General features: G+C 61.6%; 40 protein-coding genes and 2 pseudogenes (1 of these 42 cut by a window edge). 17 read left to right on the top strand and 25 right to left on the bottom strand.

Annotated features, from left to right (window positions below; genetic code table 11):
* Positions 1 to 511 carry the 3' portion of an HNH endonuclease gene (locus AC1D1A_RS16890; protein ID WP_476948263.1) on the top strand. It extends 68 nt beyond the left edge of the window, so the window shows 511 of its 579 coding nt (coding positions 69-579); its start codon lies beyond the left edge, outside the window; the stop codon is at positions 509 to 511.
* Positions 512 to 671: 160 nt separating this feature from the next.
* Here the strand turns inward: AC1D1A_RS16890 and AC1D1A_RS16885 are convergent, their stop codons facing one another.
* The gene (locus AC1D1A_RS16885) at positions 672 to 1,424 is read right to left on the bottom strand and encodes a trypsin-like peptidase domain-containing protein (RefSeq protein WP_476948262.1); all 753 of its coding nucleotides are present in this window, start codon (positions 1,422 to 1,424) and stop codon (positions 672 to 674) included.
* 313 nt (positions 1,425 to 1,737) lie between these two features.
* Here AC1D1A_RS16885 and AC1D1A_RS16880 point away from each other — a divergent pair, with 313 nt between their 5' ends.
* Positions 1,738 to 2,994 carry a flavin-containing monooxygenase gene (locus AC1D1A_RS16880; protein ID WP_476948261.1) on the top strand — a complete coding sequence of 419 codons (1,257 nt, stop codon included), beginning with the start codon at positions 1,738 to 1,740 and terminating at the stop codon, positions 2,992 to 2,994.
* A 20-nt stretch (positions 2,995 to 3,014) separates the two neighbouring features.
* On the opposite strand, the gene AC1D1A_RS16875 is transcribed toward AC1D1A_RS16880, so the two are convergent.
* On the bottom strand, positions 3,015 to 3,782 hold the full coding sequence (locus AC1D1A_RS16875; protein WP_476948260.1) for a hypothetical protein: 768 nt from the start codon (positions 3,780 to 3,782) through the stop codon (positions 3,015 to 3,017).
* A 125-nt stretch (positions 3,783 to 3,907) separates the two neighbouring features.
* On the opposite strand from AC1D1A_RS16875, the pseudogene AC1D1A_RS16870 reads away from it, so the two are divergent.
* Positions 3,908 to 4,343 (top strand): annotated as a pseudogene (locus tag AC1D1A_RS16870) (alkaline phosphatase D family protein); the annotation flags it as partial.
* A 118-nt stretch (positions 4,344 to 4,461) separates the two neighbouring features.
* On the opposite strand, the gene AC1D1A_RS16865 reads toward AC1D1A_RS16870, so the two are convergent.
* Positions 4,462 to 6,735, bottom strand: a complete 2,274-nt coding sequence (locus AC1D1A_RS16865; protein WP_476948259.1) for a DUF262 domain-containing protein — start codon at positions 6,733 to 6,735, stop codon at positions 4,462 to 4,464.
* The gene (locus tag AC1D1A_RS16860; protein WP_476948258.1) at positions 6,732 to 8,471 is read right to left on the bottom strand and encodes a DUF262 domain-containing protein; all 1,740 of its coding nucleotides are present in this window, start codon (positions 8,469 to 8,471) and stop codon (positions 6,732 to 6,734) included. The genes AC1D1A_RS16865 and AC1D1A_RS16860 overlap by 4 nt, the downstream gene beginning before the upstream one ends.
* Before the next feature lie 60 nt (positions 8,472 to 8,531).
* On the opposite strand from AC1D1A_RS16860, the pseudogene AC1D1A_RS16855 reads away from it, so the two are divergent.
* Both AC1D1A_RS16855 and AC1D1A_RS16850 read left to right on the top strand, forming a co-directional pair.
* Positions 8,532 to 8,738 (top strand): annotated as a pseudogene (locus AC1D1A_RS16855) (alkaline phosphatase D family protein); the annotation flags it as partial.
* Positions 8,739 to 8,770: 32 nt separating this feature from the next.
* Complete coding sequence (locus AC1D1A_RS16850; RefSeq protein WP_476948257.1) at positions 8,771 to 9,325, top strand: HNH endonuclease; 555 nt, start codon at positions 8,771 to 8,773, stop codon at positions 9,323 to 9,325.
* A gap of 343 nt (positions 9,326 to 9,668) precedes the next feature.
* Here the strand turns inward: AC1D1A_RS16850 and AC1D1A_RS16845 are convergent, their stop codons facing one another.
* From AC1D1A_RS16845 to AC1D1A_RS16805, 9 genes are all read right to left on the bottom strand, one after another.
* Positions 9,669 to 10,658, bottom strand: coding sequence for an NgoMIV family type II restriction endonuclease (locus AC1D1A_RS16845; RefSeq protein WP_476948256.1), 990 nt, complete (start codon positions 10,656 to 10,658; stop codon positions 9,669 to 9,671).
* A 1,404-nt stretch (positions 10,659 to 12,062) separates the two neighbouring features.
* Positions 12,063 to 12,797: a protein NO VEIN domain-containing protein gene (locus AC1D1A_RS16840; RefSeq protein ID WP_476948255.1), complete on the bottom strand. Its 735-nt coding sequence runs from the start codon at positions 12,795 to 12,797 to the stop codon at positions 12,063 to 12,065.
* Positions 12,798 to 12,900: 103 nt separating this feature from the next.
* Positions 12,901 to 14,730, bottom strand: a complete 1,830-nt coding sequence (locus AC1D1A_RS16835) for a DEAD/DEAH box helicase (protein ID WP_476948254.1) — start codon at positions 14,728 to 14,730, stop codon at positions 12,901 to 12,903.
* On the bottom strand, positions 14,730 to 16,136 hold the full coding sequence (locus tag AC1D1A_RS16830; protein ID WP_476948253.1) for a hypothetical protein: 1,407 nt from the start codon (positions 16,134 to 16,136) through the stop codon (positions 14,730 to 14,732). Before AC1D1A_RS16830 ends, AC1D1A_RS16835 begins: the two co-directional genes overlap by 1 nt.
* Positions 16,137 to 16,282: 146 nt before the next feature.
* Complete coding sequence (locus tag AC1D1A_RS16825) at positions 16,283 to 17,590, bottom strand: DNA cytosine methyltransferase (RefSeq protein ID WP_476948252.1); 1,308 nt, start codon at positions 17,588 to 17,590, stop codon at positions 16,283 to 16,285.
* 180 nt (positions 17,591 to 17,770) lie between these two features.
* Entirely contained in the window at positions 17,771 to 18,469 is a 699-nt protein-coding gene (locus AC1D1A_RS16820; protein WP_476948251.1) for an ISL3 family transposase, read from the bottom strand.
* Positions 18,466 to 18,636 (bottom strand): hypothetical protein, encoded by a 171-nt coding sequence (locus AC1D1A_RS16815; RefSeq protein ID WP_476948250.1) that lies wholly within the window; start codon positions 18,634 to 18,636, stop codon positions 18,466 to 18,468. The genes AC1D1A_RS16820 and AC1D1A_RS16815 overlap by 4 nt, the downstream gene beginning before the upstream one ends.
* 536 nt (positions 18,637 to 19,172) lie before the next feature.
* Positions 19,173 to 20,318: a response regulator gene (locus AC1D1A_RS16810; RefSeq protein ID WP_476948249.1), complete on the bottom strand. Its 1,146-nt coding sequence runs from the start codon at positions 20,316 to 20,318 to the stop codon at positions 19,173 to 19,175.
* Entirely contained in the window at positions 20,318 to 22,447 is a 2,130-nt protein-coding gene (locus AC1D1A_RS16805) for a sensor histidine kinase (RefSeq protein ID WP_476948248.1), read from the bottom strand. Before AC1D1A_RS16805 ends, AC1D1A_RS16810 begins: the two co-directional genes overlap by 1 nt.
* A gap of 464 nt (positions 22,448 to 22,911) precedes the next feature.
* On the opposite strand from AC1D1A_RS16805, the gene AC1D1A_RS16800 reads away from it, so the two are divergent.
* Positions 22,912 to 24,366: a DNA cytosine methyltransferase gene (locus tag AC1D1A_RS16800; protein WP_476948247.1), complete on the top strand. Its 1,455-nt coding sequence runs from the start codon at positions 22,912 to 22,914 to the stop codon at positions 24,364 to 24,366.
* On the opposite strand, the gene AC1D1A_RS16795 is transcribed toward AC1D1A_RS16800, so the two are convergent.
* From AC1D1A_RS16795 to AC1D1A_RS16780, 4 genes are read right to left on the bottom strand one after another with little or no spacing between them, the layout of a single operon-like run.
* The gene (locus tag AC1D1A_RS16795; protein ID WP_476948246.1) at positions 24,356 to 26,428 is read right to left on the bottom strand and encodes an AIPR family protein; all 2,073 of its coding nucleotides are present in this window, start codon (positions 26,426 to 26,428) and stop codon (positions 24,356 to 24,358) included. The genes AC1D1A_RS16800 and AC1D1A_RS16795 overlap by 11 nt on opposite strands.
* 1 nt (position 26,429) lies before the next feature.
* Positions 26,430 to 27,413: a PD-(D/E)XK motif protein gene (locus tag AC1D1A_RS16790; protein WP_476948245.1), complete on the bottom strand. Its 984-nt coding sequence runs from the start codon at positions 27,411 to 27,413 to the stop codon at positions 26,430 to 26,432.
* Entirely contained in the window at positions 27,410 to 30,268 is a 2,859-nt protein-coding gene (locus tag AC1D1A_RS16785; RefSeq protein ID WP_476948244.1) for a Z1 domain-containing protein, read from the bottom strand. The genes AC1D1A_RS16790 and AC1D1A_RS16785 overlap by 4 nt, the downstream gene beginning before the upstream one ends.
* Before the next feature lie 26 nt (positions 30,269 to 30,294).
* Positions 30,295 to 31,752 (bottom strand): ATP-binding protein, encoded by a 1,458-nt coding sequence (locus tag AC1D1A_RS16780; RefSeq protein ID WP_476948243.1) that lies wholly within the window; start codon positions 31,750 to 31,752, stop codon positions 30,295 to 30,297.
* 508 nt (positions 31,753 to 32,260) lie between these two features.
* Here AC1D1A_RS16780 and AC1D1A_RS16775 point away from each other — a divergent pair.
* Both AC1D1A_RS16775 and AC1D1A_RS16770 read left to right on the top strand, forming a co-directional pair.
* The gene (locus AC1D1A_RS16775; protein ID WP_476948242.1) at positions 32,261 to 32,758 is read left to right on the top strand and encodes a hypothetical protein; all 498 of its coding nucleotides are present in this window, start codon (positions 32,261 to 32,263) and stop codon (positions 32,756 to 32,758) included.
* A 26-nt stretch (positions 32,759 to 32,784) separates the two neighbouring features.
* A complete protein-coding gene (locus AC1D1A_RS16770; protein ID WP_476948241.1) occupies positions 32,785 to 34,464 on the top strand; it encodes a nuclease-related domain-containing DEAD/DEAH box helicase in 1,680 nt (559 codons plus the stop codon).
* A gap of 177 nt (positions 34,465 to 34,641) precedes the next feature.
* Here the strand turns inward: AC1D1A_RS16770 and AC1D1A_RS16765 are convergent, their stop codons facing one another.
* The 3 genes from AC1D1A_RS16765 to AC1D1A_RS16755 form a co-directional block, all read right to left on the bottom strand.
* Positions 34,642 to 34,899 carry a hypothetical protein gene (locus AC1D1A_RS16765; RefSeq protein WP_476948240.1) on the bottom strand — a complete coding sequence of 86 codons (258 nt, stop codon included), beginning with the start codon at positions 34,897 to 34,899 and terminating at the stop codon, positions 34,642 to 34,644.
* A gap of 173 nt (positions 34,900 to 35,072) precedes the next feature.
* A complete protein-coding gene (locus AC1D1A_RS16760) occupies positions 35,073 to 35,720 on the bottom strand; it encodes a hypothetical protein (RefSeq protein ID WP_476948239.1) in 648 nt (215 codons plus the stop codon).
* Positions 35,721 to 36,083: 363 nt separating this feature from the next.
* Complete coding sequence (locus tag AC1D1A_RS16755; protein WP_476948238.1) at positions 36,084 to 37,379, bottom strand: hypothetical protein; 1,296 nt, start codon at positions 37,377 to 37,379, stop codon at positions 36,084 to 36,086.
* Between the two features lie 423 nt (positions 37,380 to 37,802).
* Here AC1D1A_RS16755 and AC1D1A_RS16750 point away from each other — a divergent pair, with 423 nt between their 5' ends.
* The 5 genes from AC1D1A_RS16750 to AC1D1A_RS16730 all read left to right on the top strand — a co-directional run bounded on the left by AC1D1A_RS16750 (position 37,803) and on the right by AC1D1A_RS16730 (position 43,968).
* The gene (locus tag AC1D1A_RS16750; RefSeq protein WP_476948237.1) at positions 37,803 to 38,819 is read left to right on the top strand and encodes a LacI family DNA-binding transcriptional regulator; all 1,017 of its coding nucleotides are present in this window, start codon (positions 37,803 to 37,805) and stop codon (positions 38,817 to 38,819) included.
* A 122-nt stretch (positions 38,820 to 38,941) separates the two neighbouring features.
* Positions 38,942 to 40,261, top strand: a complete 1,320-nt coding sequence (locus AC1D1A_RS16745; RefSeq protein ID WP_476948236.1) for an ABC transporter substrate-binding protein — start codon at positions 38,942 to 38,944, stop codon at positions 40,259 to 40,261.
* A 79-nt stretch (positions 40,262 to 40,340) separates the two neighbouring features.
* Positions 40,341 to 41,414, top strand: a complete 1,074-nt coding sequence (locus AC1D1A_RS16740) for a carbohydrate ABC transporter permease (RefSeq protein WP_476948235.1) — start codon at positions 40,341 to 40,343, stop codon at positions 41,412 to 41,414.
* Positions 41,411 to 42,349: a carbohydrate ABC transporter permease gene (locus AC1D1A_RS16735; RefSeq protein WP_476948234.1), complete on the top strand. Its 939-nt coding sequence runs from the start codon at positions 41,411 to 41,413 to the stop codon at positions 42,347 to 42,349. Before AC1D1A_RS16740 ends, AC1D1A_RS16735 begins: the two co-directional genes overlap by 4 nt.
* A complete protein-coding gene (locus AC1D1A_RS16730) occupies positions 42,346 to 43,968 on the top strand; it encodes an alpha-amylase family glycosyl hydrolase (protein ID WP_476948233.1) in 1,623 nt (540 codons plus the stop codon). The genes AC1D1A_RS16735 and AC1D1A_RS16730 overlap by 4 nt, the downstream gene beginning before the upstream one ends.
* Positions 43,969 to 44,159: 191 nt before the next feature.
* On the opposite strand, the gene AC1D1A_RS16725 is transcribed toward AC1D1A_RS16730, so the two are convergent.
* The 3 genes from AC1D1A_RS16725 to AC1D1A_RS16715 all read right to left on the bottom strand — a co-directional run bounded on the left by AC1D1A_RS16725 (position 44,160) and on the right by AC1D1A_RS16715 (position 48,508).
* A complete protein-coding gene (locus AC1D1A_RS16725) occupies positions 44,160 to 45,440 on the bottom strand; it encodes a PD-(D/E)XK nuclease family protein (RefSeq protein WP_476948232.1) in 1,281 nt (426 codons plus the stop codon).
* Positions 45,441 to 45,913: 473 nt separating this feature from the next.
* Positions 45,914 to 46,906, bottom strand: a complete 993-nt coding sequence (locus AC1D1A_RS16720) for an IS481 family transposase (RefSeq protein WP_476948231.1) — start codon at positions 46,904 to 46,906, stop codon at positions 45,914 to 45,916.
* Between the two features lie 303 nt (positions 46,907 to 47,209).
* Entirely contained in the window at positions 47,210 to 48,508 is a 1,299-nt protein-coding gene (locus AC1D1A_RS16715; protein WP_476948230.1) for a hypothetical protein, read from the bottom strand.
* A 427-nt stretch (positions 48,509 to 48,935) separates the two neighbouring features.
* On the opposite strand from AC1D1A_RS16715, the gene AC1D1A_RS16710 reads away from it, so the two are divergent.
* Together AC1D1A_RS16710 and AC1D1A_RS16705 are read left to right on the top strand one after the other, a co-directional pair.
* On the top strand, positions 48,936 to 50,606 hold the full coding sequence (locus tag AC1D1A_RS16710; protein WP_476948229.1) for a helix-turn-helix transcriptional regulator: 1,671 nt from the start codon (positions 48,936 to 48,938) through the stop codon (positions 50,604 to 50,606).
* A 255-nt stretch (positions 50,607 to 50,861) separates the two neighbouring features.
* On the top strand, positions 50,862 to 52,022 hold the full coding sequence (locus tag AC1D1A_RS16705) for a flavin-containing monooxygenase (RefSeq protein ID WP_476948228.1): 1,161 nt from the start codon (positions 50,862 to 50,864) through the stop codon (positions 52,020 to 52,022).
* 55 nt (positions 52,023 to 52,077) lie between these two features.
* Here AC1D1A_RS16705 and AC1D1A_RS16700 read toward each other — a convergent pair whose 3' ends face one another.
* The gene (locus AC1D1A_RS16700; protein WP_476948227.1) at positions 52,078 to 52,677 is read right to left on the bottom strand and encodes a cupin domain-containing protein; all 600 of its coding nucleotides are present in this window, start codon (positions 52,675 to 52,677) and stop codon (positions 52,078 to 52,080) included.
* Positions 52,678 to 53,372: 695 nt separating this feature from the next.
* Between AC1D1A_RS16700 and AC1D1A_RS16695 the strand changes: the two genes are divergently transcribed.
* Complete coding sequence (locus AC1D1A_RS16695) at positions 53,373 to 55,694, top strand: hypothetical protein (RefSeq protein ID WP_476948226.1); 2,322 nt, start codon at positions 53,373 to 53,375, stop codon at positions 55,692 to 55,694.
* A gap of 65 nt (positions 55,695 to 55,759) precedes the next feature.
* Here the strand turns inward: AC1D1A_RS16695 and AC1D1A_RS16690 are convergent, their stop codons facing one another.
* On the bottom strand, positions 55,760 to 56,458 hold the full coding sequence (locus tag AC1D1A_RS16690) for a hypothetical protein (protein ID WP_476948225.1): 699 nt from the start codon (positions 56,456 to 56,458) through the stop codon (positions 55,760 to 55,762).
* Positions 56,459 to 56,691: 233 nt separating this feature from the next.
* On the opposite strand from AC1D1A_RS16690, the gene AC1D1A_RS16685 reads away from it, so the two are divergent.
* On the top strand, positions 56,692 to 57,585 hold the full coding sequence (locus tag AC1D1A_RS16685; RefSeq protein ID WP_476948224.1) for a potassium channel family protein: 894 nt from the start codon (positions 56,692 to 56,694) through the stop codon (positions 57,583 to 57,585).
* Positions 57,586 to 57,671 lie beyond the last annotated feature (86 nt).

Here is a 57,671-nt window from a genome sequence, read left to right as displayed (position 1 = left end):
GTGGATCTTCGCCGGAGCCATCCTGTCGCTCGTGACGCGTTCCGGGAACGCAACTGCGGTACGACCAACCACGACCGTCACAGCCATCTTTACAGGGATGTTCGACGGCGTGCTGGCGGCCGTCGCGCTTCCAGGCGTACTCGCCGTCGTCCTGACCATTAGCGCGTCGGTAATCCGGGCGAGGGACGTGAAGCGCCGCGATCCGGTCCGGAGCTTCAGCCGCCAGCAGCGCCGCGAAGGCATGTCGCGGGCAGAGGGCCAGTGCGAGATGGAGGCCGGTTTCCGCCGCCGGTGTTCCCGTCCTGCGGAACACGGTGACCATTTCTACCCGTGGTCCAAGGGCGGATCCACCAGCCTGCGGAACTTCGTCGCCGCGTGCAGCAGATGCAACCGGGCGAAAAGGGCCCGAATCCCCTCGCCTCCGCAGCAGGAAAGACTGGAACGACGGCGGATGGCCTACGTGGAGTCCGGGGAAGCAGTCCCAGTTGGCGAGCGCCGGGAGCTGCCCTGAAGCTCGCAGCATAGGCCGTTAGGGACACCGAATCGGTCAGAAGATACGCAAAAACGGGTGTCCTACTACCGTTTCTGCGTCACGGAGGGACGAAAAACGTTCAACGGGGCTCCAGCGACGCGTGACATGACGGAACGCGACTCATACGTAGCTGGCACGGCTAGACGAATAGCACGCCGGACCGCTTATGCACGACAGTGCGCGCTACTTCGGTCGCATCAATGACGTAGCCAAGGTCAGACTTGTCATTGATGCGGCCACAATAGAGCCCGAGGAATACCGGCGAGGGGAAACTCTCATCGCTCCCTCCTCTTCGCACCGCGGCAGCGTTCGGATAGTAGTAAACAGGCGCTCCCGACAGACCAGGTCTCGTCCTGCTATCGATCAAAAACCGAGGCTGCCCGTCGATGAGTATCCCCGGTGGGGAAGCAACAATGCCCGAAAACATGATGGGGAGCCCATTTATTCCTGCGCTTAACCCGAATGGGAAACCTATCACTACGATCGGGTCACCTGAAGTGACTGTGTACTCTGGATTTTCCTCGAGACTAGCAGCGAGATCCACGTCTACAAATGCTCCGTTGGGAACCATAATCGCAACCAGATCTAACCTGTGCGCGAGCGGAGGATGTTCAATCCAGAGTTCTGAGTGGTCCGCGCCGAAGAGCTCAATGACCATACTTTTAGAACTAAGGTCTTCTTCAACCCAAGTGATCGCCGCCTGGGTTGGCTGCCGCATTTTGGAGTCTGCATACTCATTAGTTCCAGGCTTTCGCCCAAGAAGAACGTGCCGATTGGTTATCAGCCACGTCTCATCGAGATTGGAGCATGTGAAACCGGTTCCTGTTGCGATTTCATGACCGTCGACTAAAGCACTGATCTTGACCGATTGAGTCAAGATGTGCGGGAGCACAATTCTTTGGGGCATAGCTTAGTATGGCACCCTCGCTCTTGAGGACGAGTACCTCGAGCAGCAACCAATCTCAACGTCGGCAACCTAGCTGTGCCGTCTGCTAGTGATAACTGCAAGCAGCGGAAAAGCGCTTGGTGTCTCATAACCCAAATGTCTCGAAAGCCATGCGTTGCAAGACAACTCAAAGCCGCTTGAGCGACACCACGCGATCACAGAACGCCGCCACGAAGCGCTGAACTCTACCGCGCCAACGGTAGCGAAGTCCGCCGGCTCCACTCCTTTAATGCTGCCGGCCGGGCGTATGGTTCTTTGTATGGGACCGATTCTGGACACCCTCATCATCGGGGCCGGGCAGGCTGGCCTGGCCACCAGCTACTGGCTTACGCAACAAGGCGTCGAACATCAGTTGCTGGAACGGCGCGAAACGCTTGGCGGGGCGTGGCAGGACCGGTGGGACGCGTTTTGCCTGAACACTCCGAACTTCTCGCTCGCGCTGCCCGGCATGCCGTATGAAGGCCCCGCCCCGGAAGCATTCATGCTGCGGGATGACCTCATCGGCTATTTCCGGCACTATGCGGAGAGCATCGGCGCGCCTGTCCGAACGGGCGCGGATGTCACCCGCGTCGCGCCCGCGGAGGGCGGCGGCTTCAACGTGGCCACAAGCCAGGGCAGTTGGCGGGTCCGGAACGTGGTGCTCGCTACCGGCGGCTACCAGACGCCGAAAATCCCCGCGCTGTCGGCGCAACTGCCTAGCCACATCCTGCAACTTCACACCGACAGCTACCGCAACCCGGGCCAACTGCCCGACGGAGCCATGCTCATCGTTGGCACCGGCCAGTCCGGCGGCCAGATCGCCGAGGAGCTGCTCGCCGTCGGCCGCGAAATCCACCTGGCGGTGTCCACGTGCCCGGAAGCACCGCGCCGGTACCGCGGCCAGGACCTCCTCTATTGGATGATGCAGCTTGCACAATTCGGCCCCGACTACGGACTGAACGGCCTCACCGTGGGGCAGCTGCCCTCCCCCGCGGCGAGGTTCGCCTGCAACCCGCTGGTCTCCGGCGCCGACGGCGGCCACGACATCCACCTGCGGGGCCTCGGCCGGCGCGGCGTCCGGCTGCGCGGCCATTTGGAAGCAGCCGACGACGGCGACCTCGTCTTCAGTGATGACCTTCCGGAACGCCTGGGCCTGGTGGAGGCGGCCTTCTACCAGCGGATGAAGCCGATGTTCGACAGCTATATTGCCGCCACCGGCATGGCGGCACCGGAGCCGGAGCCGGAGCGCAAGGACGCCTGGCTTCCCTCGGGGCCGGCGCGGCTGAACCTCGAAGCTGCCAACGTCACCTCGGTCCTCTGGGCCACGGGCTACCGGCTGGACTTCAGCATCCTGGACATCCCGGTGCTGGACGAATGGAACTACCCCCGGCACCACCGCGGCGTCACCGAACACCCGGGCTTGTACGCCGTCGGGTTGCCGTGGCTGACCGGGCACGGCTCGTCCATCGTGGCGGGCGTGGGCCGCGATGCCGAGTACATTGCGCAGCACATCGCCGGGAACCTCGCCGCCCGGTGAAGGCGACGTTCAAGGGGTGGCTACGCCGCGCCGGGCCCGTCGAAGTCCACGGGTGCGGCGAGGCCGGCCGAGCTGAACCAGTCCCTGGCCCAAGCCTGGACCGAGGGCGTCGCGAGTTGCTCGGCAACAAGCTCCGGCGGCCCGCCGAACACGGACTTCCCCTCCTCCAGGAGGTCCCCGGTGCCGCTGCCGGCGAGGAGCCCGAAGAGCGCAGGCTGGTCGAGGAAGGGAAGCTTCCCGCCGTCGCCGTCGGTCAGCACGCCCCAGAGCGAGGTGAACAGCGAAAACTCCTCCGGACGTTCCCCGTGGTCCGCCACGAGCGGGCAGGCGTCGCCGTCGAGCTGGATCCGCCAGTAGTTTGGCTCCGACTCGTCGAGGGCCATCAGTTGGACATCGTCCAGCCACGACAGCCAGACCGCTGTGCACTCTCCCATCAGCGGATACGGGGCGGCGGCGATGTAGCCGCCCTTGCTCACGTGGGCGGAGTGGCCAACGGCGACGTTGTGGAGCTGCCCCCGGACCAGCGGCAGGACCGCGCTGACAGGCTGGTGGTAGTTGGCGAATTTCCGCCGCATCACGTGGGCGCTTGAATTCGAGCCGATGGAGACCACCAGGGAACGAGCTTCCAGCGGTGCCGCACTGGCCTGCGCGAGGGCTTCATCCAGTCCGGCTGAAAGCTCAAGGGGCCGGAATTCATTGCCGTCCATGACACCCGAGGCCACGGGCGGGTCCCACGGATACAGCAGCGGATCGAGATGGCCGGCGCCGCCGACCCCGCTCAGTCCCATGGCGTCAGCCGGGTGAAGCCGTCGGCACCGTGCTGGAGACTAATCAAAGTGGCCCGCTTTCGTGGTTCGGGACTTCCATTGTCCCGCGCTTTTGGGGAACCGGGCCTGCGGCGATTAAGGAGACTCGGAACCCGGCCCCGGAGATCGACGACGTCTCCATGGACGGGTGGGACGGCTACGCCGCGTCGCGCAGCCGGATCACGAAGGGGCTGGGTGGACGCGAACATCCGCAGCGCCGTGGGGCTCACGGGAGACGTGCACCGCAACCGGGCCAACGACGTCAAGGACCCGGGCTCCCCTGTGGTCGGCTCGGAAGTGGTCTGCACCTCCATCACCGCCACCGGGAATGGCTCAGACTCAACTGTGGACCCGGTCATGCCCTGAACCGCATCTGAAGTTCTACAACGACAACCGCGGCTACGTGAGCACCACCATCACCAAGGACGCGCTCACCGCGGACTTCCGCATCCTGGACTACGTCACGATGCCGCGATCCCCGTCAGCACAAAGGCCGCCTTCGCAATCCACAACGGCGTGCCGAGGCTGCAGGCCCGGGGATAGTAACTCGCCAGGGACACACACGCACGACGGCGGGGCGGCCAGCAATTCTGCCGAACGCCCCGCCGCTGTTATTTGCTCGCAACGAGTCGCGACACAAGGTTCGGGGAGGATCTGTTAATCACAGTCCCGCGTCGAGAAACTGCCGCATAATTCCTGTTCCGATCGCGATGCGGTCAACCGTGTCGATTCCGTCCATCTGTTTGATCTCGATGATGCCGTCCTGCGACGCACCGAGCTGGCGCCGGACCGAATCGTACAGCTCCGCGAAATCGTCCCGTGCAGGTCCTGACAGTTCAAACCCTGTGGGGACTGAACGAATCCCGATACCGCTGCGGGTGAGCCGCAGCCACCGCGGAACGGTCTCATGTCCGGTGAACCAAGGGTCTTCGACGTCGTTTGGGTTGCCGAGATTACGCCAAATTGCGAGGAGGTAGGGATCCCGGTACCTGCTATTGAGCGTGCTCGTACCACCGCGGAGCATGCACAGCGAGTAGCCCAGCGCTCCGCCTTCTGAGTAGTAGATTCCCGAGCCGCCTTCACGCATGGCCGAGTATTTCACCAGGTAGTAACGCCAGTTGAAGTCGAGCTCCGATTCACGCTGGGCGAGCCATTCGGATTGCACTGCCACAAGCGTTGGCGTCAGGTCGTCGCCATCATCGATGGCGTCGAGGAGCTTGGCAAGAGCGGAGCGCGTTGCGGAAAGTGCCTCACGGTCTGCGCCGGTAAGCAGTTCTCGCCATGCATTTTCGAAACGCTTGGACCCTGTTCCGAATTGAAACTTTCTATTGTTTGTCGTCCGTTGATACTCGCCGGCCGCTAGAAGCGCACCAGTGGCCTCGAGCCAGGACTCGGGCTCTGACGCCAGGCGAAGGAACGCGTCGGACCGAGCAGCGAACTTCGCCGGATCTAGCCAGAAGGCGCCGATCGACCCACGCAGAAGGTGATGGTCTTCCAAGCGATGAAGCGTCTCATTGAGCTCTGGGTTTGCGGCCAGGAACTCGCTTTTCAGCAGTTCGTCCTCAACCTGCTGCTTGTTGAAGCTGTCAATTTCGCTGAGAGCGCCGTTGCGCAAAAGTCGTTCGACGTCCCGGAGCAACCTAGGCATCCGGTCAACGCGTAGCTCATTCGTGGAGGCTTCTATGAGATTACGCAGGGAGCGGATCCGGATCTGAAGTGCCTCTGTCTCGTACATGAGATGGAGGAGTACCGCGTAAAGCAGGAGGCTCTGCCCGAACGTGAAGATCCTTGTTCTGCCGCTTGTGTCCCCGAAGGTGCGGCAGCACGCGTCGAACAGGTTGATCCGCTGGTCTCGGAAGAACAGCGCAACGCGGTCGGCTTCAACTTCGTCCGGCCGCTCGGTGGTACTCCTGAAGAGCCCGCTAAATACGCCGGCAACGTCGCGGCCGACCCATACGTCGAACGCCTTAAACAGGAAGTCCAATGACTCGGCCCGTTTGGGATTGGCCCCACCAAATACCCGCTCAGTGCGACGGCTGAGACGTTCGCGGCGCTCAGGAACGTCGCCATCAGGATCGCGCCACTCGCACAACTCGGTGATAAAACCGATGTAGCGCATGAATTCGTCGTCGACCAGGTCGTCGTCGCCGCGGAATCCCCAGAGTAAGTCTGACCACGCGCCGTCAACATTTAGCGCAAACTTCTCGGCGCGGTCGGTGGACTCGATAGATTTCTCAAAATGCGCTTTGAAGTTTTCGAACTCAGTCAGAGGCTTCCCGCGTGAGTTCATCTTGATGTAGAGGTCCGCGGCCGAGCCCATGTCAGGCGGTGCGAGCAAGAGGAAGGTCACCGCCGGCTCGATCGGGTCTACGAGCCGCGCCCAGGCCATCTTGGCGTCCGCTGTCCGGAATTGCATGTGAATTGCGTCGAGCATGACAAGCATGGACTGGATTGTTGGATCGTGGCGCCAGACGAAGAGGTACCACGGCTGATCAGTGACCCAGGCTGACGGCTGCTCAACAGTGTCTGGCAGCGGGGCCATCACAAGCCGTTCGCAGAATAGCCGTGCACTCGGCCGAGTGGCGTAGGAGAACTTCATCCATGCCTGAGAAGAACGAAGTTCTCCCGCTCGCGATGCGAGATACCAGTGCAGCAGAAACAACGTGGTGAGCCGCTGCTGACCGTCGAGAGGCTCCAGCACACCGGACTTCACTTCGCCGTAGACGAAGTCAAGGTCGACCGGAGCAGGTTTCTCCCCGGCGACGGCCACGTGCAGAACGTCGATGAAGTTCCGGCGGATCTCGTCGACAGCGACACTTTCGCGGCCCTGCGCGTAGTCCCGCTGAATCAGCGGGATTTCGATCGCATGAATCTCATCCGTGTCGTTGGGCAAGAAGAGGCCGGTGAACGTCGTGGATCGGCTTTGGATACTCATGCTTCGCTCACTTCTTCCGTCAGATACGCGCCGATTTCATCGCGGAATGCGTCGAGATAGGCGCGACGATCCGATGCGCCCCAAAAGTGGACCTGCTGGGCACTCTCGTCCGTGTAGTACTTCAGGAACACATTTCGTGTACACACAGGGATATACGAACCCAAGCGGTCCCTTCGGAGTATTTCCAGCCGCTTTACTTCGAAGACCGCGTTACTCAGCGCGCTATTGTCTCTGCTGCCGAGAAGAGCAAGGTTGTCAATGACGTGCACGTCACCCTCCGCGCCCTCATCACCGGAAGAAAAGATCGTGTTCACCTCGCGCTCCAGCTCCCGGAACGTTTCACGGCTGATCGTCGGGATCGCGTCGTCAATCCGACGGATAATGTCGCGACGACGGCTCTCGTCGAGCGGCAAGCCGACCAGCGCGTCACGATGCAATCGGAGCCAGCTCGACCATTGCTCGCCCGTATTAAGTGCTTCGGCATTCTGTGCGTGGATGTGCTCCAGCGACCACGTGCCTGCCGCGTGAGCACGGAATGAATAGCGCTCCGAAGAATGCTGCATTTTGCGAATTGTTTCGACGTTCATCAAGAGCAGTGCCTGCGACGCCTTCTCCCGTCCCGCCGCGCTCTCGTAGGAGAGCCCGGACAGTGCTGTATCCGTCAGGGCCAATTTCGTCTTGATCATGTCGTCAAGCGTCGTTTCGAAGCTGCTCCTGGTCTTGCCCTCCGCAGCGACAACGAGTTCGCTAAAAGGCGTCCGTGTCGCAACCAAATACCCGACCTTATGGAACAAGTTTCGGTCCTCGAACCAGCCGAGGATCAGGGAGTGGAGATCGATGACTCTGTTCCAGAAAGTCTTGTAGTTGGCATCGATCTCCGCTCGCAGCGTACTAAACGTGTGAAAGGGCGGACGCTCGCGTCCTCTCGGCCCGCCTGCAAGGGTGTCGAGCAGCAGGCTAATGTGAGTCGCCTGACTGTTCGCCTGGCCCGCGACGAACGCCCAAACCTCAGGCGTGCGGAGATCGCGCTCGAATGTGTCCCACTGCGCGGCGATCTCCTGCGACCGGTCGGGCTGTCCCGGCGAGCCCTTGGCGCTTGTCAGCAGGAGCGCCTTGACGAGTTCGGCATCGGTCAGCGGGATGCGGCCGATGTTCAGCCGCGTGAATAAATCAGTCGAGTTCGTAGCTTCCCGTGCCTCGTACCAAATCACCTTCACGCGGCGCGAAAGATCAGTGTAGAAGTCGATCGCCGCCTGAATCTCCCCGGGCCCCAGTGCCGCAAACCACGATCTGATTGTAGAAGCAGCCTTGTGGATGTGGAAGAAGTCGATGTTTCGTGTGCTTCCCACCTCATCTGGGTCCTTCAGATAATCCTGGCTCCCGACTCGGGTCTCGTACTCGAGCTCGAACCGCGCATTCGCCGACGGTAAGGATCGGCGGATGTCCTGCAGAATCAGGAACAATGTCGTAAGTCGCTGCTGGCCGTCTACAAGTTCCCAACGACCGTCGGTCATGCCTTTCACGACGATCGGCTGCAGATAGTACGACGACTGCTCACGACTATTGGCAACATCATCGAGGAGACGGGTGACCTCGTCGACGCCCCACCGGTATCCGCGCTGATAGGCCGGGATGAAGAACTTGCCTTCTATATCGCCTACGAATCGCTCTTCGAGCAAACCTGTTGTCTTCACAATCGTCCCCATGTACGCAACTGTACCCAGTGCCTCAGACATTGAATGCAGATTCCAATGGCGTTTCACTATGGCTCGGTTTGGAGTTCCGGCAGCGCCACGAAATGGCTGCTGGACGCCTTCAAGAACGCAACACTGGAACATCTCGGGCCGACAGGTCTACTTCGCCGAGAAGGACCGGAACCAGGCACCGGAGATCGACGACGACTCCATGGAGGGATGGGACGGCTATGCCGCCTCGCGCCGCCGCATCACCAGAGCTGGGTGGACGCGAACGTGCGCAGCGCCGTAACCTTGGCCTTCGACTTGTGTGGTTGGGCGCCTCCGTTGTCTTGGCGCTCATGCCGAAGGCAAACCCGGCGGGCAGTCACAGCGCAGCCACCGTCGCGGAAATTCTGCGCGGCATGGTCGACGGCGTTCCGGCGGCAGTCGCCCTCCCAGGGCTTTTCGTGGTGGGTCTGACGATTGTTGCGGCCGTCATTCGCGCCAGAGACATAAAACGCAGGGACCCGGTCCGGCGTTTCAGCCGCCAGCAGCGCCGGGAGGCATGGCACGCGCTGGTGGCCAGTGCGAGATGGAGTCCCGACTCCGGCAGCGGTGCCCGCGGCCCGCCGCCCGCTGAGCACGGTGACCATTTCTACCCGTGGTCCAAGGGCGGATCCACCAGCCTGCAGAACTTTGTCGCGGCCTGTGCCGGGTGCAACCGGACTAAGGGAGCGGGGTTCTCTCGCCCGGTCAGCAGGCAAGGATGGAACGACGGCGGCAGGCCTACGTTGCGCCGGCCGGTCCCGTCAGCGTCGGTGCGCGGCAGCCGCACTCCTGAGCGGCCGGAGCCGAAGCCGCGCGAGTTTCCTCGGATTCGACGCTCGCAGGCCTCGATCCCAGCCACCCTATAACCGGGTGTTCCTGGGCGCCGACGCCGTCACGGCCGAAGAAGACATCTGCGAAGCCCACCACGCCCAGACCAGGCTTAAAAGAACTCACGGGCTGTCGGACCGCGACGTTTACCTGTTGGCGGACTCGTCCAAGCTGGGGCTCCGGCCGTTTCACGTCTGGGCCCGCTTGGCGTTGCCCTAGACTCTGGTGACGGAAGACCTACTGGGCGCAACACAGAGACATGCAGCAGCTCATTTTCAGAGTGCCGCTTGGGAAAGAATAGAAGGCCCGCAAGGCGGACAGAGTTCTTGCACCCTAGGAATTCCATTCCCAAAAGGTACCTACTACCTTGGCCAGTCTGTTCTAGACAGCGAGGTCCAGCGGTAGATCAGAGATATCTTTGAGCCGCTTACCTCGAATCATCGTGCTTAACATTTCGAATGCATCACGGTCGGGGTCAGATTCAAGCGTCTCCAAAAGTTCTGGTAAGGCAAAATGATAAACGCAATCGATGTCACCGGTGCCCAGGGCCAATGACGCGAGCCGACGAGGAAGCGGTTCGGCCGTCACAACAGCTATGTGGGGCGTTCGGCCCTTGCGATTCCGGATTAAGTTCAATGCTTCCGAACGTGCGTTTTGGGCACGGTCGGATCTAAGAGTCCATTTGCATGAGATGACTGCATGGAGTAAGGAGCGAGTCTGAACGGCATCACGTATGGCCGCGTAGCGCGAGAAAGATCCTCCGACGAGATACTCGTCACGATTGATGACTTCGTCAGCTACGGGCTTTCTGGTGATCACGACATCGGGGGCGATTGCATATGCATTGCCCAATGCCGCTTGCAGCTCACGCCTTTCTTTGACAATAGACTCAAGGTCATCTAAGTGCTCGTATTGCTCGTAAATCGAACCTTGGATCTTCTGCTTCTTAGTCGTGAATCCGGGTTGGCTCTTATCACCGATTCGCCGAACTGTCCAATCTCCGGGACGTATAGAAGTGAGCCGAGGAAAAGTGGCCGCTAGGAATTCAGCAGTCGCCTGTTCAAAGCGAGCTCCAAGCGTCTGGCCCGAAAGCTTTGGGCCCGTATTGGCTGTACGCAGTCGTTCGGCAATGCCCTGAGCGAACCGTAAGCTTGGTTGTTTCGCCCCATCCGAGTTGCTGGGTATGCCTGCTTCACTGATTGTGAGGACGGTGGATAGGTTAAGATGATAGGCATGGCGAGCCCGGGCCATCAGCGGGAGAGAGCTCCCGCCTACGTCCAAACCGCCTTCCAATATAAAGTCCGGGCCAGAGCTATTCAAGTGCTCCCCAGCTCCAGTAAACAGTTGCAATTCAGTTTGATTTTCGGACAAGGATTTCCTTCTAATTTAGAATTTCTTGGGGCATAGGGCTGTTTGATGGAAAGCTTACGATACATGCACAATTCCCAAAGATCACTTGGCCTCGTGCTAAATTGACTCTCGGCGGTACCTAGGAATTTTCTAACAACAGCAGGGACGATTGTCAGTATGGTAGCAAAGTCGGTTCCGATTACCGTCGATTGGATCGGGAACTCGTTACTGATCCGGCGATAACCGATGCCTTCTTGGTCTAAGAATTGACCTGCTGGGGGAGGTTCGAATACCTAGCAACCGTTTCGTTGGAAAGCCGGACAAGTCCGCACCACCAGGAGTCAACCGTCTTAGCTCGCTTCGCACCGACATTAGCGCCGCCGTGCTTCTGCGCTCCGCTCACAATCGTTGCGAGTAGTTTCGGCTGATTGACCCATCCTGCTGCACTAGCCGAGTGTTCCACCTTTACATGATCCACACTAAACGCCTCCAGCGGGTCAACGTGTCTCCAGCGGGTCAACGTGTACAGTGCGGGCATTCGATGCCTATCGCGTAAATTAACCAATTCAGCCAAAATTTCTTGACAGCCGTCGGACGCGTATATTCCTAGTGCAATAAGTGTGCGTTAGTCGTTACTGTTCGCGGCGAAGCTGATCAGCGAGGTCCGGTCGCCTATCAGTCGGCACCCGAAGGTACGCCGCCCATGCGCGGTCGAGCTCAGTGCCGCCCCGCCGACCACGCTCCATCCACCGAATTAAACGGCGGCGATCCCTGGGGCTAAGATCCCTCGCAGCCAAAAGGGCGTCCCGTTCGTCGATGGGCGATGCCTCTCGACCTGACCTGCATCGCTTGCATTCGGTCACTAACCCTTCGGTCTCAAGGCCATCAGACGTACGGATCGTGCGGCGCGAAACGGCGAGGACAGCGGTCATGACGGGGTCGTCCGGATAAGGCTCAGCCCCCGCAATGCCACACATCGTACACATGTACCCGTCCCGAATGAGCACTGTCTGCCGATCCTTGCTCGAAATAGCCTTCCGCGGCGCGGCCTGCCTGCGTTCGCGTGGGTCCCACACAGCCACTCCAGCCTTCACGAACCGCTGATCTTCGGCAAGCAGAGATGCGTCTTCGGTGTTCGAGTGCACTATCCACCCATAGTCCCTTAGATCCCGGATCCGTCTGTCCACCTGTGAGACGCCAGGGAAAGCCGTTCGCAGTTCATTCTTCGTGAAGGTCCCGCCCTCACCAACCACCTGCAGGAGCCAAAGCGCCCCACGAATCATGGTCCCCGCTGTGGACTTGGGGTCATCCCATGCCGGTTGTTCCACGTTGTTCCTCCTAATCTTGCGTAGCCGGGCGCGGTCATTAGTTCCCCGTGATCATATGATCCTGCGCCGGAACGCGGGGACCAGGCTCGCCGGGCCGTCACTTGTGCGGCTGGAGGGTACGCCACGGCGGAAGTCTGCTCGCTACCTTCGCTCCAAGCTGCGAGACATTGTCCTCGATAATCTCCTCAGGCACCTCAAGCTTGCACGATGCCCAGCTTCCGGAGGTACCTGCGTCGCGTGGGACGTTCACCGCAATCCAGTCCCGGGGCACTGAGCCCACTCCAGCGATCTCAAGGTCGGCGGTCAGCCGCAAGGCCACGAGCACCCAGCGGTGATCTCGTAGCATCACTGTGTACTCGTGCCGCGACAGGTATGCAGTGAATCGTCCGGTCCGGGTTGTACTCTTTACCTCCAAGTGGGCGGACGCGGCGCCCCGCGCGAAGGCGATGTCGTATCCGAACCCATCTGACCAAGTGGATACATGGTCCACGCGGCCGGCAGCGCTCTCCCTAAGAATAGAGACGAGCGCTTCTTCGCCTGCAGCACCCACGCGCTCGCGAACGGCGGTGTCGACTTTACCCCAACTGGTGACGAGCTGCTCGTATACCCCGTTCGCATCTAGTCCGAGCACTTCCCCTACCGAAACGATGTCCGTGGGCAATTCGTCCGGTGACTGAACGAGCTCGTCGGCGTCCTGAACCCAGGGGGGTGCTGCGTTTTCGAAGATCGCGCCAAGTACCAGATTGGCTAGCGGAATGGGGGATCCGATTTTCCCCAGGAGGTCCAGGTCCCGCAACCAACTGAGTGCTGTCGCGTACTGAGTGGGCGACAAGTCGCTGTACTGGCTGTGGGTCGTGAGTAGTGCCTGTGCACGTGGAATGCCACCACTCGACGGGAGAAGCTCCAGCCAGCGCCGCGCGGCCAAAAGGATCGGTTCAGGTGGAAGACGCACGCAAGTGGCCCATCAACGCCTGAAGGTCCGCCTGGTCGAGACCTCCACCGACCGAAGGCTCCTCATCCAGGTCAGCCAGCTGCTGAACCGCTGGGTCATCGAGGATGCCACCCATAAAGGTCAGCTTGTTCGCAAGCCGCGCCGCGACCACCTCATCGATGGTGCCTTCTGAGGCGAGGACTGTGATTCGGGTCGTGATGTCAGGGCTGAGCCCAAGGCGGTGAATCCGGTCGAGGCTCTGTAGGAACCGACCCGCCGCGAAGTCACGGTCAACGTAAACCGCGTCGTGGCACTCGTGATGCAGGCTGATCCCCTCGCCGAGCGTTGCAGGATTGGACAGCAGCACCATACAGTCAGGGTCACTCCTAAACCGGTGGATCTGCTCTTCGCGGTCCGGGGTGCCGCCGTGGACCAGCGCAGGGGCAAACGGCGCCAGAATCCGCTGCAGGGTGTTAAGGCTGCGGATGAACGTCGACCAAACAAGCGTCTTCCGACCCTGGGCAGCGTTTTCACGGACGATCGCTAGCACTTCCTGGTACTTCGGCGACATCTCATAGGTGGGAAGGTCCTGCATCAGCTCGTAGAGCGATGACCGCTCGGGAACGGGAAGCGGCGGCACTTGGAATGCAAGCGGCTCGTACTGAGTGGTGCCGACTGCGAGGAGAGCAGGACTGGTCGCAGCCATGAGCATGTACACCAAAATCCGACCCAGAGCCTGAAAGTCGCCCTCGTGTCCGGCCGCGCGGGCGGAGAACTGGCCAACGAGAGCTTCATAAATTTCGGCGTGCAAAGGAGGTAACGGGACGATCCGAAGGCTGGTCTCCACTGGCGGCAGACTCAGCTCGCGTTTGGTCGTTCGTGTGAAGAGCGGCTTGAGCGCGCGGCTCGCTTGGGCGAGGTTACCGCCGTTCACCGCCCGGAGTACGCTCTGGCGACCAGTTCCGGGCCACACGAATCCGAAGAGGTTTTCGAGGTCCCCGACGCCGTTCGGGGCCGGTGTCCCCGTAAGGATGAGCCGCCGTCTGGCGCGAGGGCCGAGAGCGAGGCAGGCCGCGCCGTACGCGCCGTCCGCCCCGAGCTTCATTCGATGGGCCTCGTCGAGGATGATCATCGAGGGCTGCTCCGTGAGCCAGCGGCCGAGCGAGCCCACCATGCTGGGGAGGCGCTCATAGTTGACGATAACTGCTTGCGTTAAGCTGGATGGGACACTGTCAGCCACCTCCATAGACAGCGACGGCTGCAAGCACGTCCTATTCTCGTAGCACCATGCTTCGTAGCTCGACTTGGGGCCGACGATGAGTAGTCGTTCGATATTTTCCTGGCGACGAAGCGCCTGGAATACGGCCAGTCCGACTCTCGTCTTACCAGCACCTGGGACGGAGAAATTGGCTCCATGCCGCAGCGACAGCAGCTTGGCGATGTCGCGCAGCTGGAACGATGTCAGGTCTCCCGTCCATTCGGGCCCGAGAAGGCTGGGGACGGCTTCGGTGTCCACCGCTTCCGTCGCACCGGTGTCATTCAGCTGCCCAGTCAGCGTCTGGGCATCATTCAGCGAGTCGACGACGAGCGCCTGTAGCTGCCCGTCCCAAGTCACATCGCCGTCCGTTGTGTGCGGCCACCTGCTGAGTACCTCAAGGTTTGTCAGAAGGTCGTCGAGCTCAATCTCGACAATGCCTGGCGACCGCTGCGTGCTCGTGCGGAAGCCGACTGCCAGCCTACGGAGATCACCCTCCAGCCCAGGCCGAGCGATGAGCCTGGCGCGCGTCACCTCCGCCGCAAGGCCGATGGCGAGGCTCGGGCCGTCAGCCACCATCACCTGGACCGGACGGCTTTAAGGAGCCAGGCAACGCCTTCCCCCGGTGCGGGGAAAGTACGTCCGGCCTGGCGGGCGAGACTTTCGAGGCTATCGCGGAGCACGATCAGGGCATCGTCAAAAGCCTCGTCGTCAAGGGCTCGCTTTGCCTTCGCCTCCGCGAACTCGCTCGCGCACTGAGTAACATAGTCCGCCGCATCCGTCAGCCGCTCAGGGACCGCGGTCTGCCTCTTTACGAGCTCTGCATTTTGCCCAGCAAGCTTAACGGCGATGTCGAACGTATCACGTGCCTGCTTCATGACACCGGACGCCCATGAGACATCCACGGGGTTTGCGCTCTTGCCATCAGTCGCCGTTGCCTTAGCACGGAGAAGCTGGTTCGTGAGAGCTTCGGCTGCTGCAGAAACGCTACTCTGGCTAGGTAGGACCGCTCCTGGAATGCCCGGAACTGAGACCTTCTCCGAAACGGACAGGTTCGGTTTCAGGTCCTCCGGGAGGCGGCTCTCGAGATATCGCGTGTGGAAGTCTGCCTCAGCGAGACGCAGGGACGTCTTCGGGTAGTCCAGGAGAACCATCGCCAGACGCGACTGCATCAGTGTGTTGGCAGCATCAGAATCAGTCATTGCTAGTTTTGTAAAATCGCGGTGGAGCTCACGTAGCTTTTCCTGGTGTTGTTCGAAATCGATCAGGCGCAGGGTCGCCCCATCTACCGTCTTGCTTCGGTCGATCGCTTCGAGTATGAGCGCGTAGACCCAACGGTCACGCTGCAGCGTCGCAAGCTTGATATTGAAGTCCTTGGCAACGTCGGCTTCGGAGCGCCCATTCCCCAGTTCCTCGTCGATCGCGATAAGCCGATTGATGTAGGAGTAGTCGCGTCGGCGGTCCTTCCGTAGCTGGAGTGACAACTCCACAGCATTGATATCTTTACGCGAGGTGTCTTCCGGCAGAACGCCGACCCTAATGTTCTGCTCGCCGAGATCGATCAGCGCGGCCGCTCGAGTGTTGCCGTCGACCAGGATCCCGTGAGGAGTAACGATGCCGGGCTCTCGCTGGCCTACGTCGTCCAACTCGTCCATTAGCGCGGTATAGTCGGGGTCCGTCTGGTCCGGGTTCGACGGCCGCTGCCTAAGCAGATCGTGCAGGTAGTCCTGGGCACCTTGACCCCAGGGATCCTTCTCAAGGGCCCTATCGCGCTCTGGGTCGAGCGTGCGCTGAGCGCGGATTCGATGGGTGTCCGGGTTGAAGTAGAGCATATCGACCGGCACGGAGATCACGTACAGGTGGCGGGGCTCCCCTCGCCAGTCAATCGTGACCTTCGCGCCGTTCTCAGTCATCGCCAGCTTCAGGCGCTGGTCGATGACTGCCTTGATTTCCTCCCCCTTTGGAGGAATGCCGAAGTTTGGCATGAAGAACTCCTAAAACTAGATCAAAATCAGTGTGCCAAAGACGTACCGTTGACAGGCTGACGACAGCCTGCGACACGCTGTCGGCGACACCGGCCGCAGCGCTTTACAATCAAGATCACTCACACAGAGCGGCGTAGACGAGTCGGCTAACTAACTTTCGCGCGCAGGCGATCGACCGCAAACACTTCGTGGCGGGCGTGGTCCGCCTGCCCGCGGAACGCGCGCCACTCCCCCAGCCTGTACATTGGCACGCCGCCGCGAACGCGCACCTCAACCTCAAAGTCACGGCTGATGAAGTCGACCCTGCGCTCAATCTCGCTGTCGGCGAGACTTCCTCCGAGCGCCTTCCGCAGCCCCGCGAACGAGACAAAGCCGGCGTGCTCACGAAGCGCCCGGTAGACCTCGTCATGGCTGCCCGCGCCGTGGCGGCCGGTCGGGGTTCCGTCCTTACGTAATGCGGACGCAATAGCGACCCCGACAGCGCGGGCTACCGGTGGGGGAAACGCGTTGCCGATCTGCCTGTAGGTTGTGGTTTTTCGCCCTTTACGTTCGGCGAAATCCCACTCGTACGCCTTGCCCGACCAGCCCTGAATGCGGGCGACCATTTGATTGGTCAGCTTGGGGACGAAGTCTACTGGGACATTGGGGCCCGGCGCTGCGTTGGCGATCCCAAGGCCGTCCACTCCCAGGGCGAGCCACTCGCGCTTCGCCCGGGTGGGGCCGAGGTCGGGCCCGCCGTGCTTTTTGGAGCCGCCAACAACGGTCGGAGCAACCCGGTCGGCCCTCTTCGCCCAGACCCCGGCGCCCGGCCAGCCGTTCGCTGCCATCAGGTCATAGAGTGCAGAGCCCACCGTCTGTACAGCCGGGGTCGGCTCAGGCCAGTTGAAGTAAGGTGCGAATTCTTCACGCAGAGCCACGAGGATGAAGCGAGGCCGCAATTGCGGGACACCGTAATCCTTCGCCTCAAGCAGCCGCCAGTCGGCGCGGTACCCCAGCTCAGCTAACCGGTCGAGGACGGCCTGTCGATACCCGGCGAAACGCGGCATCGATAACCCGCGGACGTTCTCCAGCAGCACGGCGTCAGGCTGCATGCGGCCAGCAGCCTCGACGGCCCAGGCGAACAAATCTCGCTCATCCGACGAGCCCAGTTGCTTGCCGGCAGTCGAGAACGGGGGGCAGGGCACTCCCCCTGCGAGCAGCGAGACTCCCGCATGTTCGGCGGGGTCCCACACTGACTCGTCAGCGACGTCCCCGACCGCAACCTTCGGCTCGGGCTGCCCATCAGCGGCTGCCAGGCGTGAAAGATTACGTTCGAGGGTTTCGGCCGCATCGCGGTCAAGCTCGACCGCGAGTGTGTGCCGGAACCCCGCAAGGTGCAACCCGAGGCTCTGGCCACCTGCCCCAGCGCAGATCTCAACCACTGTCAGCTCACTCGCGCGTTTCATTTCATTCATGATGAGTCCATTCTTTCAGACTCGCAGACTCCGTCTGGGACGCTCGCCGACAGGCATGCGCGACGCCACAGTTTTCGGCATCCCGACTCGCACGAAGAACGGTCCAGACGCTCACGCCGCCAAGGGTCTGCCTGAACCGGCTCTTCAAGGTTCGTGGGGAAATGGATTCCCGGATATGTGTCATGCCGCCGTCCGGGCGGCACTTCTCATCAGGATAATCGATTTGTAGTTCCCGGCGTTCCGGTAGCCGCGGGCGGTGCGTTTGATGTGCTTGATGCCGGTGTTGGCGCCGGTGACAATGAGGACTTCAATCTCGTTCCACCACCGGCAGAGCGTGCGGTAGAGCTTGTTCGTTTCCGGCCGTCTTGCGGCGTCCACGAGCACCTTGAGGTCTTCTTTCGCCGCTGCGGCGTCGGCCAGGGAGTCGGTGCGCAACAGCGTCCTGAGCTGCTCCTTGACCTTCCACAGAGCCTGCAGCTTGCCGGTCGCGTCGTCGGCGTCGAAGACCTCCTCCAGCCGGTGGGCTGCAGTATCAGAGAGCGTGTCGCCGGCACACAGGAGCAGCATGCGGTGGGCCCAGGCCTTGTCCATGCCGCGGCCGCGGCGGCCCTTGACCTGCTGGGACAGGTTCTGGCTGGCCTCGGTCACTGCCTGGTTGCCGAGGGAGACCAGATGGAAGTGATCGACCGCGACGGCGGTGCGGGGCAGCCACATCCTCGATGCTTTTCGGAAAGCAGCCGACGGGTCGATCGCGACGACCTGCACGCCCAGCCGCCAGGCCAGCGGGCGGGCGAAGAGCCAGTCGCCGACGGCCCTGTGGTCCCGGCCGTCGACCACGCCCAGGACCTGGCCGGTGTCCAGATCAACGATGGTTGTCATCCACGGCTCGTGCCGGATCCACGCACGGACCGGAAGCGGTGTTCGTCGATGCCCAGCATCCGGGGCCCGAGCTCATCCACGTCCGGCAGGGTGAGGCGACAGGCTTCGGTCAGCGCGGCGCGGACCATCCACCAGGACACCGCGAACGCGGCGGCGGTCTCGGACACGGCCCGGCCGGAGCTGATGACCGCATCAACGACGTGGTCCGGCCGGTGGACCGGGCACGGCGAGGGACCTGGGCAGTGGATTCGAAGAACGAGAGCCGGGAACACTTGGGTTCCTCGTAGTACCAGCGGTACTCGGACCAGAGCGCTTCGACGGCGCCGGTGACTAGAATGTCCCGGATCCGCTGGAGGCGCCGATCCTTCCGCCGCGTCGCCACGACACCGCAGGTAGGGCAGCCCGGTGGCTGATCCGTTTCGACAATGACCCGACGCCTGCCGTCGTCCAGAACGGTCGCGGAGATGACACGGTAGTCAGGAAGATTGAAGCGGCTGGTGGCAGCGTCGGACGCCACATCGATAGGCTCAGTCAAGGCTCGTGGTCCTGTTCCGGTTGAATGCTTAGACACACTCATCCCAGCAGGGCCACGGGCCCCTTCTTTATCTACGACACGCAATCAATTCCGCACGAACCAGGACGAGCCCGTTAACTGCGGAACGTCCCACTTGAGAGTGGGCCGGCACGCCAAACAACCGTTCACCTATGACCGCATAGAATGCGCCTGATTGCGCAGCCGATCTAGAAGATCCGAATCTTCCAACCCTATTTCGGGGGTACCAACCCGGCCCCGCCACTGGCTCTGACGAGCTAGCAATTCCTCGGCGAATGGCGAGTCCACATCCGCGACACGCTCCCAGCCCGCGATCCGGTCGTAATCCTCGGATACTAGATGCTCCAAATCTACTAGGCGGTCCGGTACCCGGAGAAATTCCGGTAGGTAATACCACCTGAAATCGTTGCGGTTTCTGAGGACTTGGAGCGCTTCCTTCCGAAGACCTTTGCTCGGCTCCTCAGGGCCGAGCACCTTGGCCATGGACACGTGGCTGTCCAAAGGAACTAGGCGCGCAAGGAGAATGCGCGACGCCTTTGGCCGGCATCCGTCAACGTTGTTTCGGCCGAGAACCAAGTCGCAGGAGGGGGTCAGAACAATCCAGTAGCAACTCTCAGGGTCCAGGAGAATTGTTCCCGCGCGCCAAGAATCTCCGACGGGTGGAACCAAGTAGAAGGATGCCGGCGGAACGTTCTCACTTATCGCCTGTAGCCCTGCATCCGAAGATGTCTCCCAATCCCTAAGCCATGCTGCGAGTCTGCTTATTAGGATGCGACGCAGTGACGCCGGATCGTGTTGCGTATACGCTTCCCAGTTGGGCGCCAGGTTCTTGTCCAAGAACATGCGCGTCTCGCGGTCAAGGGTTTCGACGAGTTCCCGCGAAATTCCCGCCGCGTTTGACTCGAGAGCGGCACGCATCGCACCCCCCAGGTCGCGAGACTCATCTTTTCCGATAATTGCTCTCAAAGGCGGCTCAGCCCGAAACCCTAGGTCCTCTTTGATGGCAGTGAAAAAAATCACTGGTACCCAACGAATAGCTCGAATACGCGTATAGAGGTCCGTCCCCTTTGTGCGAGCACTATTGCCACCAAGGGGGCCATTATCCATAACATCCAAGACAACCAAATCAAACTGAGACGCTGGAGAGCCCAAGGAAATCTCGGCAGCATCGAAGGACTCGAGATGAGTTAACTCGATCTCAAATTCCCCGTCAAACTCCTCTTCAACTACAGTCCGAACGGTGTCGTGGGCTTTCGGCTCATCGTCGACAATCAGAACTCGGTAAAGCTTAGGCACTAGCTAACTCTCTTTCTCAACAGAACCCTGAAGTTGGCTCCAGGCAGCACACCGTCGCCATCAACGAAAACTTGGCCGCCATAGTATTCAACGGCCATCGTATGCACTATGGACAGGCCGAGGCCCATCCCACCCTCCCGTGTCGAGACGTACGCATCGAAAATTATGCCCCTATCCTCTTCAGGAACGCCGGGCCCTGAGTCATTTACCTGGATCAGAATCGCCCCGTCACCATCGCGACCGATAGTGACGAGAATCCTCCTGTCGGAACCCGAACTCTGCCGAACCCAGTACATGGCATTGCTGATTAGGTTAATCAAAATATGCTGGAACTCGATAGGCTCAACACTTACAGTGTCATCCACGACATCAATGACAAGATTCGTCGACTGCCGGCTAAGTTCAGCAGCAAATATTTGACTCACTGGATTAGCTATGGCTGCTAGCTGAACTTTCTGAGGGCGCCCTCGTTTGCGACCGGCAAGAGGACTCAGTCGATCGAAAAGGCTACCGACCAGTTCTCGCCCGTTTGTTAGGGAGTCCAGACTATTTCCCATTCGCTTATCAAGTTCAGCGCCGTCAAGACTCTCCCGTCGCTTTCTCGCCAGTGTAAGCTTCCGAATTCCGTTGTCTACATCCATAAGTCCCGTGCGACCTTCGTGGAGAACCATATCTACGAGCGTCGATATCGTAGCAGACTTAGCAAACTGTAGAAGTATCTCTTGGATATCCGAAGCGGCACCCCTCACCTCTTTCGCTGTTTCGGTAATGGCTGCAACAAGCTCCTTATCGGTCTTACGCGCCGCAATAAGCTCCTCGAGCTTGGAGAGATCAAACTTTCCGAAGAGACCACTACCAGGACCCTTGCCGCGTCGCTCAGACGCAACATTCTTTCGGTATCTGAAGCGACGCCCCTCCATTTCAGAAAGAACCCTAAGGGAAATCTGCTTGAGATCTTCATACTCTGGTGTGTCGATGAGACCTTCGCGATGCGATCTGTCTCGGAGACCAGGATTTTCGTTAGCGGTCAGGGAGATGGATCCACTAACTTGGTTGTTCGACAGACGCAACGATGGGCTGTTGACACGGCGCAGATCCAGATTCAGCCAATCGTATCCGCGCTCGCCGAACGGCTGTACACGGAACCCGTCGCGAAATAGAGCTAGACCTGCGTGATCCTTGATTTGATTCCGGTAGTCCCGAATGCCCGTTGTTGTTTGGTTAAGGTCGGGTTTGATCGCCTCGAACGCTTCCCGGTCCAGATCCCAAGCTCTAAAATCTATTCTGAGAGGACCGCACCGCGGAATCCGAGTCATGTCCCCATGTTCATCTGCGACCCTCATATCCAAGGTGAGGACTTCCGTGAGTCCGCTGCGTCTTTCAATATATCGAAGCCTTGCCGTGCCATCGCCGTCCACCTCACCAGTAATGCGGTAATCCGGCAGCGAGAGTATGGTACTCGGTGAGATTTGGCCCGCGAGGTCTGCCATTTCATCCGGAACGACCAGATTGATGCCAAATGTTGCATGCAGCTCTCCGGCGGCACCGGTGTCGGGACGTGGTGGAATCATCCGTTCCAGCATCAGGCGCAGGTGTAGAACCTCCGCTGCATGCCAATCGCGGAGCAACCCCTGCATCTTGATGACGGTTCCGGTCCCCGTGTAGGCACCGCCCTGCACGATTCCTGCTTCTTTCTCGGGAAGAAAAGTCTCGGGATCTCTCTGAGAAACCGCGACCTGAATCTCGTCCAAGTAGATATCTTGGTGGAATTGGCCCCAGTCAACGTTAAAACTAGTCTCGGGTCCATCTTCACGACGCGTGGTGATGACGGACGAGCCAGCGATCCTTGATGCGGCGAGGCGTCCGATACCCTTTTCACCCAGCACTCTCCTATGGCCGCTCTCGCTGGTGATTGTTTGCTTGCGGTACGGCGTCGCGATGTCGAGCCATACGTTGCGGACGGTGTCGGCGCTCATTCCGTGACCGTTGTCCCAAACTTCGATCGCACCGTCGCCCGCGACTAGCGGTCCCAAGAAACGGATAGTGACGCTGCTAGCGTCCGCGTCGTAGGCATTCTTTACCAACTCAACGAGCGCGACATCTTCGCTGCTTATGAGCTCGCTACCCAAGGTATGCACCAACCGGGCCCTCGGGCGAAGTGAAGCGGAAGATTTTTCGTATACGGGCATCATTTAGTAGAGAGCTTCCTAGGCGACGTCAGCGGTAGCGTTCCGGGCTCGATTCGGCCTTAAAAGGTCGTCAACTTTCCCCAGGTAGATCGTACTGGTCCAGCGCAAGACTAAGACGGACGTTCAAACGTGTCCGAGCTAGTGATCTCGGCCCCTCTTACCTCGGCCAACACCACGGCCGCGCGGGTTTAGAGATCAACGCATCGCCTTTTGGGCCCAGCCACCGATCCTCCGGGGTCAAAGTAGTAGGACAGCGGCTGTTCTCGCACCCCGTGCTCCGACCGGCGACGACTGGATCCGCGACTTCGACCAAGATTCGACCAAGAACGGCGGAAAACCAGACACTGAAGCTGGATTGTCTGCCTGACCTGGTATCCTGGAGTGTCGGATATCAAGGGGTGCACGTGTTTCCAATTATTGATCTATTTGCCGGGCCCGGAGGCCTGAACGAAGGGTTCTCCAGCGTCAGGGATGAGCGGGGCGACTTCGTCTTCAAGACTCTTGCCTCGTTTGAGATGGATAGCTTTGCCTGCCAGACACTTCGGTTGCGGGCTACGTACCGAGAGTTGGTTCGTTCCGGGGGCGATCTGCAACCCTACTTCGACTACATCCAAGGCAAAAAAACGTGGCAGTCTGTTCTCACGGGTGACTTCAAGGAGGCCTATCTAGCTGCGAAGGCCCACGTCTACCAGGTCGAGCTCGGGGAGGACAACCGCCCCGAGGTGGACGGCTTCATCGAGCAAAAGCTCGGGCCGGAGAGTGAGCGAGGACATTGGGCGCTCATCGGAGGACCGCCGTGCCAAGCGTATTCTCTTGCCGGGCGGTCCCGCAGAACTGGTGATGAATCCTTCGCGTCTGACCACAAGCATTTCCTCTACCGTGAGTACCTCCACATCTTGGGCAAGTTCAAGCCCACGATCTTCGTGATGGAGAACGTCAAGGGCCTGCTCTCGTCGAAAAACGGCGACAGCAGCATGTTCCAGACGATCCTAAGTGACCTCAAGCGTCTCCCCGGTGGCGCGAGCTACGAGATCCGTTCCCTTGTGGTGGACGCCGAACCGCACGAATTGGATCCGTCAGACTTCATCATTCGCTCGGAAGAGTACGGCGTCCCGCAGAAGCGTCACCGCGTGATTCTGCTCGGGGTTCGCAGTGACGTCGCAGCAAGCGTTCCGCGACGAGCACTCAAGAAAGCCGACGGAGCAGTTACCGTTCGAGCGGCAGTTCAAACTATGCCTGGGGTGCGAGCGGAGACTTCAAAGAGAAGGCCGAAAATCGATCTGGACTGGCAAACTGTCCAGAAGGAAGCACTGGATGAAGTGCGAATGATCGAAGTTGAGTTTCGACCCGAGCCTCTGAAGGCCGGGGCCCTAGCGGTGGACGGATACGAGGCCTGGATCCTCGACGAGAGGCTCAGCTCGCCAATCCAGCACGAACCCAGAGCCCACATGGTTTCTGATCTGGCACGCTACCGCGTGATGGCCGAACTTGCCGAACGACTGGGCAAGAGCCCGAAATACACCGATTTGCCGGCAGCACTCCACCCAGAGCACCGCAACATTGGAAAAGCGGGAACACCCTTCACAGACCGCTTCAGAGTGCAGGTTTGGGATGCCCCCGCCACAACAGTGGTCTCGCACATTTCAAAAGACGGGCATTACTACATCCATCCGGATCCAAGGCAGACGCGCAGCTTCACGGTCCGCGAAGCCGCGCGCCTCCAGTCCTTCCCCGACAACTACTTCTTCGAAGGGGGCAGGACTCAGCAATTCCACCAGGTGGGGAACGCTGTGCCCCCGCTGCTTTCCAAGCAGATCGGTGATGTCGTCTCCGACATGTTGCGATCTCTCAAGGAGTAAAGGTCTGGAAGCCCTTCGAATTGGCTGCTGCTGCAAGAGTGAGCAGTCTTGCAGACTGTCGCTCGGTCGGGAATCCTGATTTCCTGCCCGTGACCAGGTCGAGAATACTCATATCCGTGGGGCTGCCGACGCCGTTGTCCAAGGAGAACTCACGGAGTTCCAGCCATTGTTCCTTGGGTATTTCGAAGACTCGCTTTTGCTGGTTGATCCCGTCGTCAATCTTCTGCGTGTCCCTGGCTGTCCGCCGCTTCTGCGCGATAGCAGAAGGATCCGCGAGACCCGTCAAGAAAGTCTCGGGAAGGCGCATCGGCATGGCTCGCACCAAGGCCCAGCAGTCAGCTTTCTTGGCCCACTCCGTAACGTTCTTGGTCGGCCGATGCTCGCTCGTAAGCGCCTGCTGCACGGCCTCTCCAATCTCAAGGGCCACATCGACGACGTTCCCAGGCACTGCCTGGGCGCGCCAAATCAGGTCGAAGTCCATCATCCGGCCGCGGCCCTGGTCTTCGACGAGGCTGGCCATTTTTGCCATTGTGTAAGCGACAATGTTGGCAAGGTAGCCCTGCTGATACCAAGGGGCTTTCCTGACAGCCGAGTGTATGGCAGAGAACATAATTGCCTTAGCTACGGCGTCCTTGAAATAGCTCTCGTTGAAGGACGAATCGTCCTTCTCCCAAGCCTGCTGGACAATGTCTGCAAACGCCACGAAGTTCTTCTGCGCTCCAGCACTGACGATGTGGGGACGCTGCTGCCACGACATCACAAATTTGGCCAAGGCAGGTTTGTCGAACTTTTGGTTCTTCGGGTAGAGCTTCTCAAAGCGCGATGCCTCCGCTTTGGGGAGTTTGTTCTTTTCGTTTTCGTACTGTCCCCGAGTTCGCTCGTAGTACCACTTGGTGTTATAAGTGGCGCCAGCAACGGCCGGTGCGAGAACACGTCTTGAAAGCTCCTCGACGCGTACGTGGTATGGGCTGTTCGAGAAGAAGTCTGCAGCGCTGACAGCATTTTGGCTGTTGGCAAACCTTGAGATGCTCGGCACAAGTTCGCTGGCCACGTCCGGGGCAACGACGACTAGCTTCATTGGCACGAAGACGTTCTGCAGAACGTCTTTGCCTTTGGTCTCTCTGTCAACGAAAAAGAGCGACGCTGTTGTCTGTCCGCCGTTGACAATCTGCAGGTCTTCAATAGTCAGAATGTTTGACAGGTCCCCACCAATTTGCACTGATGTGGCGGTCGCGGTGACCCCGTTGTTAAACGCCATGAAGTTCTGCGGTGCAGTGTAGATCGTCTCGCGAATGCCCTTGTTAACCTTCCCCCTGTTGGTCAAGTAGGAACGTACATTGCTCTCCAAGAGTCTGCTGCCATATCTTCCATAGAGTCCGGCTAAGACGTTACCAGGGACGGACGCAAGGTAGGTCGCAAACTCCGGGGTGGACTCAACCTTTAGCGCGGGGAGCCCCTCGGCGTTCCACTCCCTAAGGTCGATTTCCAGAGCTTCTCGGCCGCTTTGCGAATCATGAAGTTGGTGAAGCCTGTTGATATCCCAGAGCAAATAGTCGATCGGAATGCCGTTAAGTGTCTCACCGGGAAGTTCGCGCAGCCGGTCGCTGAGCTGCCCGTCCGTCAGCAAATAGAGACGGTAACGTGAGACGTTGGCTCCGCGATTGCGCAGGTCGTAGGCTAGTTGGTATGCCGGCGAGCTCTCTTCCCGCCCTTCCAAGAAGGTTCCATCAAGGGACTCGGCGAGGAAGTACTGAAGGGCCTTAAGCGTTCCCTTAGCGTCGGTGGCAGAGACTACTTGAATCTCAGGCGTGCCGACGTAAATCGTCGCGACAAGCGCCACGCTGTTGTCGGCGTTGTCGAGGTCGTAGCCGTTGACTTTCAACCTGCGCCGTCGCGTCCCCGTTCCGTCGAAGTCCAGCGTGACTACGTCGTCAAACTCACCCGCCTCTGTGAGCAACTCCGCGCAATGGCGGGCGAATGCCGTGGCGGTAAACTCACCGTCGGCGTCGGCCAAAGACCCAACGGACGCCAGCAGGTTCTCGTGGTAGCTCTTAACGTTCACTTTAGATTTCCTCGTAGCTTTTCATTGGGCCTAACGCCGCTTCTACATCAATTGCGAATTCGTCAAGGGCAGGCAGCTCCAGTCGATATTTCACACCCGAGACTCCAGCTGCGATAGTTCGTGGAGTGACCCGCGGAAACTGGTCAGTGACCGAATAGTAGTCAAAGCCGCGACTGCTGAAGTAGGTCTGACGGTAAACTTCTTCGCTTGGATCAAATCCAAGCTCATCAAGCGCGGCGTCGAAAATTTCAACGTCGCCGCCGTCACGAGCCACGGACTCTCTGGACAGAGCTGCCAAGTCGGTTAGGGACGTGAAGCCGGGAAGAGCCTTCGCGCTGTCGGCAACTTCGACGGAGACGAGAATTATGTTGTCACCGTCGAGCTGGTATTCGGAAGCAATCCTCAAAGCGTGGGTCGTGGCATGCCGACTCTTGACTTCGTAATGAACGTCCAAAAACTGGAAGTCCTGGTCGGATCCGTAAGGGCCCTGCCATCCTTGGACAACAACAGACGTTCCAACTCTCTGGCTCAAGACGTTGAAGCCAAAGTCCAATTCAGCAAACAAGCCTCTACATTCCTCCATACTGAGTACCCGCTTCTTCGAGGCTTGAAAGAGCTGGCGCCACTCGGCAAAGCACTCCATCGCGGTGGAGATTCCTGCACCTTCGGTCACGGACTCGGAAACCTTGGCGTGCACATGGCCGCACAGCTGCATGAATACTTCGCTGAACTTGTGGTCCTCCAAGGTGAGCAGCAGAATCCAGGTGCCGTCGTGCTCCCGCTCGGCCCTCACGATTGTCACCGCGTCTGAGAGCTGGGGGAGGCCAGGCGGTTGTCGGGTGACCAGTCCGAAGCTCAAGCGCCCGACTTCGTCGGCTCCGTAGACCATACGCGTAGCCAATGTTGGGTCCAGCTCGCGCAGAGTCACAAGTCCCGCCCGGACTTCGGCCTGCCACCGTTCGGGAGTCCAGGGTTCAAATGTCACGAAAGTTCCTCGTAGTCTGCCATCCAGTACTTCTGGGCCACCTTGTTCAAGACGTACTTAACTCGGCCGTTCTTGCTGTTGTACTCAGAATCGGACGTCGGCAGCGCTATCTTGAGGGCGATAAAGGCAGCCTCAGGTTCCCTCGCAGCCTTGGTCAGTTCATCCTTCAGCTGGGAGATCACCGGCGTAACGGTCAAGGTGTCATCCAGTTCGACGCCCTCAGTATGGCTTGGCTGGACAGCGTAGATCATAAGCTGGGGGCGCGGGAGATGCCTGTAGATCGCACGCTCCGGCACAGCGGCCCTTGGCACGGAACCAGCCGTCCCGACAGTTTCGGTATCCCCATCAACCGGGTGGGCAGCGACAACAATGGCGTCCACTTCCGGGTCCAAGACTTTGCGTAAATCGTCGCTTCCGGCTAGCCGCGTCCGACGTCCGCTCACCCACAACGAGGACCCTGTCAGCTTTCCGTCCTTGGCCGTTAAGTGGCGGAGCATCAGCGCACGAGATACCTTGAACACCCGCTTCCCAGGCACGAGGCCCGACAAACCTTGAAGTTCCGCATCTCCGTCCTTTTTTGGGCCGTTCATGAATGTCACATCCCACGTCTGGAACTGCTCTCCCGAACTGGCCCTGATCATCCTTTCCAGCCCACTGCCCGTAAAGAAGATGTCATCATCAGCAGCCTTGTAGCTGTGCAATAGGTCTGCGACGAGCCCCTTTGGTACATTTCTAAAGCGTGTGTAACCGCGGGAGGTTTCGTCCGTTGTGCAGCCAGCAGCCACAGCCTCCTTAGCCAACTTCTGAGTAGCGGCGAAGTTCGCTTCTTGGACCGTCTGGCCTGCAGAAAGCTTTCGGGTCTCCAAGTTCCTGCCTAGGAGGTTGACCACTTTTTCGTACTGCAGTGTGTGCTTCATCTTGTTTCGCGCCGTGATGAGCAAAGATTCCGGGTGCTGCTGGACCGCCAGGCCGAAATCCCTAGGGGTCATGTTGTTCCGGTGCATATGCGCCAGATCGTCCCTGAGTTCTTGGATGGCCGCACCCACGAACCGGTAATCCGCCGCAATTTTTTCACTGATCCATAGCCGGCAAACATCCCGGAAACCGTCGCGGTAGCCAAACCATCGTGCCATCTGCATCATCGTGTCGGCAGCGCCAACGCTACGGTGAAAATAGCTGACTACTAGGCCGTCCAGCGTAAGTCCTCGACTGAGCAGGTCACCTCCGACGGCGATCTGCCGCGTCGGGACATCCTCCCTAAAGTCTTCGTCCTCCGCTTTGTCCACGCTTGAGTTGTAGACCTTCACTCGGACATCTGCGACAGACTTGTGGAGCTCGGCAAGGACCGAATCCCAGGATGGACCTGTTGTACTGAACTGCTTGTCGAAGGTCGACTTCAGCTCGTCGAGAACAGCGTTAGCCTTGCCAGCAGAATAGGTGAGGGAATGGAGTTCGATGGCTGATTTGTATCGATAAAGCTCATTGGTCAGCCGTTCACCGACCGCGTCCTGAACGTTTGTGAAGCGTGAAACGTTGACCAACATTGACCGCTTGTTGGGCGCCTTAACGCGGCCATCCAAAATTGCGTTGGCAAGTAGAAAGCTTCGAACGGCGTCCTTGAGGCTCTCCGGGAGCGGACCAACAGGCTGGGTCTTCCGGTGCTTGACCGGGATCCACTGCTGAGCGTCGCTCAAGTACTGCACCGATTGTGGTCGGTCCTCTTCGTCAGTACCAAAGGTCGCACGGATACCGACGTAGTTGCTGGGTGCGTCCAGCGGGTAGATATAGTCCTCAGGGAACAGGTCGTCCACTACCGCACCATCGGCCTCTACGATTCCGGTCGCTTCGTAGTCAATGAAGATGTTGGCAAAAGGCGTAGCCGTAATCGCCACATACGACGAGCGTGTGAAACTCGACAGAATTTTTCGAATGGATTTGTTGATCGCGGTCGGGTCCTCGGCCTCACTCGTGTTGACCGATGCATAGTCTGACTCATCGTCAAGCAGCAACAACGGAAGGTCGATACTCCCCTGGTTATTGGCCTTGCCGCGGGCCCAACCGTTGACCGCGTCCAAGACAAACTTGTTCTTCTTCAGAACAAACACAAGTGGCCCTGTTGAGCCGGAGGGAAGCGGAACATCGATACCGATTTTGGTGGCCTGTAGATAGTCCATCAAAACCGTGGTGAGACTAGTAGCGTTCGCAATCTCTTGGTCGATCTTTCCAACACCTATGTGTACGTCTTTGAGGACAGCTCCTCTGGGCATACCGACCCGCCGGGTATCCCTGCCTATGAAGCCCTCATCAACCCTCTCGTGCGTCTGACGCCTGAGATATTCCGTGTTGCCGGAGAGGATGATGACCAAGCGGTACCCGGCGTCGGCTGCCTTGTTGATCAGCGCCAGATAGTTCTGCGTCTTTCCAGACTGGACGTCGCCGATGATCAGCCCGCGGCGGTTCCAGGTTCCTGGCTTCTGCGGGTTACCAGCGAGGTCCAGAACGTCGTCAGTGAACTTATCCAGCCTGTCTAGCACGCGACCGGAGCGCCCCTGTTTGGAAAGCATCTTCCGGTAGGCGCGCCACCGGCGCCAGTTGATCTCAGACTTGACGTCTTTTAGCCATGGTTTGTGGTCATCCTTTGTAACCGGCTTACCGTCGATCGGGATATCCGCGCCCACCACAGTCAAGACATATCGAAAGAGCTGTTCCAACTCGTCATCACTGGCATCCGTGCGCATGATCGGTGTGCAGGCGTCAAACGCGTCTCTGACATCTTGTTCTTGGATGCCCGTCTTCGTTTCACCAGTGCTTTGGTCGGTGAGCAGCCCCAAAACCGCTCCCTCGAGGGCGGACAAAGGGAACACCATTGTAGGAATACTCATCAGTTCTTTACCGCATTCTCAAGAATTCCGCGTGCGCGGGGGTGGCTATTGAAAGGCTCGGAGTTGAGCATTGAATCGACGAACAGGTCGGGGCCGAGAGTCCCGTTTAGCGACTCCCAGAGGGATGCCGCCAGCATGGTCAGCTCGGATTCGTCCGCGGGATTTGGTGAATGGATTGCATCCTGTCCGAGTCTGTTGTAAACGTCTTCCACAGGAAACGATTGCTCCAGCATGGTGATCAGCGACCCCAACAGTGCCGAGTCATCCGATGTCATGCTCCCCTCCAGGGCAACGACCGCCGGGTGATTTCGATTGATTTCGTAGCGGAAAGAAGTCCGGTCATCGACAACATCCCACAGGTGGTTTACCGGCCCGGGGGCCGCGCGCCGCCCTCTGTACTCGTGAACGCGCCGACTCGGACCGACGATGTTGTCCGCAACTTGCCGCAGCCGGTTTCTGATGGCAGGCGGAGGAACGGCTTGAGCCTTCTTGATATCCAAGGCCCACAAATGATCCAGGGTGTTGGGGATGTCCACCCTCACCCGCGCCAGCTTTCCGAGCTCCTGTTTAGGAGCAATCCGGAACCATGTGCCCCAGATAACAAGCCGCTTTCCCCGGTATATGTAAAACCCTTGGCTGTCTCTTAAGGACCCATCAACTTGAGCCCTTTGCCTGTCCGCACTGCTGAGCTTATTTAGATGTGGAAGTGTGAAAGGACGAAGCTCGATAACTTCCCCCTCGACATGAATCTTTTCGACCGGACCAGCCTGAGTCGCTTTGTGAGTCTGAAGCAGGGGGTCTGAGCCTTCGATCTCGCGATAGTTGATAGCGATATCAAATTTGCTACCGTGCTCCCCCGCCAAGTACCGGTGGAATACAAGGCCCAAGTGCTTGCGCACGCGCACCATGCTCTCGTCGAGCCCGCTACCTAGATTTCCGGTCATGGCTTCGAGCTGGTCAAGCTTCCGCCAGAGCACCAACGTCCCCGTCGGCTTCTTCTCGAGTTCAGCGAATTCTGGAAGATCCCGGCATTCGCCTTCAGACAGCTGGAGCAGGCTCCAGGTGCCGGTTTGTATCAGGTAGTCCAGATCCCATCGGTAACCGTGGAGCTCGCCATCCTTCTTTGAGACGACAGTCAAGTCTCGGCATTGGGATATGGACGCCGTTTTCAAGCCCAGCCCAAATCGTCCCAGATCAGTGGTCGCCCTGCCAGAAAGCGAACTCTTTCCGGCCAGCCGCATGGCGTTCTGCGCTTCGGCAGCACTCATGCCATCGCCGTCGTCAATGACGGCAACGTGGCCCTCCCCTTCGCCGGAGAAGAGAAGGTCAACGCGCGATGCGCGGGCCGTTATCGAGTTGTCAATCAAATCTGCAATGGCCGTTTCGAGGGTGTAACCCACGGCCCGCATCGATTCCATGAGGTGCGGATCGGGCACCATGGTTATCGTTTCAGTCAATCTTTCCCCCACACAGTTCAATCCACCGACCGTGTCCGCTCGATGTTGAGACAACAATAACTGCAGGGACTGACATTGTTTCGTCCGAGGTAGAGGGTGTCGCCGTACCTGCTCCTCGGATCATGAGCCGCCGCGTCTCGACTCGGGTTGCCGAGGGCCCGTCGCGAGGCCGACTCGCTGATGAACTCTTGACTGATCTCAGCTGCGCGTCTGATAGACACATTCATAACTGAGCCACACGTCTTCATAGCCATGGTCGACAGCCTGAATCTCAAGGGCGATGCTTGGCCTCTGCCAATGGTCTGGGCCTGCCCCGCATATGTTGGCTGTGGGTCTTAGGCCTTTGCGAGCCTAGCCCGGTTTTCCCAGCCGTTTGCCGTCACCGGTTGTGGTAGGTCCTTTCGCTCCAAGTCGTGGTCGCCGTGTGGGCCACTGCTGACAACGAAACTGGGTGGGCTGACAAAGGCCAACCGACATTCTTGTCGTCAAGGAGCCCTAGGATGTGGGAATGTCCGTCGGAGATTGTGAAAACTCGTTCCTGGAAGCAGCTGCCCACGAAGGCATCGAGCTGGTCAGATACAAACAACCATGGCTGAATCAGCGGGGCCACTTCGGCTCGTTCCTCAGCATTCAGTACGCTGACGACGCCGCCGAAGGCCTGTCACCCTATGCCCAAGCAGTTCCCGGCGCCGACGGGGTCTGGTTTGAGATTGTGTCCGAGAAATATCTACCTGCGGACAAATGGCCCATAGATGCTGGCTACCTAAACGAGAATCGCTGGTCTGCTCCCGACAACGATTTTCCGAACGGGTACAAGGACGGAATCCCGCACGTCGAAGCCGGTCACCAGATACTCGAAGGTTTGAGATACGGCCGGGGTTGCTACGACGCAAGCAAGCTTCAGTGGCATACCGGCGATTTTCCGTCCGGGCCCGGTCCGGACGTCGGCGTCACACTTGATGACGCGTTGAACGGTATTGTGCAGACACTTGCTAACGCTGCCTAGCCAAAGTCCTATTTGATGGAGCACCGATGAAATACATTCCGGCGGAACCCGTATTCGGCGATGGCCAAGTGGCGGAGAAGACGGTCTGGGACGCGCTGAAAAACAGCCTTCCGGACGACGTCGTCCTTGCCCACTCGGTTCAGTTGAGGGACGGCCGGGCAGAACACGAGATCGACATCCTCGTCCTGTGGCCCGGCGTCGGCATGGCTGCCATTGAGGTGAAGGGCGGCCTCATCTCCGTCGAAAATGGTCAGTGGCTGCAGTCCGACAGGTCCGGGTCGCACAGGGTTCAGAGTCCCGTTGCGCAGTCTCAGGGCTCGCTCCACGCCTTCAAACACTGGATTGGCCGCCAGCTGGGGACGCCTCTGACGAGCCGCTTTGCCTACATGGTCAGCTTCCCCTACACCGATGTGCCCCGAGATTGGGAGATGGCGGGCTGCCCACGCTCGCTGGTCCTCGACAAAGCAGACACGGCGTCGGCGGCCGAACTGGTCCGGACAGCGATCGAGCGGGAAGGCGGCGGCGCCTCGTCGCTGGCGCCGGTGTTCATGGAGCGCATCGTGCGCGTGCTCAACGGAACGCTGGGACACGACGGCGCCAGACTGCTGGACCCGAAAGAGCTGGAAGATGTCCAGGATCATCTCACCGAGCGGCAGTCGGTGCTGCTAAAGGCCACGCGATCGCTACCAAGGATCCGATTCACCGGCGGCGCGGGAAGCGGAAAGACTTGGTTGGCCGTGGAAAAAGCCCGTCTGCTCTGCAAACAGGGGAAACGGCTCGGCTTGTTTAGCTACAACAAGGGACTCAGCCAGTACCTGCAGGATCGGGTTTCGACCTGGCGTAGTGCCCAGCCGGCATTTACAGGTGAGTTCCACGAATATGCCCGGCGTCTTGGGGTGCCGGATGGCACGGGACCGGCCTATTTCGAAGAGGAATTGCCGCAGCTGCTCAAGGACCTAGCGGTCCGCCTTCAGCCTCAGCAGCGGCTGGATGCCATCATCGTTGATGAGGCTCAGGACTTCGCCCCGCTGTGGTGGGAAGCGCTGCTTGCCACCACCACGGACGACGCCGAGATCTACGCCTTCCTGGACGACCACCAGGACGTCTACCGGCGCTGGGGCAGTCCGTCGACGGATGGCGAAAGCCCGCTGGAAGACCTGGTGACGATCCACATCGACGAGAACCTGCGCAACACTAGGAAGATCGCCGAAACATTCAAATCCTTTGCCGGCGATCACTTCACGCCACGGGGCAGCACGGGGCTGCCAGTCCGGCGCGTTCAGTGCGCCACCGAGGACGCCCTCGACGTCGCGGGAGACTGCATCGATGCCCTGATTGAGGAGGGCTGGGCGAACAACCAGATCGCCATGCTGACGACGAAGGACCGCCACCCAATCCATAAGGAATTTTTTGAGAACGGCACTACTGCTGACTACTGGCGCGAGTTCCATGCAAACGAAAGTGAGTTCTACGGCCATGTTCTGGGCTTCAAGGGCTTGGAACGGTCGGTGATCGTGCTGTGTGTCAACGGCTTCAAAGATCTAAGCCGAGCGGCCGAGCAGCTTTACGTTGGCCTGTCCCGGGCTCGAAGTCTCTTGGTGGTTGTCGGCGACTCGGATTTGCTGGAGGAGGCCGGCGGGCGGGACCTCAAGGTAGCCCTGTCTCGGGCCGAGACTTGGGCGCCGGCTACGCCCGTCGATCGCTGAGGGCAAGTGTTCTTCTTGACTTTGTCGCCGCTTGACCCAGCATGATCGCCCAGGCAACTCGTTGCCGGTAGTGCCAGTCATGCTTCAGGACCTTCGGAGTCCATCACCGGGCGGCCCGTCGTCGAAACCCTGATCCATATGCCGGCGCTGGGGAAGGTGTACCGGATCAGCTAATCCTCACCACCAGCGGTGACGGCAATCCGGGTTCTGGCAGGCCCATTTGGGCGTACCCAATTCGACTTTGCCCGTGGCGGGGTAGATGCGCTCTTCTAGCACGATCATGCAACCAGCGAACTCGGATTTCGGCATTATTTCGCGATCCCAGGGCATGATCATCCCGTAGACAATCCGCCAGGCCTCGCTGCCGCAAATCGGGCATCTGCGCGTGGCAGCGCGTTTCGTCGTCTGCTCGGGGGCAGTTTCGTCGGGAGTCATGGAAGCACTGTAGGCGGACGATCTGACAGAAAGGGGTATCTTACGCGGTGGCGAGGGCGGCGGGTTCCCCCTCCAGCCGGCTCACCGGCATACTCCGGCGTAAAAGTCACCGCTCCGGACATAGCAGCCACCCCACCGCGGGTTCCTGCGCGAGGACTTGGCGTGGCAGGTATTTAGTCTGCGAACTCAAAGTCGACGGTGATTTCGGGATCGACGCTTGCGATGATTCCGGAGTAGAACGCCTTGGCCTGCTCTTTCAGCGCTGCTGCGTTTTGGGTGACGTACTTCTGCTTGTTCTCGTCGCTGAGAACGTTGTTCATCATGCGAGTTTGAACGGCTGGGGCCGCCAGCATGCCAAGCGGGTTGGAGCTCTCGAGGGCGTCCTCGAACACGGGATCATCAAAGCCGATGCCAATAAATTGAGGGATGGCCACCCGAAACGACTTTGGCCCGGTGGGTTCGATCTTCACCTGTGACCCGTCGACGCCTAATTTTGCGTCGAACTTGTACTGGATCAGCGTCGTTTTCTCGCTCGCGGGTATAGCCACGCCGAGAATCTCTCCATTGCTTTCATGCCTCGTGACACCCTCGATGTGAAGGCTAAGCAGGGCGACCTCTTGCACGCGCGTGACGGCCTGAACCACTTGGGAATCACGTTCGCTGGAGCTGCTGCTGAACAGGGCCTTGAGGGCGAGGGCGTTGAGTCCACCGGATGCGAATGCGGCGGCCGCTCCCCCAACCAGCAGCACGATGAGCAGCATGACGGGCCAAAGCAGAACGCGTGCTTTGAAGAATTTCATGACTGCTTTGAAAAAGTTCACGACGATTCAGTCTCCAGTTTCGTTCGACGTCGATACCCTCAGAATTCTGCGGGGTTGAACGGCCACGACAGATCGCCGTGTCAAGTCCCCTCGAACCATATATGTATGCAAGGGCCAGCCGATAATGGCGCGCCCACCGGTCTTAGAAGTTGCGGGTGCGAGCTTATGCGAGTGTGCCCTCCATACCGTGACGCGGCTAAGCCGTCCGATGGGATAGGGCTTCTCCACGATGAACCAGCCGGATAGTTCCCTGCATGTCTAAGGAGCCCGACACAGTTCAGTGATTCTGGACTGCACCGCTTACTGGACGGAAGGGCTCTCAACTCCACCGCGTTCCGCAGCCGCGCAACCTCCGGGTTAGTTCTAGACCGCTTCCTCACTGCCGGTCTCAGACCCGCCCGCCGTCTGTTCGCCGCGCTTTTTCCGTTTGAACAACCCCGCTACGCTTCCGCCGACCGAGCCCGCCGTACCGGCAATGGCGCCGCCGACGCCCTTGACCGCGGTGAGAGCCTGAGGCTCGTCTGGGATTCCGTCCCCGTCGATGTCTACGCTCCGGAACGCGCGCGATACCGTGTCCGCTGCGGTTGTTACCCCGGCGCCGACTGCCGCAGCGCTGGTTGCGACGCCGCCTCCAACTGTGCTGGCAGTGCCAGCAATCCAGTTACCCGTCATCTTGGCGGCGTCCTCCATTGCTGCCAGAGCTCGGTTTTGTTCGAAGTCGCGGTCGTCGGCGCCAGCCTCCACAGGAACGGCCAGATGTTCGGGGAAAATGTCCGGGGCATCGGCGAATGCTGCCCGGGCTGCGTCGATAACTTCGCGACCGAACACAAAGCGCGTGACTCCTCCCGCCAAGGCGCCAACTCCGTATTCAATCGTTGCTTGCTGCTTTCCACTCAAATTTTCTCGCACGACGTCCAGCTGACCCGTCTCCATGGTCCGAACCAAACTCTGTGCGGCGCCTCCAGGGAGGGTATCCGCGAGCGTGTTCGCCCAGTGGGACCAGTCCGTGCGGCCATCTGAGATCCTGTTGCCGACGCCGACGACGCCTTCAGTCGACGCGCTCGATAGGTCTGTCGCCATCGTTGCGATTTGCTTCTGGCTCACGCGTTCGTTCGAGAGTCCGTAGACAAGGGCGAGGGCTTGGTCTTTGTCGAGGTCCATTTCGTGAATATCAGCAATAGCGAGCGCGAAAACCGCGGTGATCTCGAACTGCAACTGCTCATCGCCTGCGGGAAGGAGAGCAGCGGCTCGCTGTGCACCGTTCTTGGCAGTACCCAGCGCCATGTTCTTTGCGGCCTGTTTCGCAGCGCTCTTTGCGGCAAGTTTGACAGCTTCCTTGCCAGTTTTCTTGGCGGCCTGTTGTCCCGCACTCTTCATGCCGGCTGCTGCCGCCCCGACTCCAGGAATCATCGCGATACCAATATCAGCCGCGATCGCGCCGGCGCTGATGAGGGCACCAGCAGTGGTGATGGAGGTAGCGTAGTGACGCTCCAACATCTGGATTACCTCAGCGGGCGTTGCGTCCGGATGCCGGCGACGGAGCCTCATGACGTATTTGCGAGCGATCGAGTGACGGGCGCTAACCGCCTTTGCAATGTCACGCGTGGCGTCCTCGCCGACGAGCTCCGCCTCCAGCGTGATGCTCTCGATATTAGTCATCGCTTACTCCTCTGTGGTTGCACCTCTCCGGGAGGTGTGAACGCGGCTGAAAGGTGAAAATTTGGCAGCGCCGCCCTGGATCCATGGTGATTGTATTCATGGATCCAGGCCTTGTCGGTCGCGGCGCGTTCAAACTCCTTGACCAAAAGTGGCTCTCACCTGCCAAAACGAAGACCGGCCCTGACCTACCCAGGTTCGGGGAACCTCGTGTTGCGACTGATTTCATTAACCAATCTTTGCGGCGCACCACCCGCGCGGTTGCTGCCGGACCGGCTGGCTCGTTTACGAAACGTAACGCGATCCCGAAACCACCCCCTACTGTTGATCCTGCACCTAGCGAAACCGTTTACGTAAACCGTTTTCCGAAACCGATTACGTAGCGCAAGCAGCAGACAACGAAGGCACCCTCAGGGAGGAGGAACAGTGGCAACCATCCGCGATGTCGCCAAGCATGCCGGCGTCTCTCCGGCCACCGTTTCCCGGGTTGTCAACGGACTGGTCGGCTACTCCGACGAAACGCGGGAACGCGTCGAGAACGCGGTCAAGAGCCTCAGCTACGAAACGGACTACCTCGCCCGGGGCCTGAAGACCCGGCAGACGTCCGTGATCGGGCTCCTCGCACCCATGGTCTCAGACGCCCTGGCCTCCCAGGTCATGCAGGGCGTGGAGGAGGAAGCCCAGGAACGCGGCTACGCCGTGATGCTCGGCCGCACCGGCGCCAAGTCAGCCTACATCGCCGGCTACCTGCGCACGCTGCGCACCTACCGGGCCGCCGGCGTCATCCTCATCTCCGCGGTGATCACGCCGGAGACCAGGCAGCTGCTGGGACCCAACGTCCCCATCATTTCCGTCGCCATCAGTGACAACTCGGGCTCGCCCAGCGTGGCCATCGACGACGAGCAGGCAGCCTACGACGCGACCCGTCACCTGCTGCGGCTCGGCCACCGGCGCATCGGCCTCCTGGCCGGGGATCCGGCGTCGATCTACGTGGCCCAGCCCCGCAAGCGCGGCTACCTCCGCGCCATGACCGAGGCCAAGTGCACCCCGGTCACCGCCACCGGGACCTTCTTCTACGAAAGCGGCGCACCCGGCGTCGACGACCTGTTGCAGCAGGATCCCGGGCTCACCGCCATCTTCGCGATGAGCGATGAGATGGGTGCCGCCGTCGTCAACGAACTGCAGCGGCGCGGTCTCCGGGTGCCGGAGGACGTCTCGGTCCTCGGCTTCGATAACACCCCCACCGCCCTGCACGTGAACCCGCCGTTGAGCACCATGGCGCAGCCGCTTGAGGAAATGGGACGGATGGCCGTAAAAAAGCTGCTCCGCTCCCGCGACCTGGGTCCGAAGATCATGCCGCACCGGCTGATCGAGCGCGGCTCCACCGGGCCGCCGCATCAAACGGCGCCAGCCCCGCCCCGCAGCCAAGCTCCAACCAGCTAGGCCCAACAGACCACACCCACCCACGGCGACAGCCGGCACTCCCCCGTGCCACCAGGCAATCATCGCCGCAGTTCCGCATGCACCAAACCACCCGCACCAACCCCAGAAACAAGGAGCAACACATGAGGCAGCGCCGCCGCACCTGGCAGACCCTTCTCGCCACCACCGCATCCCTGACCGTCGCCGCCGTCGCCCTCACCGGCTGCGGCGGAACCGCCACGGAAGCGAAGAGCGCCCCGAAGGCCGCCGCGTCCTTCGAGGGCAAGGGCCCCATCAACTACGTCTCCAACCGCGACGCCTCCGGTGCCGCGAACAAGACCATCGAGGAATGGAACGCCGCCCACCCGGAGGAGAAGGTCACGTTCATCGAACTGCCGGACTCCGCGGACCAGCAGCGCCAGCAGCTCATCCAGAACGCCCAGATCAAGTCGGACACCTTCAGCGTGCTGAACCTGGACGTCGTCTGGACCTCCGAATTCGCCGCGAACAAGTGGATCATGCCGCTACCCGCGGACGCGATGCCCACGGACAAGATGATCCCCGCCACCGTCAACGCCGCCACGTACCGGGACACCCTGGTCGGCGCCCCGTACTACACCGACGGCGCGCTGTTCTACTTCCGCTCGGACCTGCTCAAGGCCGCCGGCATCGCCGCCCCGCCCAAGACCTGGGACGAAATGAAGACCGCCTGCAAGGCCATCCTGGCCCTCCCCCAGGCCGCGGGCATGTCCTGCTACGCCGGCCAGTTCGACAAGAACGAGGCCCTCACGGTCAACTTCTCCGAGGCCGTGGCCTCCGCCGGCGGCACCGTGGTGGACGCCGAGGGCAAGCCCACCGTCAACACCCCCGAGGCCAAGAAAGGCCTGAACCTACTGGTGGACGGCTTCAAGGACGGCCTCTTCCCCTCCGACGCCATCACCTACCTCGAAGAGCAGGGCCGCCGCGCGTTCCAGGACGGCAAGCTCGTCTTCCTGCGCAACTGGCCCTTCCTGCACGCCTCCCTGAGCGCCACGGACGGCTCCAGCAAGGTGGCCGGCAAGTTCGGCATCACCTCCATCCCGGGCACCGACGGCCCCGGCGTCTCCACCCTCGGCGGCCGCAGCCTCGCCATCTCGCCCTTCACCGCCAACAAGGCCACCGCCCTGGAGTTCATCAAGTTCTTCACCAGCGAAGAGCAGGCCAAGAAGCGCCTCGCCCTGTCCTCCCGCGCCCCGGCGTACGCGTCCCTCTACGCGGACCCCGCCGTCGTCGCCAAGCGCCCGTTCTTCCCCACCCTCCTGACCTCGCTGAACAACGCCCAGCCCCGCCCCAAGGTGGTCCAGTACGGCGCCACCACCAAGGCCATCCAGGAAGAGGCATACGCGGCAATCACCGGCAAGAAGGACACGGACACGGCCCTGAACGACATGCAGGCCAAGCTCACCGAGCTCTCCGCCAAGTAACTCCGCCCCATAGCAACCGCCGGGCCGGCCGCTTCACCCCGGCCGGCCCGGCAGCTGCAACCCCAGTGAGGTTCCCAGAATGACGACGACGACCGCCCCGCCCGCCGGCGCGCAGACCGGCACGCCCAAACCAGCCAGCCCGCGCAAACGCGGCAACCGCGGCACCCGCACCCCCGGCGAAGGCCGCATGGCCGCGCTGCTCCTGTCCCCCACCATCCTGGTGCTGGCCCTGGTGATCGTGTACCCGCTGCTCGCCGCGGTGCACCAGTCCCTCTACCGCGCCGAATCCGGCCTGGACGCGGACGGCTTCGTCGCCGATGTCGAATCCTTCGTGGGCCTGGCCAACTACGCGGACCTCTTCGTGGGCGAAACCGGGCGGCGCTTCCTCAACGCGCTCGGCAACACCACCTTCTTCACCATCACCACCGTGTTCCTCGAGACCGTCCTGGGCCTCTGCCTGGCCCTGGCCATGAACCGCGCCTTCCGCGGCCGGTCCTTCCTGCGCGCCAGCATCCCGGTGCCCTGGGCCGTCCCCACCGCCGTCTCCGGCCTGCTGTGGCGCTGGATCTTCCAGTCCGACGGCATCGCCAACACCCTGCTCGGCAGCGAAATCCTCTGGACCGCCGAGGGCAACGCCTCCCGCGCGGCCATCATCATCGCCGAAGTCTGGAAGACCGCCCCGTTCATCGGCCTCCTGGTCCTGGCCGGGATGCAAGTCATCCCCGGCGAGGTCTACGAGGCCGCCAAAATCGACGGCGCCGGCTGGTGGCGCCAGCTCGGCTCCATCACTCTCCCGCTGGTCAAGCCCACCCTGCTGGTTGCAGTACTGTTCCGCATGCTCGACGCGCTTCGCATGTTCGACCTGCCCTTCGTGCTGATCGGCCCCGGCAAGGAATCCGTGGAAACCCTCTCCATGCTGGCCTGGGACGAATCCAACCAGCTCCGCTACGGCTCCGCCTCCGCATTCGCGATCATGCTCTTCCTGTATGTCGCCGTCGTCGCGATCGTCTTCGTCAGGGTGCTCGGCGCCGACGTCACCGGCGCCAAGGAGCTGACGCTGATCTCCAAGAAGACCCGCACCAAGGCGACCCGCACCCAGGCGAACACTGACCAGGCAATCTCCGAACAGAAGAAGGCCGAGGCCACCCGATGACCATCTCCGACCTCCGCAACGCCGCCACGTCCTCCGGTGCACCGAGCGCCGCCGGCGCCGCCGCGCCCGACGCAAGCGCCGCCGTCGGCCGCCCCGTAAAGCCGAAAGCGCCGCGCACGTGGCGCTCCTACTCGGTGTACCTTGGCCTGGCGCTGATCTTCGCCTACTGCCTGGCGCCGTTCTACTGGATGCTGGTCTCCAGCCTCCGCCGCACCGCCGACATTTTCGACAACACCCTGCTCCCGGCCCCGTTCTCGCTGGAGAACTACGCCAAGGTGTTCGACGGCTCCACCATGTTCGGCCAGGCCCTGCTGAACTCCCTGATCGTGGCCGGCACCACCACGGTGTTCGCCCTGCTCCTCGGCGTCTTCGCCGCCTACGCGATCTCCCGGCTCAACTTCCGCTTCAAGTCGGCCATCCTGGGCGTCATCATCGCGACGTCGATGTTCCCCGGCATCTCCGTGGTAGTGCCGCTCCTGCGCCTCTTCACGGACCTCGGCTGGATCAACACCTACCAGGCCATGATCGTCCCCAGCCTGTCCTTCGCGATCCCGCTGGCGGTCTGGAACCTCACCACGTTCATGAAGGCCCTGCCGTTCGACCTCGAGGAAGCCGCGATGATCGACGGCTGCACCAAGTGGCAGGCGTTCCGCCGGGTCCTGCTCCCGCTCGCCGCGCCGGGCGTCTTCACCACCGCGATCCTGACCTTCATCCACAGCTGGAACGAATTCATCATCGCGCTGTCCATGATCAACGACCCCAAGATCCAGACCGCCACCGTGGCGATCTCCAAGTTCACCGGCGCCACCGAATTCCAGGCGCCCTTCGGCGAGCAGATGGCCGCCGGCGTGATCGTCACCGTACCGTTGGTCATTATAGTGCTGATCTTCCAGCGACGGATCGTCGAAGGCCTCACCGCGGGCGCGAGCAAATGAGCGCTGTTCCGGCCCGTGTCGAGGAATCCACGATCGCGCCGGCCCCCGAGTGGTGGCAATCCGCCGTCATCTACGAGGTCTACCCGCGCTCCTTCGCCGACGGCGACGGCGACGGCGTGGGCGACCTCGCCGGGCTGATCGCCCGGCTGCCGTACATCGCCGCCCTCGGCGTTGACGGCATCTGGATGACCCCGTTCCAGCCTTCCCCGCAGGTGGACCAGGGCTACGACGTGACCGACTACTGCGGCGTGGACCCGCTGTTCGGCACCATGGAACAGTTCGAGTCGCTCCTTTCCAAGGCGCACGGGCTGGGCCTGCGGGTCCTGCTCGATGTCGTCCCCAACCACTGCTCCTCCGAGCACCCGCTGTTCCAGGCAGCCCTCGCGGCCGGCCCGGGCTCACCGGAGCGGGACATGTTCCACTTTGTTGAAGGCTCCGGCGACGACGTCCCGCCGAACAACTGGCAGAGCGTTTTCGGCGGCCGCGCGTGGAGCCGCGCCAACCCCGGTTCGGCGACGGACACGGACTGGTACCTGCACCTGTTCTCGGCCGGCCAGCCGGACTGGAACTGGCGCAATCCCGCCGTCGGCGATTACTTCGACGGCGTGCTGCGCTTCTGGTTCGACAAGGGCGTGGACGGGCTGCGCATCGACGTCGCGCATGCGCTGTTCAAGGCTGACGGGCTGCCGGACTCGCCCTCCACGGGCGGGGTGGTGGACGGACTGCGATCCAACCCGCAGGTCTCGGACCAGGAGGACGTCCACGAGGTCTACCGCCGCTGGCGCACCCTCGCCGAGAAATACGAGCCGCACCGGCTGCTGGTGGGCGAGGTCAACCTGGAACCGGCCCGCGCCGCCCGGTACACCCGGGCCGACGAGATGCAGCAGGCCTTCGCGTTCGCCTTCGTGAAGCTCGGCTGGGACCCGGAGGCGTGGGCCGCCGTCGGCAACGAGCTCGACGCCGCCCGGCAGCTCCACGGCGCGGCCCCCACGTGGGCGCTGGAAAACCACGACATCGTCCGCACCGTCACCCGCTTCGGTGGCGGCGAGCTCGGCAGCATCCGGTCTCGGGCAGCCCTCGTGGCTTTGCTCGGACTACCCGGTGCGGCGTACATCTACCAAGGCCAGGAACTGGGCCTGCCCGAGGTCGACGTCCCGGTCGACGCCCGCGTGGATCCAATGTGGGCCCGCGGCGGAGTCTGCCGCGACGGCGCCCGCGTGCCGCTGCCATGGACCGCGGACCCGGCGGCGAACCACGGCTTCTCGCATGCCGACTCCGCGAGCGAGCCGTGGCTACCGATCCCAGCCGACTGGGGAATCCACGCCATCGAGCGCCAGCAGCAGGACCCACAGTCCGCATTGAACCTGACCAAAGCGGCGCTGGAGCTGCGCCGGCAGTTGTGGAAGAACGAGGTCTTCACCGCGGACGACGGCGGCAACTGGCGGGTCGAGGCCGGAAACCTGCTCATCTGCGAACACAACGAGCACTTCCTCGTCGCCGTCGCAATGGGCACCGAGCCGGTGCAACTGCCGGCCGGAACCGTGCTGCTTAGCGCCGCCCCGCTGGCGGAGGACGGCTGGCTGCAGCCGAACAACGCGGCGTGGGTGTTGCGCGACTAAAGCCGTCGCCTCCGCGCCGCCCACGTTTCCCCCGAGGAACACCCGTTGCGCTAGCTTGCGGGAGTGTTTGGGATTCCTGGGACCTCGCCACAGCCCGCGACCTGCTGGCGTGTAGCACCCCAAGGTCCCTCTTCGCCCCTTGACTCGCTGAAAGTGCCGACCAGCCGAGGGGTTCTCCGGGCCGGTAGCCTTCAGTTGTCTCTGAGCAACCCGGTAATCTCGTCGTGAAGCCTAGGGTCGGCGGGTCCGAGGCCGTCAAGCACGTCTTGGATACTGACGGTCGACTGACGGACTTCCTTGACGCCTGCCCGCGTAAGGAACAATCGTGAGTAGTCCGCCTGGCCCGATTCGACCGTTCGGGTCCAGCTCGGATCCCGTTCGTTGGCGAACCATGCGGACGGCCCGAACTTGAGTTGAAGCCTCGACCGGCCCACGTCGTTCGGTTCTTCTTTCACGTCGATGTTGATGGTCCACTGGTATATCCCCGCTAATCTCGCGTCGACTCCGCGCACAAACCCCTCGCCCCGAGTCGCGTTGAGTTGGCGTCTGAGCGGTCCCTCGCTGAAGGCGCTGAGGCGCCCCTTGACTCGCTGGAGGAGGTCGCGGCCCTCGCCAAACCGTTCCCGCGCTTGTACCGCAAGATCATCAGCAAAGCGCTTGGCGGCTACTTCCTGCGGCTGCTCCTGATATCTGCGTACCTCCCCGGTATCACACATGGCAACTACGAAGTTGATCAGCTCCTGGTCACCCACGAGGCCCTTTCCTCTAACGAACCTACCGTGCAACTGTTCGATGAACGCGTAGGCATCGGGGTTCTTCCGCTGGTAGGCCCTGTCGCCACCGACCTGTTCCAGGAGTTGCTCGGCCAACTTGCCATACGTGAGGACCGCGGCGTTCTCCCACCCCAGGGTCTGCAAGGACGCATCCTCATCGCGACACAAGAGAACGACAGTACCCTGCCTGCCGTCCCGTACGCTGAACGCCAGGTAGCCGCTGTAGCTGTGTCCGTGACCGTCGGAGATGAAATAGTTCTCGACGACGACGACCGCAGCTTCGCTCTCAAGGACAAGGTCGGCGATGTCCGCTCCCGCCCCGTCCACAGCGGTGTTCACCTCCTGACGCACCAAGTAGCTGCCATGCGGAAGCGGTTCGCTCCCCACCGAAACCCGATTCAACTCGTCGATAAAGATCCGCAGGAAACGGTCGCCCAGGTTGTGCGTCTGTTCGGGGTCCAACAACCACCTGAAGACATTCGAGATCTGCTTTTCGTGGAGTCCGTGGTGCATGATGTCAAAGACGTTGAAACCCAACTCCAGGGACCTGCCAAGCACTGGCAGGAGCCCAGTTACCAAGCCATCTGACACGACATCATCCCCCGAGCGTAGACGTGAAGACCAGATGGAAGACGGCGACGCCGCGAGACCCCACATGGCTATAGTTGGGCACTTTACATGGAATTTGAGTTCAGCCACGTCACTTAGCAGATTAACTTGTTGTTCCCGTTACCCACCCTCATCTGCTGGTTTGTCGTGTCGTTGCTTAGGCGAGCGACGGCCTCACCAATCACGATGATCAGAGTTTCTGAGGTCAGACCCCGACCCGGTGGAGCTCCGTCACAGCACGTGAGTGATGGTCGGCGATAGAGCCTGGCGGCTACGCCACGTCACTGTCTGGGATTGACGCGATGCGCCGGTAGGTAGCTCGCCGGGCAGGCCAACTAGCTAGTTGCCGTGCTGCTAAGTTCCGGACTAGGGTGTCGACATGGCTTGTGGTAAATGCGGATTTGAAGGTCACAACAGTCGATCATGCGAAGGCCCCCATTGGCCGTGTCCTAATTGCGGCAAGCCGACGGCCAACATGAACGACTACTCCGAGCGCCACGACCGGTCTTATTGTTCTCCGATTACCAGCTCCGGATGTTGGAGTTGACGAAAACTCGGTTCCCCTAGATGTACTGCCCAGGGAGGTTGGTTAAGCGGCTGATGGGCGGCTGGCCTCCGATTGCGGTGTGGGGCCTGTGGTGATTGTAGTGGTGCAGCCATGCCGGGAGGGCGTTTCTGCGGGCTGATTCCGTGGCGTAGAAGCGCTTGAAGGCCCATCCGTCGGCGAGGGTGCGGTGGAAGCGTTCGATCTTGCCGTTGGTCTGCGGCCGGTAGGGGCGGGTCTTCTTGGCCTTGATGTTCATTTCACGGCAGGTGTCCCGCCAGAGGTGCGATTTGTAGGCCGAGCCGTTGTCGGAGAGGACCCGCTCAACGGTGACGCCGCGGGCGGCAAACCACGACACTGCACGCCTGAGCACTCCGACTGCGGTGGCCGCTGTTTCATCGCCGTGGATCTCTGCGTAGGCGACCCGGGAGTGGTCGTCGATGACGGTGTGGACATAGGCGGTCCCGATCAGTGGCCCGCGGTGTCTGCTGCGCGCCTTGTCCGGGGTTCCTGCCCGGTTCCGGTCTCCTTGCTGCCGCCCAACGTAGCGCCAGCCGCCGCCGTCGGGGATGTTCCCGAGCTTCTTCACGTCGACGTGGATCATCGCTCCAGGAGTCTCATGTTCATAGCGGCGGATGACCTCCCCGGTGCGCTTGTCCACGTGGTGCAGGCGGTTCAGCCGGCACCGGACCAGAACCGCGTGCACGGTCGAGGCCGGCATGGCCAGCTTCGCGCCGATCGCGACCGGCCCCAGCCGTTGCTTCCAGCGCAGGTGCACTACCTTGCGCACCAGCTGCTGCGGTGTCCGGTTCGCCACCCGGTGCGGGCGCGAGGACCTGTCGGCCATGCCGTCCTGACCCATCGCGGCGTAGCGGGTCGCCCACCGTTTGGCCGTGGGCCAGGCGCAGTTGAACTGTTCGGCAGCCCGGGACACCGGCCAGCCGTGGTCTACGACCAGACGCGCGACGCGCAAACGTTGGCGTGGAGTCAAAGCGGCATTAGCGTGGGACATTGAGGACCTCCTGGTCGCTGCAGCGGTTGTCTAAGCAACTCCACTGTGCAACCGGAGGTCCTCACCTTTAGGTCAACGACTCCAGCGAGTCATCACATTCACCGAACCAACGTCCCTGGGCAGTACACCTAGAGGGCCGTTGTGTCGCTCGTCTGCATCGTGCGACGAAGAAGTCGGGGACAAGGCCGACTAGGACGAGGCGTCCCACCTAGGTGTGCAAAGACTGCGAGCGCGCAACGGGGCCAGAGGTTGGCCGGCTACGTAACGACGTGGCCCAGCTGAATGACCTCTGCTGGACCGGGGTTACTTCTCGACCAATTCCTCGCTGCCGGCCTCAGACCCGCCCGCCTGTTCGCCGCGTTTCTTCCGTTTGAACAACCCTGCGACGCTCCCGCCGACCGAGCCTGCCGTACCGGCGATGGCGCCGCCGACGCCCTTGACCGCTTTGAGGGCCTGGGGCTCATCAGGGATCCCGTCCCCGTCGATGTCCACGCTCCGGAACGCGCGCGTTACCGTGTCGGCTGCGGTTGCCACCCCGGCGCCCACTGCCACAGCGCTCGTTGCGACGCCGCCTCCGACTGTGCTGGCAGTATCGCCGATCCAGCTTCCCGCCGTCTTCGCCGCGTCCTCCAAAGCCGCGAGAGCCCGGTTGGGTTCGGCGTCGCCGTCCTCTGCGTCAGCCTCGACAGGAACGGCAAGATGTTCGGGGAAGATGTCTGGGGCGTCGGCGAACGCTGCCCGGGCTGCGACGACGACTTCGCGACCGAACACGAAGCGCTGGACTCCTCCAGCCAAGGCTCCAACTCCGTATTCAATTGTTGCCTGCTGCTTTCCACTCAAGTTTTCGCGCACGGCGTCCAGCTGACCCGTCTGCATGGTCCGAACCAAACTCTGCGCGGCGCCTCCAGGGAGAGTGTCCGCGAGCGTGTTCGCCCAGTGCGACCAGTCTGTGCGGCCAGCAGCGATCCTATTGCCAACACCGACAACGCCTTCAGCCGACGCACTCGATATGTCCGTCGCCATCGTTGCGATTTGCTTCTGGCTCACGCGTTCGTTCGAGAGTCCGTAGACAAGGGCGAGAGCCTGGTCATTGTCGAGGTCCATTCCGTGAATATCGGCAACAGCGAGCGCGAAAACCGCGGTGATCTCGAACTGCAGCTGCTCATCGCCTGCGGGAAGGAGAGCAGCGGCTCGCTGTGCACCGTTCTTCGCAGTACCCAGCGCCATGTTCTTTGCGGCGAGTTTCGCAGCGTTCTTTGCGGCAAGTTTGGCGGCTTCCTTGCCAGTCTTCTTGGCGGCCTGTTGTCCCGCACTCTTCATGCCGGCTGCTGCCGCCCCGACTCCTGGAATCATCGCGATACCAATATCAGCCGCGATCGCGCCGGCGCTGATGAGGGCACCAGCAGTAGTGATCGAGGTTCCGTAGTGACGCTCCAACATCTGGATCACCTCAGCGGGTGTGGCGTCCGGATGCCGCCGGCGTAGCCTCATGACGTACTTGCGAGCGATCGAGTGACGAGCGCTGACCGCCTTCGCAATGTCACGCGTGGCGTCGTCTCCGACGAGCTCCGCCTCCAGCGTGATGCTCTCGATATTGGTCATCGCTTACTCCTCTGTGGTTGCACCTCTTCGGGAGGTGTGAACGCGGCTGGTAGGTGAGAATCCGCCAGTGCGGCCCTGGATCTATGGTGATTGTATTCATGGATCCAGGCCTGGTAGGTCGCGGCGCGTTCAAACTCCTCGACCAAGTGACTCCCACCTGAGGACCTGGCTGGAAACCGGCGAGCTCCTCAGCACTCCCGGCTCCCTCATGTACCCCTGAGGCGGCCGGCATGCGCACCTCAGGCGCCGCCGTCGTGGTGAAATACTCGGGCCCGTTGGCGCTTGGTCCCCGCACCTTGCCGCCCCTTAACCCCGGCGGTAGCCTGAAAAGCAGATGACGGGCCGCGCCGCCCACCACCGGTTCCGCGAGTGCCGGGCCGGGCAGCGCCCACAGGCTCAGACCCGCCGCCGGGAACGGGGAGGCGCGATGTCCACACTCGCACACGGCCGGGAAGCGTACGCCGAACGGCGCTGGCCGGACGCTGTAGGGCAGTACACCGCTGCCGACCACGACGCCGAACTTCCGGCCAGCGATCTGGAACAGCTGGCCACCTCCGTCATCCTCACCGGCCGGGGCTCCGAGGGAGTGGACATCCTGGCGCGGGCGCACCTGAAATACCTCGCCGACGGCGACTACTCCGCCGCCGCCCGCTGCGCCGTCTGGACCGGGATGAACCTCATCCTGCTGGGCGAACCGGCCCGCAGCGCCGGCTGGCTCGCCCGCGCCCACCGGATCGTCGAGGACCTGCCCGAGCCTTGCCCATTCGAGGGCCTGCTGTCCATCCCTGCCGGGCTGGACGCCCTCTACCAAGGCAACGGCGCCACCGCCGCGGAAGCCTTCACCCGGGCCGCCGACCTCGGACGGGCACGCGGCGACGCTGACTCGGCGGCCCTCGGTACTCTGGGCCTCGGGCAGGCAAAGATCATGTTGGGTGAGTTCGACGGCGGCTTGGCCCTGCTTGACGAAGCCATGGTCGCCGTCACCGTCGGGGAAATCTCCCCCATCCCCGCCGGGATCATCTACTGCGCAATGATCGAAACCTGCCATCTGGCCTTCGACCTGCGCCGCGCCCACGAGTGGACGCGGGCGCTGGACCGGTGGTGCGACGCGCAACAGAACCTGGTGGCTTTCAGCGGCCAGTGCCAGATGCACCGGGCCGAGCTGTACCGGCTGCACGGCGCCTGGACCGAGGCGATCGACGCTGCCAAAACCGCGCAGGACCTCGCCTTCCACGGCGACCATATGGCCACCTACGGTGGCTTCTACGAACAGGGCGAAATCCACCGGCTCCGGGGCGACTTCGACGCCGCCGAGGCCTCCTACGTGCACGCTCAGGAGACCGGTTTCCCGCCGCAGCCCGGGCTGGCGCTCCTGCGCTTGGCTCAAGGCAGGCCTGACCAGGCCCAGTCCCTGCTCCGGCAGACCATGGACGGCGCCGACCCCACCTACCGGCGCCAGATGCTCRCCGCCCGGGTGGAGATCGAAGTGGCAGCAGGCGACGCACGGGCAGCACGGGCTGCCATGGAGGAGCTGGCGTCGCTGTGCGCCTCGATCGACCGGCCCATGCTGCACGCCCTCGCCGAGCAGTCGGAGGCCTCCGTCCTGTTCCACGAAGGCGATCCCGCGGCTGCCCTGGTCCTGGCTCGCCGCGCGTGGTCGCGCTGGCTCAGCCTCGACGCGCCGTTCGAAGCGGCCAGTTGCCGCGCCCTCATGGCAAGGCTGTTCACCGCGCTCGGCGATGAGGAATCCGCCCAGCTGGAGCGTGAGGCAGCCCGGGCAGTATTTTATGAGCTGGGCGCCGCGCCGGCGCTTTCGGAGCTTGAGCAATCGGCGCCCCTTGCGCCGGACGCCCGGACAACCCCGGTGCCAGCCACCGAGAACGACGCTCATCACGCCGCCGACGCCGGGCCGCTCACCGCCCGCGAAACCGAGGTGGTCCAGCTCGTCTCCGCCGGACTGAGCAACCGAAACATCGCTGCCGAGCTGTTCATCAGCGAAAAAACAGTGGCCCGGCATCTGAGCAATATCTTCACCAAACTGGGCCTGACCTCCCGGGCCGCGGTCACGGCCTACGCCTACCAGCACGGACTCGTCTGACCTCCCGCCCTGCATAAAATTACCCATTCCCGAGTTCTCCCCGACCCATGGGAAATGGGTGATTCGCCCGATTCGCTGCGACGCGACGAAAAATAGCGTTATTGGCATGAACGTTTCAGTGCTCGCAGGAATGGTTTCCACCGGCCTCTTCGCGGTGAGCTATCTGTCCATGCTGCTCAAGGCCCTGCTGGTACCTGCGCTTCCGGAGTGTTCATAACCACCCCACTGCACCTGCAACACCAAGGAGACACCACCATGAACACCACCCCAGCAACTGACACCGGCGGCGTCGTCGGCACTGGCAAAGTCGGCACTGCCGCCGTCGACACCGTCATCATCGGCGCCGGACAGTCCGGCCTGGCGCTGGGCTACTACCTGGCGCAGCAGCACCGGAACTTTGTCATCCTCGACGCCGGCACGCGGGTTGGCGAGGCGTGGCGGAGCCGCTGGGACTCGCTGCGGCTGTTCACGCCCGCCAAGTACAACGGCCTGCCCGGCCAGCCCTTTCCAGGCGACCCCCTCGCCTTCCCCACTAAGGACGAGCAGGCGGACTATCTGGAGGACTATGCCTCCCGGTTCCACCTGCCGGTCCGGCCCACCACGGCCGTCACCCGGCTGAGCCACGACGGGCAGCGGTTCCATGTCACGGCCGGGACGCAGCACTGGACGGCGGCGAACGTTGTCCTCGCCACCGGCGCCTGCCAGCTGTCCAAGACACCGGGCTTTGCGGCGGACCTGCCGTCCGACGTCGTGCAGCTCCACTCCCGCGACTACCAGAACCCTGCCCAGCTCAAGCCCGGTCCCGTCCTGGTGGTGGGGGTGGGGAACTCCGGGGCGGAGATCGCCTTGGAGACCAGCCGCACGCATGAAACCTGGCTGGCCGGCAAGCCGAGTGCCGAGATCCCGTTCCGGCACGGCCGGACCGCGGCCCGCTTCTTTATCCCTGTGGTCCGCTTCGCCGGGATGCACGTGCTGAACACGAACACGCCGGTCGGGCGCAAGGTGCTGCCCAAGATGGCTGGCATGGCGTCGCCGTTGATCCGCACCAAGCTCGCGGACCTGGGCGCCGCCGGCGTCCATCTGGTACCGCGGGTCACCGGAGTCCAGGACGGCGCAGTAATACTCGACGACGGTCAGCGCCCTCCGGTGGCAAACGTCATCTGGTGCACCGGCTTCACCGAGGCCTACCCGTGGCTGGACATCCCGGCGCTGCCCGCGAACTGGCGGGAGCAGCAGCACCGCGGGATCGTGGACGCCCTGCCGGGCCTCTACCTGCTAGGGAAAGACCTCATCTTCGCGGCGGCGTCGGATACCCTCCCCGGCGTGTGCCGGGACGCCAAATACCTGGCGAAGCGGCTGGCCGCCACCCGGGCTCCGCAGCAGGCAGTGGAGGTTCAGAGCCGGCTGGCGGCATAACGCAGTTGTCGGGATGTCGGTGTCGAGTTCAAGGTCGCGGACAATCTCGCAATTGTCAGGTGGTGAGCGGCGGCCCGACGATCTCGATGTTGTGGCGTGCAGCGATCGCGGTTAGTGCCGGGCCGTCGATGGGTTCAGGTTCCGGCAGTTCCCTGCGGGCTGCCGGCGCTCCTACCTCGGCGGCGAAGGTTTCAAAGCCGGCCGGCGCGGTGATCACGAGGCTGCGGAAGGGCTCTTCCGGTCCGGCAAGAAATGTATGGGTGGAACCTTGGGGAAGAAAGACGAAATCTCCCTTTTGCACGGTGAAGCGCTCCCCGTCGCTCTCGAACAGAGCCGTGCCCGAAATAACGTAGAAGGATTCATCCTCAACCAGATGCCGGTGCATCGGTGGCGCGTAGCCAGCCGGATGCAGAATCTCCGTAATGGTCAGCCGCTGCTTCGTCTCCGGGCCGCCTGCCTTGACCAGGACCAATGCATTCGTGAACCACAGGGCGGTCCCCTCGTCGGCTGCAAGTTTGTACGCCCTGCCCTGTACGAGGGTGGCCGGCGCGGTCGTTTCGTCGAACCTGTCCATGACGCTCCTCAGCTTGGAAGTGCCTGCAATGCTACTCAGGATCACGATCCGATCAATGCCGTGCAGCTTATTGGCGTCCACACCCACCACAGGACGGAACCGACATAACACCGGCGGGACAAAGGCTAAGGCGCGGACGCCTCTTCCGGCCCCAGACGGGCCCGCCCCTGGCGACTGGGTCGCCACAAGCACTGTTGACACGCTTCGCAATCCGGAGCTAACTAGTCGGTACCGTGAGGGGCGGCCGCTGGACGAAGAAATCGTCTTGCCGATCGACGTCGGAAGGTCTCGGAGGGGGCCTGGAATGTCTTCCACATCTGCTAGCCCCAGCCGCCCGGTCAGGTCGGCGCGAAACGCGAATGTTGCTGATCCCAGCCACGCTTCCGGGCAAAGGCACGCGGCATCGGCAGCCACTGCAAGAGTGGCCCTACTCAGCCAGCAGAGCCTGAGGCGATCCCATGGCCAGTGACCCGCTTCATTTCTTGGAAGTGCGAGTTCATGGCGTCCGGGGAACCCGTCCCTGGGAAAGTCTGGGAGTGCCCCAGGGCGCCGAGCGGCCCTGCGAACCTGCTCCTCCCGGAGTTGGGACGGACACCGTTGATAAAAAGACAGGCTTCTACTGCTCCAGCAGGGCACGTCAAGGAGTAAGCGGCGCCGGGACGGGGGCCGATCCGAACCTGGACGGCAGGCGGCGGTTGCATGTGGAGGCTTATTTCTGGGGCAGGCTAACCTCCGGGGCCCGGGGGTTCGAGAGCGTCGGGAGAAGTTTGTGGCTCTTGCTGGCCCCGTTCGCCTTTGTCAACGTGGCCATGTGGTCCCGGCCCGGACTGTCCACGGCGGGGCGCCGGCAGGATGTGGCCGCGGTCCTTATCCGGTGGGCGGGCCTTCTGCTTACTTGCCTCCTGCTGGCAACTTTCTGCAGCATCGCAGTCGATCTTGTTGCGTGGCAGTGTTTTCGTCATGGCACATCCTGGTGCGCCAGCATCAGCTTCCTTACGCCCGTCTTCAACAGCCCCCACGCTGTCGAGCGGATTGCCGTTGCGTCGGTAATTCCCCTTGCAGGGCTGGGCGTCCTGGTGGCGCTTAGCCGGCAGTCGATCCGTAAAACAGAAGCACGAACACCCCGTCACATGTCCCAGGACGGACACGTCCACGATCATCAGATCCTGCGCCGGCCTGCCTTCTGGGAAGGCAAGGACAGGACGAACTCTCTCCTGAGACTTCACGTGGCGTGTGGGCTCTGCGTGCTCGCCATCTCCAGCGCGGCGCCCGTCCATGCCGTTGAATCAGGCGGTTCGTGGGCGCTGCCCCTCCCGCTGACGTTCGCCGGCATTGTGCTGCTGGCAGTCTTTCTGTGGATAGCCCTCGGCGTCCAGGACCAGATAGAGCATGGTCCTTCTGTGAAACTTCAGCGCACACGGCGATTTGGGACGTGGGTGCTGCTGGTGATGGCGGCCGCAGCTTTTGCAGCCAACATCGGCTGGCTCTTGAATGGCCATGAAACTTTGGATCAGAGCGGGCAACTGCCGCTGAGTTCCGACTTTCAACTCCTCATCACGGCCTGCCTTTTTACCGTCGTGTACTTACTCGCCGCTGTCCTTTCGGCGGTTTGGTTCGCATGGGTCACAGGCATAATTCTCGCCGCCTTCATGACTTTGCAGATCGTTGATCCAGCGATCAGCAGGGAAAATTTCCTGGCCGTTGCCTGCCTCCTGGTGGTCGTGATTCTCGTCGGCGCTCTGGTCCAATACAGATCCCGCAAGGGCGTGACCCTCAGTTGGGCGTGGTTTGGGCTGGCCCCGGCGTATCTCCTCTCCTTCGCTGTTTTCCTCGGCGTCATGTATTCATCAGTGGTTACCTTATTGTCGGCCGCAATTCTGGACGGACGCCTAAATCCCGCTCTTTTGAACCCGTCCACGCCCCATGAAACTTCTGCCGACGTCAGCAACACCCTGGTGGTACCCAGCCCTTTTCTTTGGTTCGCCATGCTGTTCCTGCCGGGGCTGGTGATAGCCGTTGCTGTCGCCGTGATTCTGCTCCTCAGATTCCACCGTGATGGTGCCCAAGACATAAGGGACCTGGCCCAAGAGGATCAACAGACGGAGCCTTGGGCAGACGAGACCGCGCTGCTCGGCAGAGCGACCCGTTCCAGGTACTTTGCTGCCGTCATTCACCGTGCAGAGGCGCTCCTGGGTGCCCTCGTACTCGTGCCATTGGGTATGGGATTGCTGGCTACCCTGGGCATGCTTAGCGGACAGGAACCGTTCTTCTCCGCACTCGTTCAATGGGGCGTCATCTTGGCCGCCCTCTCCGGGCTCACCCTCCTTGTCCTCATAGCGGTGGGCATCTTCCATGAGGACTTGCTGCGGGCCGTGGGCGTGATTTGGGATCTGGCCACGTTCTGGCCTCGCGCTGCGCACCCATTCAGCCCTCCATGCTACGGAGAGCGTGTTGTACCTGAATTGTTGGACAGAATCAGTGGCGGCCTAACGGGGGTGACCTGCTCGGGGAATGCGGATGGGTCAAGTACGCCGTGCAAGGAGACGGATATGCAGGCCGCAGCGAAATACGACTACATCATCCTCTCGGGACACAGCCTCGGGTCAGCCATCCTGGCTGCCGTGATGCTTCAACTGCCCGACGCACAGCTCCCACGAATCAGGTTCGTGTCCTACGGCTCGCAACTGCGGGCATGGTTCGGCAGATTCTTTCCGGACCTGCTCGGCCCCGCAGTGCTTGGTCATCAAGTAACCACTCGGCCGGACTTCCGCAGTGCGGTCCCAGACGCACCGCCGCAGCCGCCCGTGGGTGGATTTACTCCGCCCGAGGGGTCCCTTGCGAGCCTGTTGCGGAGCGGACAACATTGGCAGAACTTCTATCGGCGCACGGACTATCTGGGATTCCACGTGTTCCAAGACTCCGAGAACGATATCGACCATCGCATATCAGACTGGGATCCCTACCCAGGTTGTATCAAGAAGTTTAGGCCGCAGGATCATAGCCAGTACCAAGAGTCAGCGCCCTACGGAAGGTTAATCCTTTCGTGGCTTGCCTCCGCAGATGGTGCCGGATCACTGGAGCAGGAGGAACAGACTTAAGGATCCTCCGTCCGACCCGGAGGCACGGTTGTGGGACGTGCTCGCCGTGACGCTGACCCCGGCCACTACCCGTGGGTGACAGCAGCGCCCACCAGGCCGAACAGCGTCCCGGCCGCCAATGCAATGAGGGCACGCTTCCTGGTGGGATACAGCCAGCGCACTGCGAACACGGCCACTGCCATGATGACCCCGTTGACGACGCTCAGGATCACCGCGACCCATTCGGTGCCGGTGGCCACGCCGAAACCTCCGCCGCTGCAGCCGCTAATCCCGCACCAGGCAAGACTCGCCACCATCCACTGCGGAAGACTCAGCAAGACTGCCAGCGGCACGGTCCACCAGAGCTTTCTGGCATCCGGGGTCACCCCGCGCAGTTTCACGCCCGGGTAATGGGGCGAGGCGGCGGGCATGCCGGCGGCCGGCACCGGTGCGCGCTTCCGGGTGCTGAGGACAATCCTTCGGAAGACACCCGCGTTGACCACCGCGAGGAGGACGTATCCCAAATAGTAGAGGACAGTAGTCAGGCCCAATTCACCCCCGGCGCCGAAAGTGCCGATGATGAAATAGCCAACCGAAACGGGCAGTGTCAGAACCACCATGACGAGCAGCAGGCCTTCCTTGAACCTGGCACCCGAGGCGAGTTCGAAGCCTGTGGTTAGCAGCGCGGCGACAACAACGGCAACCACCACCGACAAATAGACGACGACGGCGGTTCTGGCCCAGCGCGGCAGCGAACTTTCATTCGGCCGAGATCCCCTACTCACAACGCTCCCCCTTGACGTCGTTTCCGGCCCACTCTGCCCGAGCGAACCGATACAGCCGGCACACCCACGGGCTGCGGCACTTTGATGGTCGCACGCCAGGCACCCAAAGTGCTCGCCATCTGCCTCGGGGAGGTCTGCGAGCAGCTGGGGAACGCCCGTCGGGGGCTATCCTGCGGGCCCGTTGCCCGGACCGTGTGGCTGCTCCTCAATAAGTGTCGCCTCTAAGATGAGGCATGGACTTCGAGGACACGCTCTGGACGGTTTTGGGGGCCGGGCTGGTTCTGCTGATGCTCGTTGACGTCTTTCGTACGCTGCTTTATCCGCACGGTTCCGGTCCTCTGGGCCGGGCGATCATGCGCGGATTCTGGCTTGTATCGAGAAAACTGCGGGGCCGGGGCTCCTTCATCGCAGCGCCCTTGGCGATGGCCGCTGTCATTGGTGCCTGGGCAGGCTTGGCGGCCGTCGGCTGGGCTCTGCTATACCTGCCACATCTGACGGACGGTTTTATTTATGGAGCCGGGGTTCCAGTGCGGGCCGACTTTGCCGAAGCCCTCTACATCTCCCTGGTCACTCTTTCCACCGTGGGGTTTGGCGATATCGTGGCAGCGCAACCGCTGCTCCGGCTGGTGGTAGCCCTCCAGGCCGTCGCCGGATTCGGCTTGCTGACAGCAACGGTCACGTGGATCCTGCAGACGTTCCCGGCCCTGAACCGCCGCCGGGCCCTTGCCCACCAGCTGACCCTGTTCCGGGAGGCCGCAGGTCCGGCAGGTGTATTGGCCATGGATCCCAGTCACGCTACCGGACTGTTGGAGGCAATTGCCGGAAACGTGGCTACGGTGAGCATTGACCTGCTTGCGTTCCACGAAACCTACTACTTCCGTGAAATTGAGCAGCGCGGCTCCCTGCCCGCCACGGTGGCCTACGCCCAGGAGCTGGCATCCCAGGCCCAGCGCAGCGAGAGCCCTGAACTGCAGTTCGCTGGACGGATGCTCCACGCGGCGCTGGAGGGACTCGCGGACGTACTTCGAGGCAAATTCGGCCATTCGGGAGCCACATCGTCCGATGTGTTCGACAGCTACGAGCTGCACCACCGGCACCGGCGGCCGGGGGAACCGCACACGAACTAGCATGCGGATAGCCGCTACTGCGTACCCTGGCGTTCTGACCGCGCTCTTTACCCTGTCCAGCGGCGACGTCTGGCTCGAGGCCGGCC

The organism is Arthrobacter sp. P1_B9 (assembly GCF_056406495.1).
Note: the sequence above shows the minus strand (reverse complement) of the source record. Positions and strands in the feature narration are given on the sequence as shown.

Excerpts from the sequence above, each read along its gene's own strand:
- AC1D1A_RS16835 (WP_476948254.1), bottom strand. The coding sequence starts at position 14,730 with ATGGTGGCTGACGGCCCGAGCCTCGCCATCGGCCTTGCGGCGGAGGTG.
- AC1D1A_RS16830 (WP_476948253.1), bottom strand. The coding sequence starts at position 16,136 with ATGCCAAACTTCGGCATTCCTCCAAAGGGGGAGGAAATCAAGGCAGTC.
- AC1D1A_RS16860 (WP_476948258.1), bottom strand. The coding sequence starts at position 8,471 with ATGTCTGAGGCACTGGGTACAGTTGCGTACATGGGGACGATTGTGAAG.
- AC1D1A_RS16825 (WP_476948252.1), bottom strand. The coding sequence starts at position 17,590 with ATGAATGAAATGAAACGCGCGAGTGAGCTGACAGTGGTTGAGATCTGC.
- AC1D1A_RS16770 (WP_476948241.1), top strand. The coding sequence starts at position 32,785 with ATGAAATACATTCCGGCGGAACCCGTATTCGGCGATGGCCAAGTGGCG.
- AC1D1A_RS16875 (WP_476948260.1), bottom strand. The coding sequence starts at position 3,782 with ATGGGACTGAGCGGGGTCGGCGGCGCCGGCCATCTCGATCCGCTGCTG.
- AC1D1A_RS16685 (WP_476948224.1), top strand. The coding sequence starts at position 56,692 with ATGGACTTCGAGGACACGCTCTGGACGGTTTTGGGGGCCGGGCTGGTT.
- AC1D1A_RS16880 (WP_476948261.1), top strand. The coding sequence starts at position 1,738 with ATGGGACCGATTCTGGACACCCTCATCATCGGGGCCGGGCAGGCTGGC.
- AC1D1A_RS16775 (WP_476948242.1), top strand. The coding sequence starts at position 32,261 with ATGTCCGTCGGAGATTGTGAAAACTCGTTCCTGGAAGCAGCTGCCCAC.
- AC1D1A_RS16705 (WP_476948228.1), top strand. The coding sequence starts at position 50,862 with ATGAACACCACCCCAGCAACTGACACCGGCGGCGTCGTCGGCACTGGC.
- AC1D1A_RS16735 (WP_476948234.1), top strand. The coding sequence starts at position 41,411 with ATGACCATCTCCGACCTCCGCAACGCCGCCACGTCCTCCGGTGCACCG.
- AC1D1A_RS16720 (WP_476948231.1), bottom strand. The coding sequence starts at position 46,906 with ATGTCCCACGCTAATGCCGCTTTGACTCCACGCCAACGTTTGCGCGTC.
- AC1D1A_RS16865 (WP_476948259.1), bottom strand. The coding sequence starts at position 6,735 with ATGAGTATCCAAAGCCGATCCACGACGTTCACCGGCCTCTTCTTGCCC.
- AC1D1A_RS16745 (WP_476948236.1), top strand. The coding sequence starts at position 38,942 with ATGAGGCAGCGCCGCCGCACCTGGCAGACCCTTCTCGCCACCACCGCA.
- AC1D1A_RS16765 (WP_476948240.1), bottom strand. The coding sequence starts at position 34,899 with ATGACTCCCGACGAAACTGCCCCCGAGCAGACGACGAAACGCGCTGCC.
- AC1D1A_RS16820 (WP_476948251.1), bottom strand. The coding sequence starts at position 18,469 with ATGACAACCATCGTTGATCTGGACACCGGCCAGGTCCTGGGCGTGGTC.
- AC1D1A_RS16740 (WP_476948235.1), top strand. The coding sequence starts at position 40,341 with ATGACGACGACGACCGCCCCGCCCGCCGGCGCGCAGACCGGCACGCCC.
- AC1D1A_RS16730 (WP_476948233.1), top strand. The coding sequence starts at position 42,346 with ATGAGCGCTGTTCCGGCCCGTGTCGAGGAATCCACGATCGCGCCGGCC.
- AC1D1A_RS16755 (WP_476948238.1), bottom strand. The coding sequence starts at position 37,379 with ATGACTAATATCGAGAGCATCACGCTGGAGGCGGAGCTCGTCGGCGAG.
- AC1D1A_RS16715 (WP_476948230.1), bottom strand. The coding sequence starts at position 48,508 with ATGACCAATATCGAGAGCATCACGCTGGAGGCGGAGCTCGTCGGAGAC.
- AC1D1A_RS16850 (WP_476948257.1), top strand. The coding sequence starts at position 8,771 with ATGCCGAAGGCAAACCCGGCGGGCAGTCACAGCGCAGCCACCGTCGCG.